Source organism: Pseudomonas sp. BLCC-B112 (assembly GCF_028550695.1).
GTDB lineage: Bacteria > Pseudomonadota > Gammaproteobacteria > Pseudomonadales > Pseudomonadaceae > Aquipseudomonas > Aquipseudomonas danubii.
Genome location: NZ_JAQQGK010000005.1, coordinates 395,900 through 451,306, shown reverse-complemented (window position 1 = coordinate 451,306; position 55,407 = coordinate 395,900). Strand labels below are relative to the sequence as shown.

General features: G+C 61.5%; 55 protein-coding genes, 1 tRNA gene and 1 pseudogene (2 of these 57 only partly in view). 35 read left to right on the top strand and 22 right to left on the bottom strand.

The features are described 5' to 3' along the window. Together PQT43_RS15925 and PQT43_RS15920 are read left to right on the top strand one after the other, a co-directional pair. Window positions 1-1,372 carry the 3' portion of a DKNYY domain-containing protein gene (locus PQT43_RS15925; protein ID WP_253084309.1) on the top strand. It extends 659 nt beyond the left edge of the window, so 1,372 of the gene's 2,031 nt are visible here — the last part of the coding sequence; the start codon falls outside the window, past its left edge; the stop codon is at window positions 1,370-1,372. Between the two features lie 369 nt (window positions 1,373-1,741). Continuing rightward, window positions 1,742-2,062: a hypothetical protein gene (locus PQT43_RS15920; RefSeq protein WP_025128407.1), complete on the top strand. Its 321-nt coding sequence runs from the start codon at window positions 1,742-1,744 to the stop codon at window positions 2,060-2,062. A gap of 81 nt (window positions 2,063-2,143) precedes the next feature. Here PQT43_RS15920 and PQT43_RS15915 read toward each other — a convergent pair whose 3' ends face one another. Continuing rightward, window positions 2,144-2,554, bottom strand: a complete 411-nt coding sequence (locus PQT43_RS15915; RefSeq protein WP_102882141.1) for a hypothetical protein — start codon at window positions 2,552-2,554, stop codon at window positions 2,144-2,146. Window positions 2,555-2,814: 260 nt separating this feature from the next. Between PQT43_RS15915 and PQT43_RS15910 the strand changes: the two genes are divergently transcribed. From PQT43_RS15910 to gltS, 3 genes are read left to right on the top strand one after another with little or no spacing between them, the layout of a single operon-like run. After that, entirely contained in the window at window positions 2,815-3,540 is a 726-nt protein-coding gene (locus PQT43_RS15910; protein WP_110595355.1) for an IclR family transcriptional regulator, read from the top strand. 18 nt (window positions 3,541-3,558) lie between these two features. Next, complete coding sequence (gene hutG / locus PQT43_RS15905) at window positions 3,559-4,497, top strand: formimidoylglutamase (RefSeq protein WP_253084308.1); 939 nt, start codon at window positions 3,559-3,561, stop codon at window positions 4,495-4,497. 52 nt (window positions 4,498-4,549) lie between these two features. Next, a complete protein-coding gene (gene gltS, locus PQT43_RS15900; RefSeq protein WP_110595515.1) occupies window positions 4,550-5,758 on the top strand; it encodes a sodium/glutamate symporter in 1,209 nt (402 codons plus the stop codon). On the opposite strand, the gene PQT43_RS15895 is transcribed toward gltS, so the two are convergent. Then, window positions 5,759-6,748 (bottom strand): alpha/beta hydrolase family protein, encoded by a 990-nt coding sequence (locus PQT43_RS15895; RefSeq protein WP_253084307.1) that lies wholly within the window; start codon window positions 6,746-6,748, stop codon window positions 5,759-5,761. It abuts the gene before it with no gap. Between the two features lie 227 nt (window positions 6,749-6,975). Here PQT43_RS15895 and PQT43_RS15890 point away from each other — a divergent pair, with 227 nt between their 5' ends. From PQT43_RS15890 to PQT43_RS15880, 3 genes are all read left to right on the top strand, one after another. Continuing rightward, entirely contained in the window at window positions 6,976-7,296 is a 321-nt protein-coding gene (locus PQT43_RS15890) for an isochorismate lyase (protein ID WP_123391653.1), read from the top strand. A gap of 120 nt (window positions 7,297-7,416) precedes the next feature. Continuing rightward, complete coding sequence (locus PQT43_RS15885) at window positions 7,417-7,998, top strand: hypothetical protein (protein ID WP_272754281.1); 582 nt, start codon at window positions 7,417-7,419, stop codon at window positions 7,996-7,998. A 346-nt stretch (window positions 7,999-8,344) separates the two neighbouring features. Next, window positions 8,345-8,623 carry a hypothetical protein gene (locus PQT43_RS15880; protein WP_272754279.1) on the top strand — a complete coding sequence of 93 codons (279 nt, stop codon included), beginning with the start codon at window positions 8,345-8,347 and terminating at the stop codon, window positions 8,621-8,623. A gap of 73 nt (window positions 8,624-8,696) precedes the next feature. On the opposite strand, the gene PQT43_RS15875 is transcribed toward PQT43_RS15880, so the two are convergent. Further along, window positions 8,697-9,851 carry a Fic family protein gene (locus PQT43_RS15875; protein ID WP_272754278.1) on the bottom strand — a complete coding sequence of 385 codons (1,155 nt, stop codon included), beginning with the start codon at window positions 9,849-9,851 and terminating at the stop codon, window positions 8,697-8,699. 503 nt (window positions 9,852-10,354) lie between these two features. Between PQT43_RS15875 and PQT43_RS15870 the strand changes: the two genes are divergently transcribed. The 10 genes from PQT43_RS15870 to PQT43_RS15825 all read left to right on the top strand — a co-directional run bounded on the left by PQT43_RS15870 (window position 10,355) and on the right by PQT43_RS15825 (window position 16,569). Next, entirely contained in the window at window positions 10,355-11,098 is a 744-nt protein-coding gene (locus PQT43_RS15870; RefSeq protein ID WP_272754277.1) for a hypothetical protein, read from the top strand. A gap of 321 nt (window positions 11,099-11,419) precedes the next feature. After that, window positions 11,420-12,058, top strand: a complete 639-nt coding sequence (locus PQT43_RS15865; RefSeq protein ID WP_272754276.1) for a recombinase family protein — start codon at window positions 11,420-11,422, stop codon at window positions 12,056-12,058. Window positions 12,059-12,249: 191 nt separating this feature from the next. Beyond that, window positions 12,250-12,519: a hypothetical protein gene (locus PQT43_RS15860; protein ID WP_272754275.1), complete on the top strand. Its 270-nt coding sequence runs from the start codon at window positions 12,250-12,252 to the stop codon at window positions 12,517-12,519. Window positions 12,520-13,307: 788 nt separating this feature from the next. Then, window positions 13,308-14,174 (top strand): ParB/RepB/Spo0J family partition protein, encoded by an 867-nt coding sequence (locus PQT43_RS15855; RefSeq protein WP_272754274.1) that lies wholly within the window; start codon window positions 13,308-13,310, stop codon window positions 14,172-14,174. A gap of 83 nt (window positions 14,175-14,257) precedes the next feature. Next, window positions 14,258-14,746, top strand: a complete 489-nt coding sequence (locus tag PQT43_RS15850) for a ribonuclease H family protein (RefSeq protein WP_272754273.1) — start codon at window positions 14,258-14,260, stop codon at window positions 14,744-14,746. Window positions 14,747-14,824: 78 nt separating this feature from the next. Next, the gene (locus tag PQT43_RS15845) at window positions 14,825-15,031 is read left to right on the top strand and encodes a hypothetical protein (RefSeq protein WP_272754272.1); all 207 of its coding nucleotides are present in this window, start codon (window positions 14,825-14,827) and stop codon (window positions 15,029-15,031) included. Next, window positions 15,028-15,297, top strand: coding sequence for a hypothetical protein (locus tag PQT43_RS15840; protein WP_253083673.1), 270 nt, complete (start codon window positions 15,028-15,030; stop codon window positions 15,295-15,297). The genes PQT43_RS15845 and PQT43_RS15840 overlap by 4 nt, the downstream gene beginning before the upstream one ends. After that, on the top strand, window positions 15,294-15,491 hold the full coding sequence (locus PQT43_RS15835) for a hypothetical protein (RefSeq protein WP_272754271.1): 198 nt from the start codon (window positions 15,294-15,296) through the stop codon (window positions 15,489-15,491). The genes PQT43_RS15840 and PQT43_RS15835 overlap by 4 nt, the downstream gene beginning before the upstream one ends. Continuing rightward, window positions 15,488-16,261 (top strand): BRO-N domain-containing protein, encoded by a 774-nt coding sequence (locus PQT43_RS15830; RefSeq protein WP_272754270.1) that lies wholly within the window; start codon window positions 15,488-15,490, stop codon window positions 16,259-16,261. Before PQT43_RS15835 ends, PQT43_RS15830 begins: the two co-directional genes overlap by 4 nt. Before the next feature lie 2 nt (window positions 16,262-16,263). Next, complete coding sequence (locus tag PQT43_RS15825; protein ID WP_272754268.1) at window positions 16,264-16,569, top strand: type II toxin-antitoxin system Phd/YefM family antitoxin; 306 nt, start codon at window positions 16,264-16,266, stop codon at window positions 16,567-16,569. Here the strand turns inward: PQT43_RS15825 and PQT43_RS15820 are convergent. From PQT43_RS15820 to PQT43_RS15800, 5 genes are all read right to left on the bottom strand, one after another. Next, complete coding sequence (locus PQT43_RS15820; protein WP_272754267.1) at window positions 16,540-18,270, bottom strand: site-specific integrase; 1,731 nt, start codon at window positions 18,268-18,270, stop codon at window positions 16,540-16,542. The genes PQT43_RS15825 and PQT43_RS15820 overlap by 30 nt on opposite strands. Window positions 18,271-18,366: 96 nt before the next feature. Next, window positions 18,367-18,442: transfer RNA gene (locus PQT43_RS15815), tRNA-Phe, on the bottom strand. 104 nt (window positions 18,443-18,546) lie between these two features. Next, window positions 18,547-18,819, bottom strand: a complete 273-nt coding sequence (locus PQT43_RS15810; protein WP_047301095.1) for an oxidative damage protection protein — start codon at window positions 18,817-18,819, stop codon at window positions 18,547-18,549. After that, window positions 18,816-19,883 carry an A/G-specific adenine glycosylase gene (gene mutY / locus PQT43_RS15805; protein ID WP_272754266.1) on the bottom strand — a complete coding sequence of 356 codons (1,068 nt, stop codon included), beginning with the start codon at window positions 19,881-19,883 and terminating at the stop codon, window positions 18,816-18,818. Before mutY ends, PQT43_RS15810 begins: the two co-directional genes overlap by 4 nt. Next, window positions 19,880-22,105 carry an AsmA family protein gene (locus PQT43_RS15800; RefSeq protein WP_272754265.1) on the bottom strand — a complete coding sequence of 742 codons (2,226 nt, stop codon included), beginning with the start codon at window positions 22,103-22,105 and terminating at the stop codon, window positions 19,880-19,882. The genes mutY and PQT43_RS15800 overlap by 4 nt, the downstream gene beginning before the upstream one ends. Before the next feature lie 342 nt (window positions 22,106-22,447). Between PQT43_RS15800 and PQT43_RS15795 the strand changes: the two genes are divergently transcribed. The 7 genes from PQT43_RS15795 to PQT43_RS15765 all read left to right on the top strand — a co-directional run bounded on the left by PQT43_RS15795 (window position 22,448) and on the right by PQT43_RS15765 (window position 28,218). Continuing rightward, window positions 22,448-24,109 carry an OFA family MFS transporter gene (locus PQT43_RS15795; protein WP_102882134.1) on the top strand — a complete coding sequence of 554 codons (1,662 nt, stop codon included), beginning with the start codon at window positions 22,448-22,450 and terminating at the stop codon, window positions 24,107-24,109. A 237-nt stretch (window positions 24,110-24,346) separates the two neighbouring features. Beyond that, complete coding sequence (gene hisB, locus PQT43_RS15790; RefSeq protein WP_011058736.1) at window positions 24,347-24,940, top strand: imidazoleglycerol-phosphate dehydratase HisB; 594 nt, start codon at window positions 24,347-24,349, stop codon at window positions 24,938-24,940. Then, the gene (gene hisH / locus PQT43_RS15785) at window positions 24,940-25,578 is read left to right on the top strand and encodes an imidazole glycerol phosphate synthase subunit HisH (protein WP_110595364.1); all 639 of its coding nucleotides are present in this window, start codon (window positions 24,940-24,942) and stop codon (window positions 25,576-25,578) included. The genes hisB and hisH overlap by 1 nt, the downstream gene beginning before the upstream one ends. Next, entirely contained in the window at window positions 25,579-25,839 is a 261-nt protein-coding gene (locus PQT43_RS15780; protein ID WP_102862732.1) for a DUF2164 domain-containing protein, read from the top strand. It abuts the gene before it with no gap. A 42-nt stretch (window positions 25,840-25,881) separates the two neighbouring features. Then, entirely contained in the window at window positions 25,882-26,619 is a 738-nt protein-coding gene (gene hisA, locus PQT43_RS15775; RefSeq protein WP_007921811.1) for a 1-(5-phosphoribosyl)-5-[(5-phosphoribosylamino)methylideneamino]imidazole-4-carboxamide isomerase, read from the top strand. Between the two features lie 9 nt (window positions 26,620-26,628). Then, a complete protein-coding gene (gene hisF / locus PQT43_RS15770; protein ID WP_015633827.1) occupies window positions 26,629-27,399 on the top strand; it encodes an imidazole glycerol phosphate synthase subunit HisF in 771 nt (256 codons plus the stop codon). Between the two features lie 63 nt (window positions 27,400-27,462). Next, window positions 27,463-28,218, top strand: a complete 756-nt coding sequence (locus tag PQT43_RS15765) for a substrate-binding periplasmic protein (RefSeq protein WP_272754261.1) — start codon at window positions 27,463-27,465, stop codon at window positions 28,216-28,218. Window positions 28,219-28,302: 84 nt separating this feature from the next. Here the strand turns inward: PQT43_RS15765 and PQT43_RS15760 are convergent, their stop codons facing one another. The 5 genes from PQT43_RS15760 to gpmI form a co-directional block, all read right to left on the bottom strand. After that, complete coding sequence (locus tag PQT43_RS15760; protein WP_253084302.1) at window positions 28,303-29,115, bottom strand: divergent polysaccharide deacetylase family protein; 813 nt, start codon at window positions 29,113-29,115, stop codon at window positions 28,303-28,305. A gap of 148 nt (window positions 29,116-29,263) precedes the next feature. Further along, on the bottom strand, window positions 29,264-30,574 hold the full coding sequence (locus tag PQT43_RS15755) for a S41 family peptidase (protein ID WP_110595366.1): 1,311 nt from the start codon (window positions 30,572-30,574) through the stop codon (window positions 29,264-29,266). Window positions 30,575-30,605: 31 nt separating this feature from the next. Next, window positions 30,606-31,892 (bottom strand): murein hydrolase activator EnvC family protein, encoded by a 1,287-nt coding sequence (locus PQT43_RS15750; protein ID WP_272754260.1) that lies wholly within the window; start codon window positions 31,890-31,892, stop codon window positions 30,606-30,608. Between the two features lie 220 nt (window positions 31,893-32,112). Then, window positions 32,113-33,033 carry a DUF1460 domain-containing protein gene (locus PQT43_RS15745; RefSeq protein WP_404941948.1) on the bottom strand — a complete coding sequence of 307 codons (921 nt, stop codon included), beginning with the start codon at window positions 33,031-33,033 and terminating at the stop codon, window positions 32,113-32,115. Between the two features lie 185 nt (window positions 33,034-33,218). After that, window positions 33,219-34,754: a 2,3-bisphosphoglycerate-independent phosphoglycerate mutase gene (gpmI, locus tag PQT43_RS15740; protein ID WP_115581419.1), complete on the bottom strand. Its 1,536-nt coding sequence runs from the start codon at window positions 34,752-34,754 to the stop codon at window positions 33,219-33,221. A 165-nt stretch (window positions 34,755-34,919) separates the two neighbouring features. Between gpmI and PQT43_RS15735 the strand changes: the two genes are divergently transcribed. Genes PQT43_RS15735 through secB form a run of 3 tightly spaced genes read left to right on the top strand, consistent with a single transcriptional unit; the run spans window position 34,920 to window position 36,112 of the window. Beyond that, window positions 34,920-35,333, top strand: a complete 414-nt coding sequence (locus PQT43_RS15735; protein WP_102862740.1) for a rhodanese-like domain-containing protein — start codon at window positions 34,920-34,922, stop codon at window positions 35,331-35,333. Continuing rightward, window positions 35,333-35,587, top strand: coding sequence for a glutaredoxin 3 (gene grxC / locus PQT43_RS15730; protein WP_102882126.1), 255 nt, complete (start codon window positions 35,333-35,335; stop codon window positions 35,585-35,587). The genes PQT43_RS15735 and grxC overlap by 1 nt, the downstream gene beginning before the upstream one ends. Window positions 35,588-35,629: 42 nt before the next feature. Next, complete coding sequence (gene secB / locus PQT43_RS15725) at window positions 35,630-36,112, top strand: protein-export chaperone SecB (RefSeq protein ID WP_102882125.1); 483 nt, start codon at window positions 35,630-35,632, stop codon at window positions 36,110-36,112. A gap of 76 nt (window positions 36,113-36,188) precedes the next feature. Here the strand turns inward: secB and trmL are convergent, their stop codons facing one another. Then, window positions 36,189-36,644: a tRNA (uridine(34)/cytosine(34)/5-carboxymethylaminomethyluridine(34)-2'-O)-methyltransferase TrmL gene (gene trmL / locus PQT43_RS15720; RefSeq protein ID WP_016963309.1), complete on the bottom strand. Its 456-nt coding sequence runs from the start codon at window positions 36,642-36,644 to the stop codon at window positions 36,189-36,191. Between trmL and PQT43_RS15715 the strand changes: the two genes are divergently transcribed. Then, entirely contained in the window at window positions 36,643-37,083 is a 441-nt protein-coding gene (locus tag PQT43_RS15715; RefSeq protein WP_102862742.1) for a hypothetical protein, read from the top strand. The genes trmL and PQT43_RS15715 overlap by 2 nt on opposite strands. A gap of 615 nt (window positions 37,084-37,698) precedes the next feature. Here PQT43_RS15715 and ntrC read toward each other — a convergent pair. After that, complete coding sequence (ntrC, locus tag PQT43_RS15710) at window positions 37,699-39,135, bottom strand: nitrogen regulation protein NR(I) (RefSeq protein ID WP_016963311.1); 1,437 nt, start codon at window positions 39,133-39,135, stop codon at window positions 37,699-37,701. Further along, on the bottom strand, window positions 39,125-40,216 hold the full coding sequence (glnL, locus tag PQT43_RS15705) for a nitrogen regulation protein NR(II) (protein ID WP_102862743.1): 1,092 nt from the start codon (window positions 40,214-40,216) through the stop codon (window positions 39,125-39,127). The genes ntrC and glnL overlap by 11 nt, the downstream gene beginning before the upstream one ends. A gap of 371 nt (window positions 40,217-40,587) precedes the next feature. Here glnL and PQT43_RS15700 point away from each other — a divergent pair, with 371 nt between their 5' ends. Next, window positions 40,588-41,670: a bifunctional transcriptional activator/DNA repair enzyme AdaA gene (locus PQT43_RS15700; RefSeq protein WP_272754257.1), complete on the top strand. Its 1,083-nt coding sequence runs from the start codon at window positions 40,588-40,590 to the stop codon at window positions 41,668-41,670. Here PQT43_RS15700 and PQT43_RS15695 read toward each other — a convergent pair. Continuing rightward, on the bottom strand, window positions 41,664-43,091 hold the full coding sequence (locus PQT43_RS15695) for an MFS transporter (RefSeq protein WP_272754256.1): 1,428 nt from the start codon (window positions 43,089-43,091) through the stop codon (window positions 41,664-41,666). The genes PQT43_RS15700 and PQT43_RS15695 overlap by 7 nt on opposite strands. A 155-nt stretch (window positions 43,092-43,246) precedes the next feature. Beyond that, window positions 43,247-44,146 (bottom strand): LysR substrate-binding domain-containing protein, encoded by a 900-nt coding sequence (locus PQT43_RS15690; protein ID WP_102882122.1) that lies wholly within the window; start codon window positions 44,144-44,146, stop codon window positions 43,247-43,249. A gap of 111 nt (window positions 44,147-44,257) precedes the next feature. Between PQT43_RS15690 and PQT43_RS15685 the strand changes: the two genes are divergently transcribed. Beyond that, window positions 44,258-45,979, top strand: a complete 1,722-nt coding sequence (locus PQT43_RS15685) for an acyl-CoA dehydrogenase family protein (protein ID WP_102882121.1) — start codon at window positions 44,258-44,260, stop codon at window positions 45,977-45,979. Window positions 45,980-46,013: 34 nt separating this feature from the next. Next, window positions 46,014-47,201 (top strand): CaiB/BaiF CoA transferase family protein, encoded by a 1,188-nt coding sequence (locus tag PQT43_RS15680; protein ID WP_272754255.1) that lies wholly within the window; start codon window positions 46,014-46,016, stop codon window positions 47,199-47,201. A 9-nt stretch (window positions 47,202-47,210) separates the two neighbouring features. Here PQT43_RS15680 and PQT43_RS15675 read toward each other — a convergent pair. The 3 genes and pseudogenes from PQT43_RS15675 to glnA form a co-directional block, all read right to left on the bottom strand. After that, window positions 47,211-47,516 (bottom strand): annotated as a pseudogene (locus tag PQT43_RS15675) (DUF4124 domain-containing protein); the annotation flags it as partial. A gap of 120 nt (window positions 47,517-47,636) precedes the next feature. Continuing rightward, a complete protein-coding gene (locus PQT43_RS15670) occupies window positions 47,637-48,191 on the bottom strand; it encodes a chorismate mutase (RefSeq protein WP_170002053.1) in 555 nt (184 codons plus the stop codon). 136 nt (window positions 48,192-48,327) lie between these two features. Continuing rightward, window positions 48,328-49,734, bottom strand: a complete 1,407-nt coding sequence (glnA, locus tag PQT43_RS15665) for a glutamate--ammonia ligase (RefSeq protein WP_016965623.1) — start codon at window positions 49,732-49,734, stop codon at window positions 48,328-48,330. A 331-nt stretch (window positions 49,735-50,065) separates the two neighbouring features. On the opposite strand from glnA, the gene thiI reads away from it, so the two are divergent. Further along, window positions 50,066-51,520, top strand: a complete 1,455-nt coding sequence (thiI, locus tag PQT43_RS15660; RefSeq protein WP_102862749.1) for a tRNA uracil 4-sulfurtransferase ThiI — start codon at window positions 50,066-50,068, stop codon at window positions 51,518-51,520. 139 nt (window positions 51,521-51,659) lie between these two features. Further along, a complete protein-coding gene (gene typA / locus PQT43_RS15655; protein ID WP_025130242.1) occupies window positions 51,660-53,480 on the top strand; it encodes a translational GTPase TypA in 1,821 nt (606 codons plus the stop codon). 142 nt (window positions 53,481-53,622) lie between these two features. On the opposite strand, the gene PQT43_RS15650 is transcribed toward typA, so the two are convergent. Beyond that, complete coding sequence (locus tag PQT43_RS15650) at window positions 53,623-54,066, bottom strand: YkgJ family cysteine cluster protein (RefSeq protein WP_170002055.1); 444 nt, start codon at window positions 54,064-54,066, stop codon at window positions 53,623-53,625. A gap of 265 nt (window positions 54,067-54,331) precedes the next feature. On the opposite strand from PQT43_RS15650, the gene PQT43_RS15645 reads away from it, so the two are divergent. Next, a protein-coding gene (locus PQT43_RS15645; protein WP_102882117.1) for a glycogen/starch/alpha-glucan phosphorylase crosses the window boundary here: on the top strand, window positions 54,332-55,407 show its start. It continues 1,375 nt past the right edge of the window; only the first 1,076 of its 2,451 coding nucleotides appear in the window; its start codon is at window positions 54,332-54,334; its stop codon lies off the right edge, out of view.

The following is a 55,407-nucleotide window of genomic DNA, read 5'->3' as shown; positions in this document are numbered from 1 at the left end:
GGACGGTTTTCACATGCTGGCCCGGCGCTGGGGCACCGACGGGCATTCGGTGATCGTCCAGGCGCAGCAGGGCTCCAGCATTGCCTACGAGTATTTCTACCGCATCGACAAGGCCGATCTGGCGACGTTCTGTGTGCTCAATGAGCGCTACGCCAAGGACGCCCAACGGGCCTACTTCCTGACCGGGAAAACCCTGCGTTATGTCGGCGACTTTCGCTTGCTGAACCGCGTTGAGTCGGTGTTCGATGCTGCGGGGCGAGTCTTGAGTCGCAGTGAAACGCCGGACCCGTACGTGGCCGTGGACGACCAGTTTGTCTACTGCAATGGCACCCGCTTGCGCGGGGCCCATGCTCCGAGTTTTCGCCACCTGGGGTTTCATTACTACGCCGACGAGCAGCGCGCCTATCTGTTCAACAAGCCGCTGGACGTGGATGTGCAGAGTTTTGTGGTGGCCCGGCTGGAGCGCGGTGAGTACAACCATTCACCGGTACTGGTGGGCGACAAGCACGGCCCTCTCGGTTCGGCTGGGGTGATTGATGACGGGATGCTGCAGGAGTGGGCCGCGTTCTTCGAGGCTCACCCGCAGTTGCAGGGCTACTGGTGGCACCGTTTGCAAAAGCCCTGTGAGCCAGCGGCGACAATGCCCGTCCTGCGCTCCATCGGCTTGGGGTTTGAGCTGGGGCACCAGGTGCACTTTCATGGTCGCGCTATCAATGGTCTGGATGCCGGCAGTTTCAAGCTGCTGGACACGCACCTGTGCGGTGATGCCAACGGCTTGTACCTGATCCCCTTTCATCGTGCCGAGACCCAGGTGCCGGAGCGATTTTCTTCAGCCTCCGTCGACCAGTACCGCGCCCTGGGTGGGCCCTACCTGACCGATGGCCAGACGGTTTTTTGCCACAGGGTCTTTTATCAGGCGCCTGAGCCGCTGGGTAAGGCGGATCTGGCCAGCTTCGAGTCTTGTGGGCATGGCTGGGCCAGGGATAAGGGCGCGGTGTACTACTACAGCGAAAGAAAAAGGAACCTCGACCCGGCCCACACGCGCTTCATGGGCAGCTACGCCTTCAGCGCGACGCAGATGTTTTCTGCCGGCAAGGCGCTGGAGGTGGAGTTCAGCCCGGAAGAAGTGAGGGTTCCCCATCCGGATTTCTTGCAGCTGGGCACGCGCAAGCTGTTCTGTGGCCGGCGCCCGGTGAGTGCCAAGCGCATCGACCTGGCCAGCCTGGAGTTTCTCGCGGACCGCTATGCACGGGACAAACAGCGTTTTTACCATTACGACGGCTACGCGACGCTCAGCGAAATCAGTGCCGAGCAGTATTGCCAGGCAACGACGAAGGACCTGGCCGGGGACCCTGAACATTTGGCTGTTTGAACGGTAAAAAGGCTGCTGTCAGCATTGACGGCGGATTTTTTTATCGGATCTGTGACTTGTTACATGGCGTTTCATGGACAGCCCGCTGGCGAAATAGTAGCCTGCGCGCTCTTCGATAAGAGCTCTTGCGTGCCAGCGTGAGAGGAGCTAGGGAATAGCGCTGTATTGCAAGGGATTGAATGCTTGTCGGGGCTCTGAATCCGCCTTTCGTCTCTCTCCCTTGATCCATTTGCGTCGGCCCATGCTCCTGATTGTCCGCACTTGCCCCTGGCATGGCTGACGGTCCCGGCTCGAAGAACGAGCATTCAGGGTTCAATGGTGATCGCCCGGCCATTGCTCTCTTAAAGAAAGGGCGGCAAGGAGACGCGCATGGCGTTCACTAAAATCATCTTCAAAAACCCGAACACCGGAGCCATCAAGGAAGCGCCAGTTGGTTTCTCCTGGACCGTGTTCTTCTTCGGCTTCATCCCGGCACTGTTCCGCGCCGACTGGAAATGGGCCGCCATCATGTTCCTGCTGGCCATGTTCACTTTCGGCCTGAGCAACCTGGTGTTCATGTTCATCTACAACAAGCTGTATGTACGCGACCTGATCGGCTCGGGCTTCAAGGCCCAGTCCATTGCCAGCGGCGACCTGAACTTCGCCAGCTCGCGCATCGGCATGGAAATCCCTCGGCTGGAAGCGGCCTGAGCATCACGCCAGGCGGTTTAGCTGAAACGGAAAAGGGCGCATTCATTGCTGAATGCGCCCTTTTTCATGCCCGGAAGAAACTCAGCCTTCGGCGCTGAACAGTGCCTGGGATGCGGCCAGGTAGTCGGCCTGGAAGGCCTCGGACTCGATCCAGGCCAGGGCCGTGGCCTCGTCGGCCTCGGTGGACCAGTTACGGTATTCGATCAGTGCTGCCAGGATGAAATCCGTGGCGCCCTGTTCGCCCTCCTGCTCGTAGACCAGCTCCAGCAGCGGGTCCGAGAGGAACACCGTGCACAGCGCTTGCTGGCTGGTTTTCTCAGCGTCACGCATTTTCACGAACAGCTCGGTCAGGTCTACCGATTCGAAGTCGATGCGGCTGTCGTTGGGGTCCAGTTCCAGCTCCGAGGTGGGGGCTGTGCGCTTGGCGCGGTTTTGCTTGGCCTTGGCCTTTGCCCGGGCGGCACGTTTGTGTTGTTTGTCGATCGATGCCATGGGCGTCTTACCTTGTTGCACAAAGGGGGCGGCGCTCGCGGATATCAGGCGAGCGGCCAGTCAGGCGGGAGAGGATGCCAGCAAATCACCGCGCTGGCACCCGCCATGGTCTCTTGGCGGGCACCGTCGATCCTGTATGAGTCGCGGGCTATTGCAGCGGTGCGCCTTTGCCGAAGGTTTTTTGCAGTCTTTTCCCACTGCTTGGGAATCTGATTTCATTTGCCGGGAAACTCCATGCACCATGGCTGCAAGAGGCCGCTATGCACTACCACACGCCCACTGACCGTCTGCTGCAAATACTCGTGGCCCTGGGGCAATCCCCGGAGGCCATGTCCGCCAAGGAGCTGTCGCTGAACTTGCAGCAGCCCTTGAGCAGTACCTATCGCCATCTCAAGACCCTGTTGCGCTGGGGGCTGGCCCAGGACAATGGCCAGGGCCGCTACCTGCCCGGGCCTGCTTGCCTGCAACTGGCGAAGAAGTTCGACCGCGAAGGCCTGCTGGTGACCCTGGCCAAACCGGAGCTCAACCGCCTGGCCGAGCTCAGCCAGGAAAGCGTCGCGCTGATGGTGCCCAGCAACGGGCAGGCGATCTGTATTGAACTGGTGGACAGCCCGCAGCCCCTGCGCTGCTGCTACCAGAAGGGCCTGGCGCAGCCGCTGCTGCTGGGCGCCTCGGCCAAGGTGTTGCTGGCCTACATGGAGCCTGAGCTGTGCTTGTCGATCCTGCGCCAGCGGGGCGTCGAGGAAGCGGATGTGGCCACGTACCTGGAAAGCTACGCGACGATTCGCGCAGCCGGGCATGCCGTGAGCCTGAGCGAGATCGACCACGGCATCTGGGGTGTCAGCGCGCCCTTGCTCGATAGCCGTGACCGCCTGCAAGGCGCCATCAGCCTCATGGCCCCGGCGTTCCGTGCCGAACAGCGCAGTGAGCGGCTGATTCGCTGGACCCGCGAAGCCGCTCAGCGTCTGAGTGCCCGACTGGATTGAATTGACTGGAGCAAGACCATGATCACTACCGCCCCCATGCACCTCTGGCAGGGTCGTATCGACCTGGCCGAAGGCCTGGCCGCCCGGCGCTGGCACCAGTGGGTACAACCCTGGTGTGAACAGCAGCCGGCGGGTGTTGCCTTGCTCGGGCTGGCCTGTGACGAAGGGGTCAAGCGCAACCAGGGGCGTACCGGTGCCAGCCAGGGCCCGGCGGCCTTGCGCGCGGCCCTGGCCAACCTGGCCTGGCACGGCCAAGGCCCGCTGTATGACGCGGGGGACGTGGCCTGTAACGGCCACCATCTGGAAAGCGCCCAGCAGCTCTACGCCAATCGCCTCGGCCAGTTGCTCGAACAGGGGCACTTGGCCCTGGGCCTGGGTGGTGGTCATGAAATCGCCTTTGCCAGCTTCAGTGGCCTGGCCGATTACCTGCGCCGCCAACAGCCTTGTCCGCGGATCGGCATCCTCAATTTCGATGCTCACTTCGACCTGCGTCATGCACCGCAAAGCAGTTCCGGCACGCCGTTCCGGCAGATCGCCGAGTATTGCCGACAGGCCGGCATGCCCTTCGAGTATTGCTGCCTGGGGGTCAGCGAGTTGAGCAATACCCAGGCGCTGTTCGAGCAGGCCCGGGAGCTCAATGTGCGCTACCTGCTGGACCGGCAGATGCAGGGCTGGAACCTGCCGGCAATCGAGGCCTGCCTCGACGCTTTTCTCGACGGTATCGACGTGCTGTACATGACCATTTGCCTGGATGTGCTGCCAGCCAGCCAGGCTCCCGGCGTCAGTGCACCCTCGGCCCACGGAGTGGACGTGCAAGTGGTCGAGCACTTGGTACGCCGCGCTCGGGCCAGCGGCAAATTGCGCGTAGCCGACATTGCCGAACTCAATCCCGGGCTCGACCAGGACCAGCGCACCGCCCGCGTGGCCGCGCGCCTATTGGCCAGCCTGATTCACTGAGGGGCACGCCCCTCGCCGCGCAACACCACAATGACAAGAAGAGATGTTTGCCATGCCGACTTTTGAATTGGACGCGCTGACCACCCTGGCGCTGGCCCTGATCCTGCTGGGGGTGGGAGCCCAGCTGAAGAAACGCAGCCGCTGGCTGACCCAGCTCTGTGTCCCGGCGCCGGTGATCGGCGGTTTCGGCTTTGCCCTGATTGTCTGGCTGCTGCGCGACCAGCAACTGCTGGCGATCAAGCTCGACACCGCGATCCAGACGCCCCTGATGGTGGCGTTCTTCACCACCGTGGGCCTGGGGGGCAGCCTCGGCCTGCTGCGTCGTGGCGGCAAGATCCTGTTCGTCTACCTGGGGGCTTGCTGGTCCCTGGCGCTGCTGCAGAACCTGGTGGGTGTCGGTGCGGCCAAGGCGCTGGGCATCGATCCGCTGCTGGGCATCATGGCCGGTGCGGTGTCCCTGGAGGGCGGCTTTGGCGCGGCGGCGGCCTTTGGTCCCATCGCGGAAAACCTCGGGGCGGTGGGCGCCACCACGGCGGCCCTGGCTTCGGCCACCTTCGGCATGGTTGCCGGTGGCCTGCTGGGCAGCCCGCTGGCGCGCTGGCTGATCGAGCGCAACCGCCTGCAGATCCAGGCCGATCAGGTCAGCACTTTGCAGCACCTGGAAAGCGCCGCCCAGGGCTCGGTGGCGCCTCTGGATGCGCCGACCTTGCTGCGCCTGCTGACCTGCGTCCTGCTGATCATGGTGCTGGGCTTCTGGATCGGCAGCGCATTGAACGAACACCTGGGCATTGTGCTGCCGAGCTACGTGGGGGCGATGTTCGTGGCGATCATCCTGCGCAACCTCAATGACCGGGCGCGAATCATCGACATCCCCGACAGCGCAGTGAACACCCTGGGCGACGTATGCCTGGGGGTGTTCCTGACCATGGCCATGATGAGCCTGAAGTTCTGGGAGCTGGAACAGCTCGGCCTGCCGCTGCTGGTGATCCTGGTGGTGCAGGTGCTGGTGATGGTGCTGCTGTGTGTGTTCCTGCTGTTTCGCCTGTTCGGCGGCAACTACGACGCCGCGGTGCTGTGTGCCGGCTTCATGGGGCACGGCCTGGGCGCTACGCCCAATGCGGTGGCCAACATGGGCGCGATCTGTGATCACTACAAGGTCTTTTCCTTCAAGGCCTTCATCATCGTGCCGTTGTGCGGTGCGGTGTTGATCGACATCGTGGCGATCCCGCTGATCACCTGGTTCATCAACGCCTTTGCCTGATCAGCGCTCCAGCATCAGCTGTTGCCCGGGGCTGTTCGGGGCCAGGCTGGCGTGCTGCAGCCAGTGCAGCAGCAGCGGCCAGAGCCGGCTTTCGAAGCGGCTGTGGAAGAAGGAGAAATGGCCGATCTCGGCCTCGCCGATGTCCTCGGGGTGAAGGCGCAGATGTGTACGTGGGCTGTTGCTGAAGTAGCCCAGTAGCCGCTCGATGGCCGTCACGGTGCCAAAGGGGTCGTCGCTGACACTGATGGCTAGGATCGGGGCGCTGACCTGGGCGAAGGGCTGCCCACTACGCTTTGCGGCCAGCCTGCGGCCGCTGGGGCGGCCTTCGTAGCGTGGGTGCGGGGTGGCCCAGTCGCGGACCACCCCAGAAGGTGTGTCCTCCATCCAGCCCAGGCGCTTGCCGGGGAAGTAGCCGTAGAGGCCCGTCAGCAGGGGCATCAACACATGCCATTTGCCCAGCATGCGCCAGCGCAGCCGGGGCTCGTAGTCACGCCAGTAGGCGAATTGCGCGCCCATGGTGGCCACGCGACGGATCACCCCGGCGGAGGCGGCCAGGCCCACGGCGCAGCCGCCGAAGCTGTGGCCCACCACATCAATCGGCTGTCCGGGAAACTCGCGCTGGGCCCGTTGCAGCATGGCTTCGAAATCCAGTGCGCCCCAATCCGACCAGGATGCCTTGAACCCCTTGAGCGAGCCCCGACGCGACTCGCCGATGCCGCGATAGTCATAGGTCATCACGTCGAAGCCGTTGGCGAACAGGTAGTCGGCGAAACGAAAGTAGTAGCGGCAGCGCACCGAGGTCGCGGCGTTGATGATCACCACCGGCCGTGCCGGATCGGCTAATGGGTGGCGCCAAGTGAAGCCGCCAAGGAGAACGCCATCCGCCGCCGGTTCGCTGAAGGTTGCGCTGGGGCCTGGATCTGCACCTGAATCTGGACCGGCAGCGGCGGGGCGGGTGGCAGGCAGTTCGGGGGGCGACAGCAGGGACATGGGCGGTTGTTCCTGGGCGGCTGGTGTGGGGTGGGCAAGCCATCTCGCTCAGCGACGAAGTTGTTGTGCGTTCATTAATACCCGGCCCATCCGGGGTGCGGCAACTGCCAGCGCGTCCGCTCGTTGGGGGATGCCTGGTTGCCGGCGACTTTACTCCCGCGCCGGCCCGGGGGAATAATCCGAGCCCCGGCCACGGCCGGGCCCCTGACCCCGATGGAGCGTTGAGCATGGAAGTGAAGCAGCAAATGGCCCCGGAACAATGCCAGGGCATGGAAGATATCCGCCGGGAAATCGACACCCTGGATCGGGCGGTAATCGCGCTGCTGGGTGCGCGTTTCAAGTACGTGCTGGCCGCGTCGAAGTTCAAGACCTCGGCGGCCACGGTGCGGGCCGAGGAGCGCTTCAAGGCGATGCTCGCCACCCGCCGCGAATGGGCCGAGGCCGAAGGCCTGAGCGCGGATGCCATCGAGAAGCTGTACAGCGATCTGGTGCAGCATTTTATCGCCGAGGAGATGAAGCATTGGCAGGCTGCGCAGGCGCTTGCCTGAAGTTGCTTGCCGACGTTCGGCGTTGATCGGACTCTGCGGCAGAGGGCAGGCCCTCTGCGTTGATCGGCGTCGCCGCCGGTAGACTGGCGGCCTTTTCTCGAACGATCAGGAACGACAACCATGCAACTTCGCTCATGGACAGGGCTGGCGCTGGCAGCGCTTTTGGCTGCGACCGTACAGGCACAGGCGAGCGAGCCTTCCTCGGTGTATCTGCGTTGCAGCATGACGCCCGAGCAATACGCCCAAGCCATGGCTGCGCCGCCACGCCCGGCGATTTCCTACAGCGATTGGCAGAAGTGGTTCGACAGCAAGGACATGTACGGCTCGGCCCGGGTCGATGCCGAGTGGTTGCAGGATTCCGGTGCGCGCAGCCTGCAGGAAGTGGTGCAAATGTGGACGGGCACTGGCGGCTCCTCCCAATACGATCCGCAGACCGGTCGCTGGCAGTTCGCCCTGCTGGAGTTCACCGACAACTATGGCGAGATGATCCAACTGCTGGCGCCGCTGCGCAGCGTCGCCCCTTACTGCCAGCCCGGCTCCGACAGTTTCCTGCTGATCTACTCCTACATTTGGGGCGATGGCGACAACGCCTACCTGACCCTCAACAAGCAGCGCAGCCAATTTGCCGTCAAGCCCACCCAGGCACAACGCGTCGAGGCCGATGCGGCGCTCAAGGTGTTGATGGATGCCGGTTCGCAGTGAAGTGGTTGGGCGGCTGAAGTGCTGCAGCGCCCTCTTTGGGGTTGGTTTGAGCGCGGGCGGGCCGGTTACTTTCAGTCACCAGGTGAGGGCTTGCGCTGATCGGACCTGCTCTTTACTCTGCGCCGGTCGCTGCCAAATCAGCGGCCGGGCGTAGGAACCCGATCATAAGATGCGTACCAGCACCCAGCGCTTTGGGTGCTGTTTGCTGCCTATGCGTTATGGCGGCTGTACGCGGGCACGCTTCGGCGTGGCCGGATCTTGTGACCGGTTCCTACCCCCGCGTGCAGCTGCCACCTGGCCGGTAGGAAGTTGGGTGGTAGCTCCTCATACACAAGGAGTGTCACCAATGAACGGATATATCCCTCTTCACCACACGCCAGCGGACAACCCCGTCCTGCTGATCAATCCCCATGCGCCCCTGGTCGATCTCCTGGCCTGCGCCGATCAGCGCATACGCGCCCTTCACAAACTGATGAACAGCCTGTCCTGCATGACCGCGCAAACGGCTGACGCCAGCGACCTGTTCCAGATCGCCGACATCGCCTCGCTGCTGCTCGGTGATGGCGTGGCCTTGCTCGATGTGGCCCAAGGGCAGGCGATGGAGTGGGCGGATAAGGCCTTCTGATCGGCGCAGGCGGTGCGCCAGTGCGGCCAGGGTTGGTTTGACTCTGGTCGCCCTTGGAGAGCCTGAGGGCGTGTCATGGCGCTTCAAGCGGTGCCGGTATGAACCCTTGCTCTCGAAGCGCCTTGATCATTCCTCTGATGAGGTAGCTGTTGGAGAAACCGATGGTGTACTGCCGGGCGTTGGTGCTGATGGGTAACAGCATCCCCTGGTCCACCAGTTTCTTTATTTGATAGGTCCTTTGCCCGGCAGTCAGCTTGGGCAGCGCCTGGGCGATATCGCTCGATTTAACAACACCTGACTTGATCGCCGTGGTCAGTACCGTTTCTTCCGCAGCAGTGATCCATTGTCGATCCCGAGCAAAGGTAATGGCGGGAGCCAGGATGTGCCGGGTCAGGTAGCGATAGTCGGTGAGGCGGTTGACCTTTTCCAGATCGTCCCTAATGCCCTCTAGAGCATAGGTACACCAGGTCTCCAGTCCGGCCTTGGTTCCTTGGTCCGCGGTGGCGAGCATGGCGTAGTAACGTTCCCGATCGTTGAAGAAAACAGCGGTAGGGTTGAGTACGCGGCCACCCGTATCGACGTTGAAGCCATATTTCATCAGCTGTGCGTAAGTCAGGAGGCGCACCACGCGACCATTGCCGTTGCCAAAGGGGTGAATCCAGCCAAACCGGTGATGGGTCAAGGCCACTTTCATCAAGTCGTATTTGGGCAGGTCCTCCCGATTGACGAACTCCACCAGCTCTTGCATGTAGCTGGGCACCATCAGGGCATCAGGAGGTAGGTGGGCGGCCTGAGCGATCTGCACTGCGCCCTGGCGATAAGCTCCAGGCGTCTTATCGTCCTCTCGCTCCAGGTCCTGGACGGTCATCGCGTGCAGCTCTCTGATGGTGAGCTCGGTAATCGGTGTTCCCGGGTCAATGGTTTGCTCGATGAAGTCCAAGGCTTTTTCGATGTTCGCCACTTCGCGTAGCTGATCGGTGTCCTCGGCTGTGCCTTCAACCTTGCTCTCGATGTAGTCGGCAAGTGTTGTGTGGTTGCCTTCGATGCGCGCCGAACCCAGGCTTTCCAGGATGTGGAAGATCGTTTTCAGCTGATAGAAGACCGCAGGAGGCGTATCGCCTTCCAATCGCAAGCGCCGAAGGTGCTCAAGCTCGCTGAGCACGTCCACCAGATTGGAGTCGAAGGACGGGTTTAGCAGCTCAAGATCGTGATGGAAGAATGCAGGCATTGTGCAAACATCTCGAAAGCCGAAAAAATTATCTATGATTTTTTTGCTGTAAGCCCTGTTCTATAGGGGTTTTGGTCGAATATCAAAAGATGATTATCTCAAGATGGTTCTTCATTTAAGTGGATGTTTGAGAAAAGCTGAGGCGAGATGCGCTGTATTGGCGGCGTGATGGTCGCGCAGTGGCTTGGTTGTGCAGAAAAGAAAGCGGGGGGGGGATCGCGCGGGGAGCGGGAAGGGTCAAATTCCAGGCAACAAAAAACCCGCACTAGGCGGGTTTCTTGGTTGCTTTCACGTGATGTAAACACCACCTGAAAGCTGAAGGTGGTGCCCAGAGACGGAATCGAACCGCCGACACTGAGTCAAAAACTGTAACCCCTTGAATTGCGGGGCTTAGAAGCCCCCCGCGGGAACGAAGTGTACTCGCCCTGTGTACCTCTGGCTAGGTCGGCGGGCAGTGTGCTATTACTCGATCCGACTTAGTTTGGCGTGAAGTGAGGGCGGGTATGAGTAGGGTGTTCTTCAACGTAAAGGTATGTGGAAAGGAATCGCATCGTGATGCTTTTCTAGACGGCTTTTTGCACATGAATCCGTTGGGATTCTTCCGGAAGTATGAGGAAGGAGCGGTGGCCAACATCGCGGACCGGCATGAGGCAACTGTCTCGCTATTGCAGCCGGGGCAGTTCACCATGACTATCACGAGTGATTACCTGCCGGGCGGGGAATATACAATCCCGGCAGAGGACTTGGCGGGGCCTTCGGTTATCCAATACGACGCACACAACACCCTGAACGTGCTCTGCCTGTATGCGGTGCACGAGCGGGGGTGCACTTTTGAGTCGGAGGACGACTTCGAACGCTTCGTTGAGGCGCAGATGATGAAGTCCGAGGTGGATGATTTGGGCGACTATGCCGCCGTGGTGGTCGACACCGTTGCCTTCCAGCAAAGAGTGCTTCAGGTTATTCGGAGTAATGGCTTTGGTGCTGTGGCAGGGCTGGTGGACTACTACGATCCTTCGACTTTCCACGGCTCATTTGACAAGGCCCAAGCCTTACTGAAAAAGCGGAATGATTTTTCCCATCAGCGGGAATACAGGTTTGCTGTAGACCGGGCCGTTCATGAGGAAGCTCCCTATACGCTTCCGGTGGGGTCGCTCCGCGACATTGCCATAGGGTGCCGGACGTCGGAGGTCAACGATTTGATTCGAAATTATCTTCATCAGATGAAGACCCAGGGCGTTTTCGGATAGGGCTTAAAACGGGGGAAAAATCTGAGGGGCTTTAGTAAGTAATGAGGTCGAACCGCTTCCCCCCCCCCCCGTACCCGCCTCGGTCTTTTGTTCCGTTGGGCGTCACATCGTCGCGGAGGCTTCGTCGACTGCGGCCCGCTTACATCAGCATCTGGTAACCACCACTCCAGCTTCAAGTCTGTCGTTTTTGTGGTTGTAAGGGTATACCTGGCCAACCACGGTGGGAGGCGTGACCAGCTGTGTTCGTTTAGATCTATTTGACCACTATTGCGACCACGCCTATAGTGACCACACTTCTACGACCACAGGGGGCTTTACTCCATGTTCATCCGTGCCTATCTCCGCGCCTCTACCGCTGAACAGGACGCCACTAGGGCCAAGCAGTCGTTGGTGGACTTCGCCAAGCAGCACGGGCACACCATCGCCACGACCTACACCGAGAACGTAAGCGGAGCCTCCCTACAGCGACCTGAGCTTTTCCGTCTCCTGGAAGACGCCTACCCCGGGGACGTTCTCCTGGTCGAACAGGTAGACCGTCTATCACGCCTGACCGAGGCTGACTGGCAGAAGCTCCTGGCGGTAATCAGGGATAAGGGCGTGAAGGTCGTGTCACTGGACTTGCCGACGTCACACATGGCGATGGCTCCGACGAATACGAACAATGCCGCTGACGCCTTCACAGGGCGTGTCATAGAGGCCGTCAACGCCATGTTGTTGGACATGCTTGCCGCTGTAGCAAGGAAGGACTACGAAGACCGTCTAAGGCGGCAGCGGCAGGGCATTGAGAAGGCCAAGAACGAAAAGCGCTACGTGGGTAAGTCCATTGACCAAGACAAGCACAAGCGCATTCTGGCGTGCCTGGCTAAGGGTATGGGCATCCGGGAAACCGCATCAGCCACCGGCACCAGTACGGCGACAGTGCAACGCGCCAAGAAGCTCCAGGCAGCCGCCGCTCAGTGACAGACCACGAGCTATGAGTTCATGGGATACCACATACTGGTCCGGAACCGGACCTGTCGAATCGCAGCTGAGGCCCGCAGCTACGGGGCTACAGGCCATAGAATCAACGTTATCACACTTCCTAACCAGACTGTTTCGAACCCGTAAGCGCTGCTAAAAAGTGGGCTCCAATTACCTGGAGTCCCCTCGAAATGACGAAGAAAAAGAAGTCGAGAAGCAAGCGCACAATCAAGGCTCAGGCCAGGTTCAGGCCCGAGAAGGCGTTGGTAAAAAGTGGGATCTACGCCGTCGAGGAGCCCAAGTCGCAGAGGAAAGTAGCCCAAGAGACGGAGCGGCTAAACGCCATTGAAACGAAGGCGGCAAGGATTGCCATCGAGAAAGGGAAGAAAATGGCCAAGATCGAGGCATACGCCAAGGAACACGGCATCACTATCACCCAGGCCATGATCCACTTCATGTAGGAAAATGAGCACCGGGGAGGACGTCCAGGCGAATTATGGCCCTTCCTTGCACGAGGAGAAGGCGTCCTTACCCTCTACCTCCGACAGTCCGTTTTGAGCAGCCAGGCAGGCACCAAACTCCAGGTGCCACATTCAGTCTGCACCGTCGATCCCGTCCGAGTTTGCGCTAACCCCCCATTTCATCCATCACCCCTGAGCGCGTCCGCAACCCTTGGCCCTGCGGGGTTTGAGGGTTGAGAACGGCAATTAGTGCCAGTCAAGGAGAAAGGCACCCGGCGTCCCACTCAAGCGATGCCACGGGCATTAACGCCAATCCTTGTATAACCAGACCAGGAGCTGTGCCTGGCGGCAGCTCAATCACATTTCCTGCAAACCATCCCCCCTGCCTGGGCAACCACGGCGGGGCATTTGCGTTTGCTATCACCGGACTTCAATCCCATGAAACAGCCCATGCGCCTTGTGCGCCTCAATCTACACCTACGTGCGGACCACCTTGACCGCCTGACCCAGCTTGCCAGCGCCATCAGTCGGCGCAAAGGACGTGACACACGGCTTGCTGAAGCGCTGGAGTTGGCCCTGGTCAGCGGCCTTACGTGGACTGACGTCGACATGCTGGACCTCCTCAAGTCTGACCTGGAGGCGCCTTGTTGGCGTGCCCTAGGTCCAGTCGTGCGGACCCGATAAGAATGCAGGGACGACTTCAATCCATCCCGCTGGACAAGGTAATCACCAGTCCACGACTTCAGAATCGCAATGCTGCCTCACCATGTATGCAGGACAGGCTCCCGTTGACGCCGGCCACCATTGAGCATCTGGACGGCCTCAAGATGGTTCTCAAGCGTGGGGAGCGCCTACCCCCTGTTCTGGTAGTCCCAGCCGAAGACGACAATCCTGGGCGGTTCTACCTGGTTGACGGCTACCACCGTTTTTGGGCGCACCAGGGGCTCAATGTGGAAGTCATTCCAGGGCTTGTGCTGGACGGCAAAGGTTTTGCTGACGCACTGGTTGCCGCTGGTACGGCCAACAATGACCACGGCCTACGGCTCACCAAAGACCAGAAGGTTGAGAACGCGTGGCGCTGCTTGAACTATCCCGAAACCGACTTCTACCGGCGTCTAAACAAAACCCAGGCGGAGGCTACGTTGGGTGTCGACCGGGAAACCATCAAGAAAATGCGCCAGAAGGTACGTCAAAACGGAGTCGCGTCGGGAGTTATCGACGCTAGTCTCAAAGGCAAGGCGGCAGAGGAAGCGTTGCTGGCCTACTGGAACGACAACCCCGCCCCTTATACCTGGCGACTGGCTAGGAGGGACGGCAGCAGCGAACGGAAGAATCCACATTGGCAGGAGAAAAAGGCTGCGCGAGCCCTCGCCCAAGTTTTAGCGGACTTCGAGGCAGCCTATGGGGCTGACGTCGCCAAGAGGGCCATTAATGCTGTGGGCTTTCATTTGCACAACGTTAAGCCGGTCGAGGGCATGGACAAGGTGCGCCGCGCTTTCTCCGTATGCGCCCAGCCGATACCCGAAGACGATGAAGTAACCCTCTCCGTAGAGGACATGGACGCGTTCCTGGACTGGCAGCGCGAACAGGGCTTTGACGTCCAGCCACAACCGCACTTCAACGACACAGAACACCACCTCCCTTCGGATTACTGAAGGGCATCACGTGGGTATCGTCAGGGGGGTCTCATACCTACTTGCGCCCACGCCGAACTCGAAACATCAAAGGACATCAATCCATGACCACGTACATTGCTTACGTCGACGGCGCCTGCCCGAACAACGGAAAACCCAACGCCAAAGCTGGCTGGGGCGCCTACATCACCAACCCCGAGGGCAAGACACTGAAGCTTGCCGCTCCGGTCCCTCGTAACCAGCCCCAGACCAACAACAGAGCCGAGTTGCTGGCAGCCCTGGAGGCGCTGAAGCGGTGCAACAAACCTATGCCTATCACGCTCTACAGCGACTCTCAGCTTGTGGTCAAAGGGGCGAACGAATGGCTGCCCAACTGGAAGGCCAAGGGCTGGAAGACGAGTAGCAAGAAGCCTGTTGAACACCGCGACCTGTGGGAGCAAATCGACCAGTTCATTCAGCAGCGGGAAGTAACATTTATTTGGGTCGAGGGGCACGCCGGCAACTTGGGCAATGAGGAAGCCGACACCCTGGCCTGTCGGGGAGCTAACGGAGAGTGCGTTTTTGAACTGACCATGGCTAACACCGCAAGCTAATAGCTGATGGGGTGGATGGGGCTTGTACATCCATCCCCCTGTCGTTTTAGCGGGTACTTTAGTGAACCGAGCCTCCGCATGAAAGCCTTCAACAGCATCCTGAAGGGCTTCCAGAAGGTGGTCCAGCAGTTGGAAGACCTGGCCAAGCGCAACCACGACCAGGCCGACCTGAAGGTGGAACAGGCTGAAGCCCTGGACGACCAGGCGAACGCCCTTCGTGACGAAGCCAAAGCCGCCGAGAAGGCCGCAACCAACATTCGCGGGCTCCTGGAGGGCAAGGTATGAATACCAATCCTGACCATCCGTACATCGTCAGCATGCGCAAGTGCATGTTGGAACAACGCGACGAGCTGAACGACCACGAAAGCATCCTGATCCACCTGTTCGAACTCGCCGTGCCTGACCGGGCGGTGAACGACCCGAAGCTGTACTGGGAGCAGTACATCGCCTGGTACAAGGCCCGCCTGGACGCCTCCGAGAAGTACTGGGACTACCCCGCCCAGGCCACCTCCGAGAAGTACAAAGGCCCTTCGGTGGAGGCCCGGGTATGAAGCGTCGCATGGATCAAATCCTGGAGCTGTTCCAGGAGCTGCTGGAGGTCGACGGCTACAACGCTGACGACATTGAGCGGGTACGCCAAAGCCTCCACGAAATTAAGCCTCTGACGGCCCTGGGCACCCTGTCCTACATGCACCACTTCACGCAGCGCCTACACGCCACGCGGCTGGTGGAGGCTGCTGTATGAACCAGGTGCAAAACTTCGCCTTCGGCCCCGTGGACGTGCGCGTCATCGAGCAGGACGGCGCCCCCTGGTTTGTGGGGGCCGATGTTCTGAACGTGCTGTACGGCCGTACCACGGGTATGGGCAACGTCTACGTCCGCCTGGCCGCCGACGAAGTCACCAAAGTGAATCGCAGTCACTTAACTGGGATCCCCGGAAAACCTATGGTCCTGGTCAGCGAATCCGGCCTCTACAAGCTGGTCATGCGCAGCGACAAGCCCGAGGCCAAAGCCTTCCAGGATTGGGTCACGCGGGTAGTCCTCCCAGCCATCCGCAAGGACGGCGCCTATGTCATGGGGGAGGAGAAGGTAGCGACCGGCGAGCTGTCCGAAGACGAGCTGGTCATGCGGGCTATGACGATTATGACCCGCAAGGTCGACCGTCTGACCCAGGAGCGCGACCAGTTGGCCCGGGACAAGCAAGCCCTGGCTATCACCAATGAAGCCCTCCTCCCGGCCGCTACCGTGGGCCAGGCGCTGGCCAAGCGTAAAGCCCTGGGCGTGGTCGACTTCTGCCGCAAGCTCCCAGGCGTGGCGGTTAACGCCGTCCAGACCCGCCTGTACGACATGCAATACCTCCACAAGAAGCCAGGCCACTGGTCTGTCTACGCCAGGTTCAAGGGCGTCCTGTTCGACGAAACCTACGACCACCTGGGCTATTCCAAAGTGGTGGTCCTGGAGGCTGGCCAGCGCTTTCCCTGCTACCATCGGTCAACAAGCACTGACCGGAGCTAAGCATGCACCACATCGACTACGCCGAGCTGGAGGCCAATTTCGAGCAGTACGTCGAGCGGGCATACAACGGCGAAGAAGTTGTCGTCACCCGTGACGGAGAGCCGTTGGTGAAGCTTGTCGCGTTTCAACCGACGTTGCCACGCATTGGCGCCTTGAAAGGTCAGCACATCTTAGACGCCCAAGCTTCCAGCGCTGTGGATAAAGAGCTTGAAGACCTGTTTTATGCTGGCGAAATATTCCCTGAAGGCAGCTCCGTCGCAGGGTCAGGACCGACCAAGTCAGGTGATGGCGACAAGGGTGGGCAGTAGGCCAGCTTCGCGTGCAATGCTCGGCAGCATCTTCAGTTGCTCCAGAAGCTGAGGTAGTAGCGCCCGCTCCCCATACTTGCGGCTGACGGCACCGTTGTCGTGGCCTGTTAGAGCGTCACGGAGTTCCTCGGGCACGCCTACTTCCCGGCATAGCGTAATGAACGAGTGGCGGAACCCGTGCGACGGTCTGACGTTGCTTTCCAACTGAGCTACCGTCTTCAGGTACGCCGACCATCGCTTGCCGAAGTTGTGGCCGAAGTAACCGGCATGATTCGCTTCAAGCAGTGGGAATAGAGCCCCTGCCTTTGGAAGGTTGTCTACGTACTTCAGAAAACCAAGCTCGATGAGGTCGGGATGTAGCGGAACCTTGCGGTGGCTGCCCGCCGTCTTAAGCGTACGAAGGTCGATGTCTCCGTCCTCGTCGGGCGTTGAAAGCAAATCCAGAAACCAGACGCCATCCTCATTGCGCTGCACTTCGCCCGCTTTAAGTTGTGCGATCTCCTCCCGGCGGGCGCCTGTGTAGCACAGTAGCAGCGGAATCCAGTACCACGCTTCGCCGAACGATGCCCTTGGCGGTCTCCAGGAGTCGTGGAAGATTGGGCTGCTGAATATCTGTTTCAGCTCCTGTCGGGTGTAGTGCTTGCGGGTAGCGGTTCTACCAGCTTTATGTGCGGCCTTGGACAGTTCGCCTGTAACCCCGGATGCCGTGACGGCATTCTCCGCCAAAATACCCAAGCGGACGGCATGGGAGAGCACTGCCGAAAGAGCCATAAGGCGGTTCTTGACGGTTAGGCGCCCGAGCGTGGGGAGACCTTCGGTTTCCGCCCTTGCGATTAGCTGACGAGCTGTCATAGCGCGTCGTCCTGTCCCGCCGGTAGGCATTTTGAGGAGGTCGGTGGCAAATGTACTGGCGGTCGTTCGGGTGATGGCATCGATTGGCAGATCGCCATTCAGCTCAATGAACACTTTGACGGTGCCGCCATATTCCGCAACTCGTTTGGTTACGTCCCTGCCACCATTCCCAATCTTCAAAACATATGCCTTCCAGTCCTCAAAGAAGTGTGACAGCAGTGGGGCCTTATTGTGCGGGGCTTCAAAGCTGAGAGGGGCCGGAGGCGGCGCCTGGAGAGGGGTGACGTGGTCGTGGTGTGACCTATCAAGGGCTGCCTCCGACAGCCGCAGCAACTGAGCAGCGAAGGCTTCTAGCAGATGGCGGTAAGCGACCGAGTCGATGGGCACGAGAGGGCGGTTGTAGCGCGCTAGTTCCTGCTCAATGTCGGAAAGCAGTCGCGACTGTATGCCGGACGCGGCGAGGAAGGTAGGGACGCTGTGGCCGGAGCCATAGAACTCTCCTAGAGTCTCAAAGGCTCCGCCGCTGTGGGTGACGAGCCAGGACGAATACACGCCAGACTGTTCCATTTCATGGAGTTCTCGATGCGCCCACCGTGCTGCCAGTTGGACAGCATCCTTTGCTGTGAGCTGTACTCCTATGCGGAGCTGTAGACGTGCCGTGTCAAAAAGTTGGTCGGCTTTACGCCATTCGGCTGCGAACCTGGTCTTGGCTTCGGCGGGGACGCGGGTCTGAAGGCTGACCTTGTAAAAGTCACCTCTGCCTAGGATGGACTTGATGTCGTCGGGGATGCGGCGGCGGATGTAGTAGATGCCGCTAGGGTGCTTCCAGGGTTGTGCCATGAATGCCATGTGTGTACCCGCAATGTGTACCAGTCAAGGTGCGGGTTACAGCTCTCCACAAATGAAAAACCCCTGAGACCTTGCGGAATCAGGGGTTTCGGTATTTGGTGCCCAGAGACGGAATCGAACCGCCGACACGGGGATTTTCAATCCCCTGCTCTACCGACTGAGCTATCTGGGCAACGGGGCGCATTAAACGGGTTTTTCAGGGGGGCGTCAAGCAAGTTTTGAAAAAAAGTTTAATTATTACCGCCGCTTACGTTCCGCCCCCGATTTTCCGTGGGTTTACTCCGCCGGCGGCACGTAGCCTTCGGCCTTGGCGTATTCCTCGCCGGAGAAAAATTTGTCCATCTCGCCCTGCAGATATTTGCGGTCTTCGGCATTCATCATGTTCAGGCGTTTTTCGTTGATCAGCAGGGTCTGGTGTTTCTGCCAGTCAGCCCAGGCCTTGGCCGAGACGTGTTCGAAAATATCCTGGCCTTTGGCGCCCGGGTACGGGGGGCGTTCCAGGCCCGGCAATTCTTCCTGGTACTTGCGGCACATTACGGTGCGGGTCATGACGACTCTCCTGCATTCAAGACTTCGGCCGCGCGTTTGAGCAGTGTTTTCACCGGGGCGGCAAGGCCCAGGCGCGGCGGGGTGGCGAGGTTATACCAGAGCCAGTCGGCCTCGGCGACGTGCAGCGCCGACTCTTCGACCCGGATCAGCCAGGGCTCGATGGCCAGCTGGAAGTGACTGAAGGTGTGGACCAGGCCGGGCATCTGCTGTTGCTGGCCCAGCTCCAGGGAGTGCTGCGATGCCAGGTGCGGGATGTCGTCCAGGCCATCCAGTTCCGGCAGGCTCCACAAGCCGCCCCAGAGGCCGCTGGAGGGGCGCCGATAAAGCAGGATGGCGCCTTCGCGGTTGGCCAGTAATGGCATCAGGGTGCGCTTCTGCGGCACCTCCTTGCGCGGCTTGGGAATCGGGTAGCGGGTTTCCAGGCCGAGCATGTGGGCTTCGCAGCCGCGCTCCAGGGGGCACAGCAGGCAGCTGGGCTTGCTCCGGGTGCAGAGGGTCGCCCCCAGGTCCATCATCGCTTGGGTGTAGTGGTTGACCCGGCTGTGAGGCGTGAAGCGTTCCGCAGTGGCCCACAGCTGTTTGGCCACGTTGGGTTCCCCCGGGTAGCCCTCCTGGGCGGTGAAGCGTGCCAGCACCCGCTTGACGTTGCCGTCGAGGATCGGCGCCCGCAGGCCCATGCTGATGCTGGCGATGGCGCCGGCGGTGGACAGGCCGATGCCCGGCAGCTCGGTGAGTTTTTCCACATCCCGGGGAAACTCGCCGCCGTATTCGGCCATGACGATCTTCGCGGTCTTTTGCAGGTTGCGCGCCCGGGTGTAGTAGCCCAGGCCGGTCCACAGGTGCAGCACTTCGTCTTCCGGGGCTTCGGCCAGGGCCTGCACCGTGGGCAGCGAGGCCATGAAGCGGTCGAAGTAGTTGAGTACGGTGCTGACCTGGGTCTGTTGCAGCATGATCTCCGACACCCACACCCGGTACGGGTTGATGTTCTGCTGCCAGGGCAGGTCATGACGACCATGGCGGTCGTACCAGTCCAGCACCGCCGGTGCAAAGGCCTCGGCTCTCATCGCTTGAACAGCCCCTTGAGTGCGTTCTTCAGTTCCGGGCTGACCTTGTCACCCAGTTTTTCGTCGATCTTCTGTTGCAGGCGGTCACCGGCCAGCTTGGCGGCTACCTGGCCCAGGCCGTCCTTGTCCAAACGACAGGCCTTGGCCCCCAGCTCCAGTGGGCCGCGGCAGCGCAGGGGCAGTTCAACGCCGGCGAAGCGTTCACCGACCTGGCAGGCCGGGTCCGGGTTATCGCTGAGGTCACCCTCGACGACGATGCCGACCCGGTAGTCCATGCCCAGCACCCGCAGGTCGATATCACCATTGCCGTTGACGGTCATGCCGGGGATGCGCACTTTCAGGTCCGGGTTGCTGGCCACGCCGTTGCGAAACGTCAGGTTGCCCTTGAGCTCCTGGAACGGTGTGTCCTTGCCCCGTGGTGTGCTGCTGAGGTTCTTGCGGTTGAGCACCGCGATGCCCTGGCACAGTTGCTGTTCGATGTTGGCGTTGAGCAGCACGCCGTTGTTGATGACGAAGCTGGCAGTACCGTTGAGGCTGTCGATCAGCGCCTTCTGGCTGTTGCCGCTGCCGCTGAGGTTGCTGTTCAGGGTCACCAGGCCTTTGACCGGAGGATTCTGGCCCTGGCTTTCGAGGATGCGTTCCACCGGCACGCGGTTGATCTTGGTTTGCAGGCTCAACTGCGGTGTGCTCTGGCGCACGTCGAGATTGCCGCTGGCCTCGAAACTGCCGTTGTACAGCTCACCGCGCAGGCTGGACAGTTTGAGCAGGCCGCCCTGGCCGTTGGCCTTGAGCGCAGCGTTTTGAATCGGCAGCTTGTCCAGGATCAGTTGGCCGAAACTCAGGTCGGCGTCGACGTCGAGCTTGTTCAGGCGCTCCACCGGCAGCAGTTTGTCGGTACTCCAGGCGCCCTTGGTCGGCGAGCTGGGCAGCGGCGTGGTGCCGGCCCCCGCCATGGCGTCGGCTTCGCTGCTTTGCACTTCGGCTTTGCGCGCCGTGGCGGCACTGTTGGCTTCGGCCGATTTGGGCGGCAGGTAACGGTCGACGTTGAAGGTGTCGGCCTTGAGCTGGGCGCGGAGGGATTGCTTGGCGAAATCCTCGATCGCCAGGCGTCCGCTGAAGGTGCTGTCGTCGAGCTTCAGGTTCAGGTCTTCCAGGGCCAGGCTGCTGGGCGTGCCTTGCAGGCGGCTGACCAGCTCGACCTTGCTCAGACTGCCTTCGGCCATGGCCGGCAGGGTCTGGCCGATGCTGTCGACGAATTTCGCCAGGTCGAACTGGGCAATGGAGAGCCCGCCGCTGATCTGCGGGGTCTTGTCCAGGTCATTGACCTTGAGTTCGCCCAGGGCGCGCAACTGGTTGAGGGATATTTTCAAACCGGTCCACTGGCCGACGTTGGCGGCCTTGTCCAGCAACAGCTGGCCCTGGGCGGCGAAGGTCACGGTCTTGCCTTGCAGCGGATCGCCGGTGGCCTCGCCGGACAGGCGCATGTCTTCGAACTGGTAGCGCTGCAGGGCGCGATCGAAGCGCAGCTCGCCATTGAGCTCGGTGCGTACCCGCACGGCAGGCTGGTTGCTGGCCAGGAATGCGGTGAGCTTGACCGGGGTGTTGCTGGCTTCGTGAATTGGCCCGGTGCTCAGTTGGATGCTTTCGGCGGTGAACTGCTTGCCGGTCTGTTCATCGTTGTACTCAACCCGGGCGTTGTTCACGGTCAAGCTGTCGATGTCCAGGCGGATGGGCTGCGAAGGCTTGTCTGTGCCGACGTTGGGCTGGCCCGCTTCGCCGGTGCTGGTGGCCGGGGTTTGGGCCTGCTTGTCGGTAGGGGCGGCCTTGCCGATGTCCTGCCAGTTACCGTGGCCATCCTTGTCGCGGTTCAGGCGCAGGTTGAGGCCTTCGACCCGCACATCGCTCATCTGCACTTCACGGCGCAGCAGCGGCAGTACCCGGACCGACAGGCCAAGCATCTGCAGGTCGGCGAAAGGTTGGGTCGGGTTGGCCAGGGTGGCTACGCCGGCGTCGTGCAGTTCCAGGCCGAGCCAGGGGAACAGGCTCCAGCCGATGTCGCCATTGAGCGTCAGCTCGATGTGGGCCTTGTCGCGGGCAATCTGGCGAATCTCTTCTTTGTAGTCGTTGGGATCAAACAGGTGGGTCAGGGCGAAGCCCAGAGCCACGATGATCAGCAACAGCCCGAGAATTACCAGACCCAGGATTTTGCCGAACGCTTTCATGGGCGAGTCCTTGTGTGTCGAATTCAAAATTTAGCCAGGGAGTATAACGCTCTGAACCTGGCGACTGGTCACCCATTGCTGTTAGAGGTTTTTTCGTTGTAACGGCCATTTTTTTGCCAGAGGCCTGGCCTGCGGGCGAAGCAGTCGCGGGAAAAAAGGTGATGCCAGTTTGGGTATTTAGTTTGTCGCAAATGGTAACCTCTCGCGGTTCGTCCGTCCTTCTGCGACTGAATGTCGCGCCTGCCCAAAGGGAGCTTTACTCATAAAACGACCGCGCCTGCGTGCCAAGGTCGTCGCAGGGGAGTGGCCGATGAACAATTCTAATAATTGGGGGAAACATCCATGAGCTCTAGCACTGCGGTGGCCAGCCCGGCCGCTCAGCCAGCGTTCTTGTCCAAAGAGCGCATCATTGCCAAGCCCGGTTTCAACCGCTGGCTGGTCCCACCGGCCGCTCTGGCCATTCACCTGTGCATCGGCATGGCCTACGGCTTCTCGGTGTTCTGGCTGCCACTGTCCAAGGCGCTGGGCATCAGCGCGCCAGTGGCGTGCGCGCCGGGCATGGGCTTTATCGAGCAGGTCTTTTCGTCCCAGTGTGACTGGCCGATTTCCATGCTCGGCTGGATCTACACCCTGTTCTTCATCTTCCTAGGCTGTTCGGCAGCGATCTGGGGTGGCTGGCTGGAACATGCCGGGCCGCGCAAGGCCGGTGTGGTATCGGCGCTGTGCTGGTGCGGCGGCCTGCTGATCTCGGCGCTGGGGGTCTATACCCACCAGATCTGGCTGATGTGGATCGGCTCCGGGGTTATCGGCGGTATCGGCCTGGGCCTGGGCTACATCTCCCCGGTGTCGACCCTGATCAAGTGGTTCCCGGACAAGCGCGGCATGGCCACCGGCATGGCGATCATGGGCTTTGGCGGTGGCGCCATGGTCGGCGCACCTCTGGCCGCAGCCCTGATGAGCCATTTCGCCACGCCCACCAGTGTCGGCGTGTGGCAGAGCTTTTTGGTGATGGCCGCCATCTACTTCGTGTTCATGATCGGTGGCGCCCTGGCCTACCGGGTTCCGCCTACCGGCTGGAAGCCTGAGGGCTGGACCGCTCCGGCGAAAAAAGCCGCCAATGCGATGATCACTCACCGCCACGTGCACGTGAACGTGGCCTGGAAGACCCCGCAGTTCCGCCTGGTGTGGCTGGTGCTGTGCCTCAACGTATCGGCCGGTATCGGCATCCTCGGCATGGCCTCGCCGCTGCTGCAGGAGGTGTTCGCCGGCAAGCTGCTGGGCAACGATCTGAGCTTCAGCCAGCTGGACGCCGGGCAACTGGCGCAGATCGCCGCGATTGCCGCCGGCTTTACCGGTCTGTTGAGCTTGTTCAACATCGGCGGGCGGTTCTTCTGGGCGTCGTTCTCCGACTACCTGGGTCGCAAGAACACCTACTTCGTGTTCTTCGCCCTGGGCTTTGCCCTGTACGCGCTGATTCCGAACCTCGGCCATCTGGGCAATATCGCTCTGTTCGTGGCGGCGTTCTGCATCATCCTGTCGATGTACGGCGGCGGTTTCGCCACAGTGCCGGCCTACCTGGCAGACCTGTTCGGCACCCAGATGGTAGGCGCGATCCACGGTCGCCTGCTGACCGCCTGGGCGGCGGCCGGAGTGCTGGGGCCAGTGCTGGTGAACTACCTGCGCGAGTATCAGTTGAGCATCGGCGTTGAACGCGCCGCGGCGTATGACATCACGCTGTACATCCTGGCCGGTCTGCTGGTGCTGGGTTTCCTGTGCAACCTGCTGGTGCGCCCGGTGGCCGACAAGTACTTCATGACCGACGAGCAACTGGCGGCCGAGCAGGCCCTGGGCCATGACAAGGGCGCTGACAGCAGTGTCGTGCTGGAGTGGAAAGCTTCGTCCGCCAGTCTGCCGGTGGTGATCGCTGCCTGGCTGGTGGTGGGCATTCCCCTGGCCTGGGGGGTGTGGGTGACCTTGCAGAAGACGGCGGTGCTGTTCCATTGATGGCTTCGCCGGCAAGCCCGCTCCTGCTCAGGAGCCGGCTTGCCGGTGCACAAGGTGCCTCGGTCTTGTAGGCCTGGCACCTTCACCAGCAAGTCAGTTTCTACAGTTGTCATGACAGGTACAGCCCCGTAGCCATTGGCTGGTGCCCGTCAGGATATTGTCCAGCGTGTTTCTGTTTGGCCGCCGTCGGGCCTATACTATTCGCCTTTTTCGCCCAATGATTTTGCGGAGCTGGTGATGGCCGAACGTAAGGCATCTGTCGAGCGCGACACTCTGGAAACCCAGATCAAAGCCTCGATCAACCTGGATGGCACCGGAAAGGCCCGATTCGATATCGGCGTGCCCTTCCTTGAGCACATGCTGGACCAGATCGCCCGGCACGGGCTGATCGACCTGGACATCGAAAGCAAGGGCGACCTGCATATCGACGACCACCACACCGTGGAGGATGTCGGTATCACCCTCGGCCAGGCGTTCAGCAAGGCCATCGGCGACAAGAAGGGCATCCGTCGCTACGGTCACGCCTATGTGCCGCTGGATGAAGCCCTGTCCCGCGTGGTGATCGACTTCTCCGGCCGTCCCGGCCTGCAGATGCACGTACCCTTCACCCGCGCCACTGTCGGTGGTTTCGACGTTGACCTGTTCCAGGAATTCTTCCAGGGCTTCGTCAACCATGCCAACGTGACCCTGCACATCGATACCCTGCGCGGCACCAACACACACCACCAGATCGAGACAGTGTTCAAGGCCTTCGGCCGCGCGCTGCGCATGGCGGTGGAGCTGGACGAGCGCATGGCCGGCCAGATGCCGTCCACCAAGGGCGTGCTGTAATGCAGACCGTCGCCGTTATCGACTACGGCATGGGCAACCTGCACTCGGTGGCCAAGGCCCTGGAGCACGTGGGCGCCGGCAAGGTGCTGATCACCAGCGATGCCAACGTGATTCGCGAAGCCGACCGGGTGGTGTTTCCCGGCGTGGGCGCCATTCGCGATTGCATGGCCGAGATCCGTCGCCTGGGCTTCGACACCCTGGTGCGCGAAGTCAGCCAGGATCGTCCTTTCCTCGGAATCTGCGTGGGCATGCAAGCCTTGCTCGACCACAGCGAAGAGAACGAGGGCGTTGACTGCATCGGCCTGTTTCCCGGCCAGGTGAAGTTCTTCGGCAAGGGCCTGATCGAGGACGGCGAGCACCTGAAGGTGCCGCACATGGGCTGGAACGAAGTGCAGCAGGCGGTGGACCATCCGCTGTGGCACAACATTGCGGACCGGGCGCGCTTCTACTTCGTGCACAGCTACTACATCCATGCCGGCAATGCCCGGCAGGTGGTAGGCAGCGGTCACTATGGCGTGGACTTCGCAGCAGCGCTGGCCGAAGGCTCGCGTTTCGCCGTGCAGTTCCACCCGGAAAAGAGCCATACCCACGGCCTGCAGTTGCTGCAGAACTTCGCTGCCTGGGACGGTCGCTGGTAAATGGCGATCAAGAAATCCAAGCCGCCGATACTGCGCCTCACTGCCGAACAGGAAAGTGAGGCGACGCACAAGATCAAGCGCTTCATGGAGGAGCGCTTCGAGCTCGACCTGGGCTCGTTCGAGGCGGCGGAGATTCTTGAACTCTTTACTCGCGAAATTGCTCCGCACTATTACAACAGGGCGATTTTCGATGTGCAGACGCACCTCAAAGAGAGGTTCGAGAGCATCGAAAGCGATCTGTGGGCGCTCGAGAAAAATTGATTTTCGAGTGAAGCTGAACAATCGAATTTGAAGGTTTGCCAGATGCTGATTATTCCCGCTATCGATCTTAAAGACGGTGCCTGTGTACGTCTGCGCCAGGGCCGCATGGAAGATTCCACGGTGTTCTCCGACGACCCGGTGAGCATGGCTGCCAAGTGGGTTGAAGGCGGTTGCCGCCGTCTGCATCTGGTGGACCTGAACGGTGCCTTCGAAGGTCAGCCGGTGAACGGCGAGGTGGTTACCGCGATCGCCAAGCGTTACCCGAACCTGCCGATCCAGATCGGTGGTGGCATCCGCTCCCTGGAAACCATCGAACACTATGTGAAGGCTGGCGTGAGCTACGTGATCATCGGCACCAAGGCGGTCAAGGAGCCGGAGTTCGTGGCAGAAGCCTGCCGCGCTTTCCCGGGCAAGGTCATCGTTGGCCTGGACGCCAAGGACGGTTTCGTCGCCACCGACGGCTGGGCTGAAGTCAGCAGCGTGCAAGTGATAGACCTGGCCAAGCGCTTCGAAGCCGACGGCGTGTCCGCCATCGTTTATACCGACATCGCCAAAGACGGCATGATGCAGGGCTGCAACGTGCCGTTCACCGCGGCCCTGGCGGCGGCCACCAAGATCCCGGTGATCGCTTCCGGCGGTATCCACAACCTGGGCGACATCAAGGCCCTGCTGGATGCCAAGGCTCCGGGAATCATCGGCGCCATTACTGGTCGCGCGATCTATGAAGGCACCCTCGATGTCGCAGAAGCCCAGGCTTTCTGCGATTCGTACCAAGGCTGAGGACTCGCCATGGCACTGGCCAAACGCATCATCCCTTGCCTGGACGTGGATAACGGCCGGGTGGTCAAGGGCGTCAAGTTCGAGAACATCCGTGACGCTGGTGATCCGGTGGAAATCGCTCGTCGCTACGACGAGCAGGGCGCCGACGAGATCACCTTCCTCGACATCACCGCCAGCGTCGATGGGCGCGATACCACCCTGCATACCGTCGAGCGCATGGCCAGCCAGGTGTTCATCCCGCTGACCGTGGGCGGTGGCGTGCGCACCGTGCAGGACATCCGCAACCTGCTCAATGCCGGCGCGGACAAGGTCTCGATCAACACCGCGGCGGTGTTCAACCCCGAGTTCGTCGGCGAAGCGGCGCAGCATTTCGGCTCCCAGTGCATCGTGGTCGCCATCGATGCGAAGAAGGTCTCCGGTCCGGGCGAAACCCCGCGCTGGGAGATCTTCACCCATGGCGGACGCAAGCCCACCGGGCTGGATGCGGTGGAGTGGGCGAAGAAGATGGAAGGCCTGGGTGCTGGCGAAATCCTCCTGACCAGCATGGATCAGGACGGCATGAAAAACGGCTTCGACCTGGGCGTGACCCGGGCCATCAGCGATGCGCTGGGGATTCCGGTGATCGCTTCCGGCGGCGTCGGCAACCTCCAGCATCTGGCCGACGGCATCATCGAAGGCCACGCCAGTGCGGTGCTGGCGGCGAGCATTTTCCACTTCGGTGAATACACGGTTCCCGAGGCCAAGGCCTATATGGCTCAGCGCGGGATTGTTGTGCGATAGCCACTGGACAGCATGGCGTGCTCGCGGCACTCTTGGGCACGCCATGGATTCTGGTATCCCGTCATGTTCAAACGTCTTCTTGTGGTTGTCGCCAGCGCTTCTCTGCTCCTTGGCAGCTTGGTCCGCGCCGCTGAAACCGCCGACACCTCCCTGGTGCTGCTGACGGAAAACTTCCCCCCCTACAACATGGCCAAGAACGGCAAGAACTTCGCTCAAGGCGAGAATATCGACGGTATTGCCGTGGATATCGTCCGCGAAATGTTCAAGCGTGCCGGGGTCAACTACAGCCTGACCCTGCGCTTCCCCTGGGAACGCATCTACAAGATGGCTCTGGAGCAACCCGGCTATGGCGTGTTCGTCATGGCGCGCCTGCCGGACCGCGAACGGCTGTTCAAGTGGGTCGGCCCCATCGGCCCGGATGACTGGATCATGCTGGCCAAGGCCGGCAGCAAGATCACCCTCGAATCCCTGGAACAGGCGCGCAAATACAAGATCGGCGCCTACAAGGGCGATGCCATTGCCGAGACGCTGACCAAGCAGGGCCTGGCACCCCAGGTGGTGCTGCGCGACCAGGACAATGCCAAGAAGCTGGTGGCGGGTCAGATCGACCTCTGGGCCACCGGCGACCCGGCCGGACGTTACCTGGCCAAGCAGGCAGGCATCACCGGTCTCAAGACCGTGCTGCGCTTCAATAGCGCCGAGCTGTACCTGGCCCTGAACAAGGACGTGCCTGATGAGGTAGTGGACAAGCTTCAGGCTGCTCTGGAGCAGATGCGCAAAGAGGGGATGGTGGAGGAGATCATGGGGCGCTATCTCTAGATCAGCGGCAAGTTGCAAGTGGCAAGCTACAAATAACAGCAGGTCGGCGGCGCGTTGGCTTGCAGCTTGAGGCTTGTCGCTGCCCTATCTGTACTTGCCGTTCTTGCCATGCCCGGCCATGGCTTCGTTGCTGCGCAGGCTGATCATCGACTTGATATCGATCCATTCGATGCCCTGGGCCTTGAGCTTGGGCAGTTCGCGTTCGAGCACGGCCAGGGTCTGGGGATAAGGGTGGCCGATCATCACCGCCGAACCCTGTTTGCGCGCCAGCTTGATCGCCGTCTGCAACTGCTGGGCAATTGCCGCCTCGGTGCGCTCGTCATCCAGGAACACATCCCGTGAAACACTGGCCAGACCGATCTTCTGCGCTTGTGCGGCGGCGACTGTCTGGGCGCTGGTGCGGCTGTCGACGAAGAATTTGTGGCGACGCTGCAAGTCGGCCATCAGCCAGGCCATGGCCTGGGGCTGGGCGGTCATGCGGCTGCCCATATGGTTGTTGATGCCACTGGTGTAGGGCACGGCCTGGAAGGCGGCGTCCAGGCGTTTTTGCAGCTCTTCGATGGGCAGCTCGGGGTGCCAGGCGAAGGGGCCGGTGGCCGGGTCCATGGGCATGTGCAGGATGATGATCTTGCCGGCGCGATGGGCCTCACGGGCGAATTCGGCAGCGTGGGGCGTGTCGGGCATGATCGCCGTGGTGACCGGGCCGGGCAGGGCCAGTACGCGGCGGTCACGGGGCAGGTTCTGGCCGAGGTCGTCGATGATCAGACTCAGGTAGGCCTTGGGCACAGCTGGTACTGCGGGTTCGGCAGCGCGGGCCTGGGAAAGGGGGGCCAGGCACAGCAGGGCGAACAGCGGAGCCCAGAGCGAGCGGAACAGAGTGTGGCGGTGGGAAATCATGAGGGTCGGGGTCGGGCCTTATAGGGGAATGGGCGCCCTGGCAGGCGCTTCGCTGGCAAGCCAGCTCCTACACAAGCCAGCTCCTACACAAGCCAGCTCCTACACAAGCCAGCTCCTGTAGGAGCCGGCTTGCCGGCGAAGGGTTCAATCACTTGCCGCGAGTGATGCTCAGCCCTTTGAGCAGGCTCAGGGCCTGGGCCAGCTGGTAGTCGTCATCCTGCGGCATTGGCTTGGCCTTGCTCGACGAGCCGCTTGGCTTGTCGGCACCACCGTTGCCGTTGCCCAGGTGGCCCTGCAGGTCGGCTTCCTTGAAGTACTCGCCGTCCTGGGCCTCGCTGGTGATCTTGGCGCGGCGTACTTCGATGTCCGGAACGATGCCCTGGGCCTGGATCGAGCGGCCATTGGGGGTGAAGTACAGGGCGGTGGTGATCTTCAGCGCGCGGTCGTTGTTCAGCGGCAGCACGGTCTGCACCGAGCCTTTACCGAAGCTGGTGGTGCCCATCAGCACCGCGCGTTTCTGGTCCTGCAAGGCGCCGGCGACGATTTCCGATGCCGAGGCGCTGCCGCCGTTGATCAGCACCACCATCGGCACGGCTTCGCTTTCGTCCTTGCCGGTGGCGGAGAAGCGCAGCTCGGAGTTGGCGATGCGGCCCTTGGTGTAGACGATCAGGCCCTTGGTGATGAAGTGGTCGACCACTTCCACCGCGGCCTGCAGCACGCCGCCCGGGTTGTTGCGCAGGTCGAGGATGATGCCGTTGAGCTTCTTGCCGTTGTCCTTGCGCAGCTTGGCCAGGGCCTTGGAGACTTCCTCGCCGGTCTTGACCTGGAACTGGGTGATGCGGATGTAGCCGTAGCCCGACTCCAGCAACTGGCTCTTCACGCTCTTCACCTGGATGGTGGCGCGGGCCAGGGTCACGTCGAACGGCGTGCCGCCGTCGCGCACCAGGGTCAGGGTGATTTTCTGGCCGATCTTGCCGCGCATCTTGTCCACGGCTTCGGTCATGGTCTGGCCGCGGGTCGGCTGGCCGTTGATCTTGACGATCAGGTCGCCGGCCTGGATGCCGGCCTTGGACGCCGGCGTGTCGTCGATGGGCGAGACCACTTTGATAAAGCCGTCTTCGGCGCCGACTTCGATGCCCAGGCCGCCGAATTCGCCGCTGGTGCTTTCCTGCAGTTCGGCGAAGTCTTCCGGCCCCAGGTAGGCCGAGTGCGGGTCGAGGTTGCTGAGCATGCCCTTGATGGCATTCTCCAGCAGGGTCTTGTCATCCACGGGTTCGACATAGGCCGCCTTGATCCGGTCCATGACCTCGGCAAAGGTGCGCAGTTCTTCCAGCGGCAAAGGTGCCTTGGTGGTCGCGGCGGTCGCTGATTGAGCGGTTTCGGCGGCAAACGCCAGAGGCGCTCCGATCACCAGGGCGATCGTCAGGGCCAGCGAGGTAAGGCGGGACAAATGCAGCATGTCGAACGAACTCCTAATTTAGATGCAGCGCTTATCCTTGCGCGTGGCACCACTGTGCCGGGTCGCTGGGGCGGCCCTGCTGACGAATTGCAAAGTACAGCGCAGGAGTGTCCTGTCCGCCACTATTGCCCACTGTGGAGATGGACTCTCCGGCCTTGACCACATCACCGGCTTCTTTGAGCAGTGTCTGGTTATGTCCGTAGAGACTCAGGTAACCGTTGCCATGATCGAGGATCACCAGCAGCCCGGCGCCGCGCAGCCAGTCGGCGAACACTACCCGGCCACCGTGCACGGCGTGCACCTGGCTGCCGGCGGCGGCGCTGATCATCACCCCGTCCCACTTGGAACGGGAGTCGTCGCCACGGGTTTCACCAAAGCGTGCCAGCAGTCGACCATCAACTGGCCATGGAAGTTTTCCCCGGGCTGCAGCAAATGCACCGCCGAAGGAAGGGCCGGCGCTGGAAACCAAGGCGCCCGGGCTTGATCTGACGGGCTTGCGCGGGGCATCGCTGGCGTCGGCCTGGGCCTCACGTAAACGCTTTTTTTCGGCTTCCTGCTGGGCGATCAGCGCTTTCTGACGCGCCTCTTCTGCCTCGCGAGCCTGGCGAGCCAGGGTTTCTTCAATGGTTTTCAGGACTTTGGCCAGGTCGGCCTGGTCCTGTTCGCGGGCCTTGAGCTTGTCGTCCCGGGCCTTCACGTCGTTGTTCAGCTTGGCCAGGGCCAGCTGGCGCTCCTTGCGCACTTTGTCGAGTTCTTCACGCTGGCTGTCGAGGCTGCTCTTCTGCACCAGCAACTGGGCCTGTTGCAGGGAAATGTCCTTTTCCACATTGGCCAGCTGACGCAGGGTCTCGTTGAAACTCTTCAACTGCTCCAGGCGCGCCTGGCTCAGGTAGTCGTAATAGGTCAGGGTGCGGGCGAATTTTTCCGGATTCTGCTGGTTGAGCAGCAGCTTGAGGTATTCCTGGCGCCCGTTCTGGTAGGCCGCGCGGGCCTGGATGGCGATCAGTCGTTGCTGTTCAGTGCGCGCGCTCTGGAGTTTTTTTTTCTCCTCATCGAGTCGCTGCAGCTCGGATTCGCTTTTCTTCAGCTCTTTCTGCAGGGCTTCGACCTGCTTCTCCAGCTTGCCCATCTCGGTCTCGGTGCCGCGCAGTTCTTTCTGCACACCGGACTTTTCTTCCTGCAGCTTGCCCAGCAGCTTTTTCAGCTCGGCAATGTCCTGACGCGTGGCGTCCAACTGTTGTTGGGTTTGCGCGCGCTCATCGGCAAAAGCCGGTTGGAGCAGGCAGATCAGAGCAAGGGCAATCAGGGCGCGAAGCATAGAGGCGGGCGACACCAGGGAAAGGGACGGTCTAGTATGCCCGCCCATCGCTGCAAAAAAAACGCCTCAAAGCCAACTGCTTTGCGGCGTTCGTCATAAAAAGCCGTTTCCGGGCGGTTATTGGGCCATTTGCTATCAGGGTGCAGGTGGTTATTGCCGCAAACCCCGATCAAGCAAGGCCCGTTCGCTGACGTGGCTGGCGGCTGATCGCCGTTGGCAATCAGCCGTGGGTGAGCGCCTGGCTGGGTTGCCGTGCTGATTGCGCGTCGATTTCCGGCGCCGATTGCGGTGTGAAAGCCTGGCCGTCTTGTCGGGTTCGCAACACCACGATGCCCGGGATGTTCTGCACGTATTCCATGAAGGGTGAATCCATGACCTCGCGTTGCATCTTCTTGGACGATGCATTGCGCAGCACGGGGCCGTTGGCGGTGTTGATGAAGAGCCCGGTATGGGTGACGTCCAGGCCCGCAAGATGGGTGTAGATGCCGATGTAGTCGCCAGTCTGCAGGCGGCTGAGCAACTGCTCGTCAATCGACGTGCTGGGTATGTAGGTAATGTCGCGGTCGACCAGGGGCAGGCCTGGCAGGTACAGGTCCCCGTTGGCCTTTTGGTTGAGGTGTTTGGTCACGGTCACCGCATCTGCGCTCAACTGCGCAGTCAGGTCTTCGGTCAGCGGTTGCCCGGCATGCGCCCAGTCCGTGAAGAAGTGCCGGCGGTCTGCATAGTGCACGCCGTCGCCGGTATAGCGGGTCTGGATGAGGTTCTTGATGAAGCTGTCCTGGTCGGTGGATTTTCGCAGGGCCTCGACGTAATCCAGGTAGGTGAAGCAATCCAGGCCCCTGAAGTCGACGACCAGCTTCTCTGCCAGGGTCGCCGAGCCCTGCAACATGTTCGCTGCGTAAGGCGTGTGCATGAACGCCCGTGAAATCTGCTCGCTCAGTTGGCCCGTGCTTTGCGCCCCGGCCTGTTGGCGAACCTTGAGCAGGGCGTTCAGTTTCTCGGCGGTGTAGCTGTCCATTTCTACCGAGGGGCGCTGATCTTCGAACGCAGCCACTTCAGCTGTGTGTTTGTGTTCAACAGGAGCGGGGCTGGCGCAACCTGCGAGAACGGAGGCTAAAAAAAATACAGCGGTCTTGTTCATTCGGTTTCTCCAGATGCTGCACAATCGTAACTGATAATTATTACTATTTGTGCAGCAGTGCTGCGGGTGGTGCTGCCTGGGTGCGCTCATCAGCTGGAGAGGCTGCGAGGCAAAGGCTGCTGCTGATACGCAAACGCCCGATACGGCGTATCGGGCGTTTGTGCAGGAAACAGCCAGCTTCAGTTTCAGGCGTCCAGCAGTATCGACTTGCCGGTCATCTCTTCAGGCTGCGCCAGGCCCAGCAGTTTGAGCATGGTGGGCGCCACGTCCGCCAGGACCCCGCCTTCACGGACTTTCAGCGCACGCTTGCCCACATAGATGAAAGGCACCGGCTCGGTGGTGTGAGCGGTGTGGGCCTGACCGGTGGACTCGTCGGACATTTGCTCGACGTTGCCGTGGTCGGCGGTGATCAGGGCTTCGCCGCCGACCTTTTCCAGGGCGTCGACGATGCGTCCGACACACAGGTCCAGGCATTCCACGGCTTTCACCGCAGCTGCGAACACACCGCTGTGGCCGACCATGTCGCCGTTGGCGTAGTTGACGATGATCACGTCATAACGCTGGTGCTCGATGGCATCGACGATCTTGTCGGTGACTTCAGGAGCGCTCATCTCTGGCTGCAGGTCGTAGGTGGCGACTTTCGGCGACGGAATCAGGATGCGTTCTTCACCCGGGAACGGCTCTTCACGGCCGCCTGAGAAGAAGAAGGTCACGTGAGCGTATTTTTCGGTTTCGGCGATGCGCAGCTGGGTCTTGCCGTTTTTCGCCAGATAGTCGCCCAGTACGTTTTCCAGGCTGCCTGGAGCGAAGGCCGCCGGCGCGGGGATGCTGGCGGCATACTGGGTGAGCATGACGAAGCCGGCCAGCTTGGGCTGGCGCGCGCGTTCGAAGTCCTTGAAGTCGTCCTCGACGAAGACCCGGGTCAGCTCGCGGGCGCGGTCGGCGCGGAAGTTCATGAACACCACGGCGTCGCCGTCTTCGACCTTGACCGGTTCGCCGATGGTGGTGGCCTTGACGAATTCGTCGCTCTCTTCACGGGCGTAGGCGGCCTGCAGGCCTTGCTGGGCGGTGGCGGCGTTGAACTGGCCCTGGCCGTCGACGATCAGGTTGTAGGCCTGGGCCACACGGTCCCAGCGATTGTCGCGGTCCATGGCGAAGTAACGGCCGATCAGGCTGGCGATGCGGCCCTTGCCCAGGGTCTTGAAGGTCTCGTCCAGCAGTTCGATGGACGACTGAGCGCTTTTTGGCGGCGTGTCGCGACCGTCGAGGAAGGCGTGCAGGTAGATCTTCTCGGCGCCGCGCTTGAAGGCCAGTTCGGCCATGGCGATCAGGTGGTCCTGGTGGCTGTGCACGCCGCCGTCCGACAGCAGGCCGAGGATGTGTACGGCCTTGTCGGCGGCCACGGCCTTGTCCACGGCCGCGCAAATGGTCGGATTCTCGAAGAACTCACCGTCACGGATGGCCTTGGTCACCCGGGTGAAGTCCTGATACACCACGCGACCGGCGCCCAGGTTCATGTGGCCGACTTCGGAGTTGCCCATCTGTCCGTCCGGCAGGCCGACGTCCATGCCCGAACCGGAGATCAGGCCGTTGGGCATGCTGGCGCACAAGCGGTCCAGGACTGGCTTCTTGGCCGCATAGACGGCATTGGATTCGTGGCTCTCGCTGTGACCGAAGCCATCCAGAATCATCAGGACCAAAGGTTTAGGCGTGGTAGTCATGGCGTCCACTCGTGGCTGGATAGGGAAGTGTTGAAAAAGGAGGTGTGGAAAAACGGAGTGGCAGTTTAAAGCGAAGTTCCAATGGCGTCACCGCCGGGCGGGGTTTGGCCGACCTTGAGGGCTGTGTATACTGGCCGACATTTTAACGCCCTGGAACCTCCTTAGATGGTTGCTCACCTGATTCAATTCGCCACTGAACACTACTTGCTCGTCGGCGCCTTCGCCATCCTGCTGGCTCTGTTGATCGCTCATGAATTGAGCCGCGGTGGCCGCAGCCTCAGCACCCGTGAACTGACTGCGCTGGTCAACAGCGAGCAGGGCGTAGTGATCGATATCCGTCCGTCCAAGGACTTCGCCGCCGGCCACATCGTCGGCGCGCTGAACATTCCCCAGGACAAGCTGGCCGCCCGCGTCGGCGAGCTGGAGAAGCACAAGGCCAAGACCATCATCCTGGTGGATGCCCAAGGCCAGCACGCCGGCACCCACGCCCGTGAGCTGCTGAAGTCCGGTTTCACCGCGGCCAAACTGTCTGGCGGTGTGTCCAGCTGGAAAGCCGACAACCTGCCATTGGTGAAGTAATGCCCAAGGTCATCGTCTACTCCAGTGATTACTGCCCTTATTGCTCGCGGGCCAAGCATCTGCTCGGGAGCAAAGGCGTAGCCTTCGAAGAGATCAAGGTCGATGGCAAGCCGCAGGTGCGCGCCGATATGGCTCAGAAGGCCGGACGCACGTCCGTACCGCAGATCTGGATCGGTGCCACCCATGTAGGTGGTTGTGATGATTTGTTTGCCCTGGAGCGCGCCGGCAAGCTCGACGCGCTGCTGGCGGCCTGAAATTCCTAACCCTATAGACCCCAAGATCAAGAAGGATCTGAGATGACTGACCAACAGAACACTGCTGCTGCCGAAGACGAAAGCGCACCGCAATTCTCCCTGCAGCGCATCTATGTGCGTGACCTGTCCTTCGAAGCGCCGAAAAGCCCGGCCATCTTCCGTCAGCAGTGGGAGCCAAGCGTCGGCCTGGATCTCAACACCCGCCAGAAAGCCCTGGAAGCCGACTTCCACGAAGTGGTGCTGACCCTGTCCGTGACCGTGAAGAACGGCGACGAAGTGGCCTTCATCGCTGAAGTGCAACAAGCCGGTATCTTCCTGATCAAGAACCTGGACGAGGCTTCCATGAGCCACACCCTGGGTGCCTTCTGCCCGAACATCCTGTTCCCTTACGCTCGCGAAGCGCTGGACAGCCTGGTGACCCGTGGTTCGTTCCCTGCGCTGATGCTGGCTCCGGTGAACTTCGACGCGCTGTACGCCCAGGAACTGCAACGCCTGCAGTCCGCCGGCGACAACACCGTTCAGTAAGTACGGGTTGCGGTACGAAAAAAGCGCCTGTAACGGCGCTTTTTTCATGCTCGGGCGTCAGCTGTCCCAACCATGGTTACTTGAAGCCCAGTTGGCGCCAGCCTTCATAGACGGCCACGGCCACGGTGTTGGACAGGTTCAGGCTGCGGCAGCCTTCGCGCATGGGCAGGCGCAGGCGTTGTTCGCCGGGCAGGGCGTCCAGTACGTCCGCCGGCAGGCCACGGCTTTCCGGGCCGAACAGGAAGGCGTCGCCCTCCTTGAAGCTGGCGTCATGGAAGGGCCGCGAGCCCTTGGTGGTGAAGGCGAACAGGCGCGGATGGCCGAGGCTTTCCAGGCAACTGGCGAGGTCGGCATGGCGTTGCAAGGTGGCGTATTCGTGATAGTCGAGGCCGGCGCGGCGCAGGCGCTTGTCGTCCATTTCGAAACCCAGCGGCTCGATCAAATGCAGGTGGCAGCCGCTGTTGGCGCATAGCCTGATAACGTTGCCGGTATTCGGCGGTATTTCTGGTTGAAAGAGGATGACGTGAAACATGCACGGCTCCGAAGAGAAAGACAGGCTGCATTCTACGCCTGAAGAAGACCCGCGACCGAAGCTAATGCCGAAGGTATTCGGCTCCCTGGCGATTGTCGGGGTGATGGTGGGGCTGATGATTGGCCGCTTGACCCAGCCCGATCCTGTGGAGTTGCAGCAGGTCGAGGTGGCCGCTGATGGCCTGGTGCTGTGGTTCAACCATGAGCCCAAGGTTCACGGCGAACATATCGACGGCGCCGTGGCGTTGCTGTTCGACGCCCAGGGGCGCGGGCAGAACGGTCAGCTACAGGTCAATCAGAAGAATGTGAACTGGCGGGTGCGCCTGGCGGACCGGGGCTTGTTGCTGAATCTGGTGGCCGCCCGTCCGCTGCGGGGCGATTGGGCGGGTAGCGAGGTGGAGGGGCGCTGGCGCCTGGCGATCCACCTGCGGGAGGAATAAAAGAGGGAAACCCCGGCCTGCCTGTACCAAGGCCCCCAAAAGTGGGAGGGGCTGATCGCCTTGGGGGGCGATGAGTCCCGGTGTAAAGAAGGGGATTCCCGGCCTGCCTGTACCAGGGTCCCCGAAAGGGTTGTGGGCGCGTCGCTCAAAGCGTGATGAGCCCGGTGTTAAAGAGGGAAGCCCCAGCCTGCCTGTACCGAGGTTCCCGAAACCTTGGGCTCGTCGCGATGCGCGTGATGAGCCCGGTGTTAAAGAGGGAATTCCCGGCCTGCCTGTACCGAGGTTCCCGAAAACGTGGCCCGTCGCTGTGAGCGTGATGGGCCGGGTATTAAAGAGGGGAATCCCCGGCCTGCCTGTACCAAGGTCCCCTAAACTGGGTAGTGATGGGGTTATTGCAGGGGCCGTGCCAACTCTGGCTAGTGCTGCATGAATTGCCTGGACAAAAAGCCAAAAGCCCCGGAATCCGGGGCTTTTGCGTTTTCGAAGGGATAATTTTCAGATTTGAAGGCCAGGCCTTGAATGATGGCGCGGTGCTCGATTGCGGTTCATCGCGCCTTCGAGCAGTGCATGCACCCCATCCTGGTGCACGCACATCCTCGTTGTTGGGGGGAGGGCTCAGCCTTCTTCGCTTTCGTCCTCGTCGCCACCGTCCACCTTCATCCCCAACTCCTTGATCTTGCGGGTCAGGGTGTTGCGGCCCCAGCCCAACAGCACTGCGGCGTCGCGGCGGCGGCCGGCGGTGTGCTTGAGGGCGGTCTCGATCATGATCCGTTCGAAACTCGGCACCGCGCTGTCCAAAAGGCTTGACTGGCCGCGGGCCAGGGCCTGATCGGCCCACTGGCGCAGGGCCTGTTCCCAGTTGGTTACCGGCGCCGAATCCTGGGGCAGGCTCAACAGCTCCGGCGGCAGGTCGCTGATGTGCACCTCGCGCCCCGACGCCATGACGGTGATCCAGCGGCAGGTGTTCTCCAGCTGGCGAACGTTGCCCGGCCAGGGCAGGTTCTTCAGGTATTCCTCGGTTTCGTTCTTCAGCAGCTTGGGTTCCACCGCCAGCTCCTGGGCGGCACGGCTGAGGAAGTGCTTGGCCAGGGTCGGGATGTCTTCGCGACGGTCCGACAGGCGCGGGATATGGATGCGGATCACGTTGAGGCGGTGGAACAGGTCCTCACGAAACTTGCCGGCGTGCACCAGGGTTTCCAGGTTCTGGTGGGTGGCGGCGATGATCCGTACATCGACCTTGACTGGAGTATGTCCACCGACCCGGTAGAACTCGCCATCGGCCAGAACCCGCAGCAGACGAGTCTGGGTATCGGCCGGCATGTCGCCGATTTCGTCGAGGAACAGGGTGCCGCCATCGGCTTGCTCGAAACGTCCACGGCGCAGGTTGGCAGCGCCGGTGAAGGCGCCTTTTTCATGGCCGAACAGCTCGGACTCCATCAGGTCCTTAGGGATAGCCGCCATGTTCAGGGCGATGAACGGCGAAGCCGCCCGCGGGCTGTGGCGATGCAGGGCGTGGGCCACCAGTTCCTTGCCGGTGCCCGACTCGCCGTTGATCAACACCGTGATGTTGGAGTGACTCAGGCGCCCGATGGCGCGGAACACCTCCTGCATCGCCGGCGCTTCGCCGATGATCTCCGGGGTGCGGGCCAGGGTCGGGGCCACTTCCAGGCCCTGCTGCTCCTGAGCATGCTGGTTGGCACGCTTGACCAGGGACACCGCCTCATCCACATCGAATGGCTTGGGCAGGTACTCGAAGGCCCCGCCCTGGTAGGAGGCGACAGCGCTGTCCAGGTCCGAATGCGCGGTCATGATGATCACCGGCAGGCGCGGGTGCAGCTCGCGAATCCGCGCTAGCAGGTCGAGGCCGCTGGCACCGGGCATACGGATGTCGGAGATGATCACGTCTGGCTGCTGGCGTGCCAGGCGACTCATCACCCCGTCGGCGCTGTCGAAGCTCTGGGTGGTCATGCCTTCTTGTTGCAAGGCTTTCTCCAGGACCCAGCGGATAGAACGGTCGTCATCGACGATCCACACGGTTTCACTACGGCTCATGTCGATGGGCTCCTTGTTCCAGAGGCAGAAAGATCGAGAAGGTGGTGTGGCCGGGATGGCTGTCACATTCGATCAGGCCCTGGTGCTGGCTGATGATGTTCTGAGTAATGGCCAGACCCAGCCCGGTACCGTCCGGGCGGCCGCTGACCATGGGGAAGAAGAGGGTGTCCTGCAGCTCGGCAGGGATGCCCGGGCCGTTGTCGATGATCTCGATCTTGGTCACCAGGCGATGGCGCACATGGCCGATGGTGAACTGGCGCATGGTGCGGCTGCGCAGGGTGATGCGCCCCAGGCGCATTTCGTTCTGGCTGCTGATGGCTTGCATGGCGTTGCGCACGATGTTGAGCACCGCCTGGATCATCTGCTCGCGGTCGATCAAAACGTCGGGAATGCTCGGGTCGTAATCGCGTACCAGGGTGATGCAGCCCTGGCTTTCGGCTTCCACCAGGCTGCTGACCCGCTCCAGCACTTCATGGATGTTGGTCAGTGCCAGGGATGGCAGCTTGTTCGAGCCCAGCATGCGGTCCACCAGGTTTCGCAGGCGATCGGCCTCTTCGATGATGACGTTGGTGTAGTCCTTGAGGCTTTCCTCGGGCAGCTCCCGGGCCAGCAATTGTGCGGCGCCGCGAATCCCTCCCAAGGGGTTCTTGATCTCGTGGGCCAGGCCGCGCACCAGCATCTTGCTGGTTTCCTGCTTGGACAGCTGGGCCTCTTCCTTGGTGATGCGCAGCAGCCGGTCGCGGGGGTGGACCTCCAGCAGCAGCAAGGTATCGCCATTGCTGAGGATCGGCGTTACCGCGTAGTCGACGGTCAGGGTCTGGCCGGTCAGGGCGGTGAGCATGGCTTCGCGCTTGGTGAAGGGGTGCGCCTGTTCCACCGCCTGGCGCAGGGAGCTCAGGGCCTCGGCGGATTCGGTGAACAGCTCGCTGATGAATTGCCCATGGCTGCGCTGGCCGCTGATGGCCAGGAGCATCTCCGCCGCCGGGTTCATGTACTCAAGGCGCAGGTCGGCGTTGAGCAGGATGGTGGCGGTGGTCAGGTTGTCCAGAAGCAGACGGTGCAGTGGGTCGCTGATGGTCATGGGTAAGTGGTGACCTCTTTTGAAGCAAGACAATCCGGGGCCGGTCCCGAATTGCGCGCGCGGGTAAGGCGCTGATGTGGAGAAAATGCAAAAACCAAACCAAGGCTCCGAAAAGAAGCGTCCAAGCCCTGAAACAGCCGTTTGAAGCTCGATTGCGTGGCGCTTTGCCAGCCCAGGCGGGTATTTTCGAACCAAAATGGGCTGTGAATGGTCTCCGGGTGCAACTTGTTGCACCAATATAGTGCATGAATCTGCATGGTGCTTGCGCGGTGCTCGACGGTGTGGGAATCAACGCCCGTTTTTCAGCGGCCGCTGTCAGGGAGCGGGTTTAAAGTGCTCGAACCTAATGCTTCAAGGTTTAGGATGCGGCCATGGAAAACGCCCCTCTGCTGTTCCAGCTCCCCGATGACGACACCCTGTACCAGGCCCTTCTGGATCGCGACCCGGCCTATGAAGGCTTTGCCTTTGTCGGGGTGAAAAGTACCGGTGTGTTCTGTCGCCTGACCTGTGCCGCACGCAAGCCCAAGCGTGAGAACACGGTGTTTTTCAGCTCCATCAAGGGCTGCGTCGAAGCGGGATTCCGCGCCTGTCTGCGTTGTCGTCCCCTGGAGCGGGCCGGGGGGCAGGAGCCCTGGGTGCAAACCCTGCTGGATCAGTTGCAAAGCGATCCTGAACGCCGCTGGTACGAAGACGACCTGAGCCGCCAGGGGTTGGACCCGTCCACCGTGCGTCGCGCGTTCAAGCGCTACTTTGGGGTGACCTTCCTGGAAATGGCCCGCCTGCGACGCATGGGCCAAGGCATGCAGCAGCTGTCCTGCGGCGAGTCGGTGATCGAGGCGCAGATCAGCGCCGGCTTTGATTCCGACAGTGGCTTTCGCCGTGCCTTTGCCCGCCTGGCCGGCCAGCCGCCGTCGAACCTGCGGGGGCGCGAGTTGCTCAAGGTGGACTGGTTGCAGACTCCTATCGGCGTGATGCTGGCGGTGGCCGACGCCCAGGTCCTGCATCTGCTGGAGTTTTTCGATCGTCCGGCCCTGGCCAATGAGCTGCAAAACCTGCAAAAGAGCAGCGGCTCCAGCATAGGGTTTGGACGTTTCGCCCCTATCGATCAAATCGAGGCCGAGCTGCAGCGTTATTTCGCCGGAGAAGCCGACGGTTTCCACACTCCCCTGGCGATGAACGCCTCGCCCTTTACCCGAACGGTATGGCAGGCCTTGGGCGCCATCCCTCTGGGCAGTACCTGCAGTTATGCCGAAGTGGCGAGCCGGATCGGCTCGCCGTCAGCGGTGCGTGCCGTGGCCCGGGCCAACGGCGCCAATCAGATCGCCATCGTCATTGCCTGTCACCGGGTCATTGGTAGCGATGGCGCGCTGACCGGCTACGGCGGCGGACTGTGGCGCAAGCGCTGGCTGCTGGAGCATGAGCGCCGCATGGCAAGCCCCGGTGCGATTCAGTGAGCGGGCTGTAGAGGCTTGCCTGAAGTTCCCGGGCGGGCTTGCGCAAGGTTATCCACAGGCCCTTGCGGCGGTTTTTGGTTCTCTGTCTGGCGCGCCAGTTCATCGGCATCCGCCTGCTCCGCTGTGGACAACTCGGCAGCGTTGTGACCGATGCGCTTGAGCAGCGCCAGCATGCACAGCAGCGAAACCAGGGCGTAGCAGGCCGAGGCGATGGCCACGCCGATGATGCTGCCGGTGCCATTGAGGATGCTCTGGGCCAGCACCGGGGTGGCGCCGCCCACCAGCAGTGAACACAGCTGATAGGAAATCGACAGCCCGCTGTAGCGTACCCGGGTCGGAAAGGCCCGGGCCAGGATACCGCCCACCGCGCCATAGAACATCGAATGCGGCACCGTGGCCAGGCACATGCCGAGCACGGCGATCCAGTAGCTGCCGGTTTCCACGGCGAAGAACATCGCCGGCATCAGCACCAGCTCCGGCACCACCATCAGCACCACGGCCTTGCGCATGTCGATGCGTGACACCAGCACCGCCCCCAGGGGCTGGGTGATGAACTGCACCACCAGGGCAATGACGATCACGCTGAGAAAACTGCCCTGGGTGTAGCCCAGTTCCTTGGTGGCCCAGGACAGGGCAAAGGTGCTCTTGAAGTAGGTGACGTGGATGATCGGCAGCACCCCGGCGCCCAGCAGCACCAGGCGCCAGTGGTTGCGCAGCACGTCGAGAATCGGCAGCTTGACAGTCTTCTTCTGCGCGATCAGGCGCTGCATGTCATCGGATTCTTCAAGCTTGAGGCGAATGACCATGCCGACGATCACCAGCAGCGCCGAGAGCAGGAATGGAATGCGCCAGCCCCAGAGCAGGAAGTCCGGCGCGGGCAGGGCGCTGAGGCCGAAGAACACCAGGGTTGCCAGCAGGTTGCCAGCCGGTGAGCCCTGCTGGGCAAAGGCGGCATAGAGAATGCCCTTGCCCTTGGGCGCACTCTCGCTGGCGATCAGGATCGCCCCGCCCCATTCGCCGCCCACCGCGATGCCCTGGATGATTCGCAGGGTCACCAGGGCAATCGGCGCCCAGATGCCGATCTGCAGGTAGCTGGGTAGCAGGCCGATGCAGGTGGTGGCCACGCCCATCATGATCAGGGTGATCACCAGGGTGGTCTTGCGGCCGATCTTGTCGCCCATGTGGCCGAAGATGATGCCGCCGATGGGGCGCGCGACAAAACCGGCCCACAGGGTCAGGAAGGACAACAGGGTAGCGGTGCCCGGGGGCAGGTCGGCGGGGAAGAAGACTTTGCCGAACACCAGGGCGGCGGCGATTCCGTAGGCGTAGAAGTCGTACCACTCGATGGTGGTGCCGATGAACGAGGCGATGCCCGCCTTGCGGGCTTTCTTGTGGGCGGCAGCTTCCAGGGCGGCGGTCATGTGCAACTCCTGCTTGTTATTGTTATGGGCACCCGTGCAGGGCGCGTGGGCTTCATGCAAGACCCGACCGCTGGGAGCCTATACAGGCAGGAATCGAAAAATATAATGATTAAATCTTATGGTTTGATACGTGATTTCGTATCGCCGCGCCCTGCTCAGGCCCCTGTGGCGGCTGCTTGCAGCAGGGATCTGAACAGGGCGAGGAAACTGTCGGCGGCGGCCGAGGGTTTGTCCGCCCGATGGATCGCCATAATCTCCGAAGGCGCGCCCCGGCCTTCGATTTCGCAGTAAATCACCCCCGGCTGGCCGAGCAGTGCCAGGGTCTGGGGCACCAGCGCCACCCCCATCTCATGGGCCACCATCGCCACCACGGTTTGCCAGAGCCGAGTCTCGTGACGAATGCGCGGGCTGAATCCGGCGGCCACGCAGCGGGCGATGATCAGGTCGTGGTAGTGGGGCGAGACCTCCCGTGGAAACAGGATGAAATCATCATGGGCCAATTGCCCCAGGTCGACTTGCGCCTGCCCGGCCAGTCGGTGGCCCTGGGGCAGGCAGCAGAGAAAGGGTTCGGCCAGCAGCGTCTGGCTGTGGATACCGGCGGCGAAGGTGCCGCCGTGGACGAAACCGATATCGATCTGGCCCCGCTGCAACGCCTGGGCCTGGGCGGCGCTGTTCATTTCCATCAGCACGATCTCGGTGTCCGGATGATCGCGCTCGAAGGCCTTGACCGTTTGGGGCAGGCCGCGGTGCAGGATCGAGTTGACGAAACCCACGCTCAGGCGCCCGGCAAAACCTTCGGCCGAGCGCTGGGTCAGGCGTCGTGCCTGGTCGGCCCGCAGCAGCAGGTAGCGCGCCTCGCCCAGCAGCACCTGGCCGGCGTTGGTCAGGCTCACGGACTTGTTGTTGCGGTTGAGCAACTGGATATCCAGTTGCCCCTCAAGCTTCTTGATATCGAAACTCAGTGCCGGTTGCGAAATGCACAGACGCTCCGCGGCGCGCCCGAAGTGCAGCTCCTCGGCCACGGCGACGAAGTAACGCAGTTGTTTGAGGTCCATGAGGAGTCTGCCTTCTACGATCTGGTTTTCTTATCGTAGTGGATGGATTTTGTATTAGATACTTATCGATGGCGGCTCTAGTCTCGGCCTACAAAAATCAGGAGACGCGCCATGACCGCCGAGCCCCGCCCTATTGAAGACCGCCTGAATATCCCCGATAGCCGTGGTATCAACCTGTTTGAATGCGACGCCGGTCTGGGCGCATTGCTCAAGGTCTACCTGCCGCCGGAGGTCTACCAGCAGTGGCTGCCGAGCTTGCAGCGCCTGGGTGCCCGGGCCGGTGGCGAGCTGGATGTATTGGCCCTGTCCGCCGACAAGAACCCGCCTGTGTTGCAGCCCCGCACCCGCCGCGGCGAGAACCTGCAAAGCATTGCCAAGCACCCGGACTATGTCGCCCTGGAGCGGGTGGCCTACGCCGAGCTGGGCCTGGCCTCCATGAGCCATCGCCCTGACGGCCCGCTGCCGCTGGTCAAGTACGCCCTGACCTATCTGTTCGTCCAGGCCGAGTTCGGCCTGTGCTGCCCAGTGAGCATGACCGACTCCCTGGCCCGTACCCTACGCAAGTTCGGCACGCCTGAGCTGGTGCAGCGTTATCTGCCGCGACTGCAGTCCCAGGATTTCGACGAGCTGTTCCAGGGGGCGATGTTCATGACCGAGCAGGCCGCTGGCTCCGATGTTTCGCGCACCGAAACCCGCGCCCGGCTGGAGGACGGCCAATGGCGGTTGTACGGCGAGAAATGGTTCTGTTCCAACCCGGATGCCGACCTGGCCATGGTTCTGGCGCGCCCGGAACAGGCGCCTGCGGGCATGGCCGGGGTCACCCTGTTCCTGCTGCCGAAAGTCCTGGCCGACGGTTCGCGCAACCAGTACCGGATCCAGCGCCTGAAGGACAAGCTGGGCAGTCGCTCCATGGCCAGTGGCGAGATCACTCTGGAAGGTGCCAGCGCCTACCTGATCGGTGAGGTCGGCCGCGGCTTCCAGCAGATGGCCGACATGGTCAACATGTCGCGGCTGTCCAACGGCGTGCGGGCAGCGGGGCTGATGCGCCGTGGGATCAACGAAGCGCTGTTCATCGCCCGCCAGCGTCGGGCCTTCGGCAAGTATCTGATCGAGATGCCGCTGATGCAGCGGCAGTTGCTGAAGATGATGCTGCCCACCGAGCAGGCGCGTTCGATGTTCATGCAAATCGCCAGCTTGCTGCCCCGGGCCGATAGCGGTGACGAGGCGGCGCGTAAATGTGTGCGGATTCTCACGCCGCTGATCAAGTTCCGCGCCTGCCGTGACGCTCGACGGGTCACCGGCGATGCCATGGAGGTGCGAGGTGGGGTTGGCTACATCGAGGAGTGGAGCGATGCCCGGCTGGTGCGCGACGCCCATCTGGGTTCGATCTGGGAGGGCACCAGCAATATCGTCGCCCTGGACATTGCCCGGGCGGTGACCCGTGAGCAGGCGCTGGAACCCTTGCAAGGTTATCTGGCGGCACTGCTGGCCGAGGCCGATCTGCCGGACGCCAGCCGCAGGCTGTTCGATTCGGCCCTGCTGCGCACGGTCACCGGCTTCCATACGGTGGCGCAGCAACGCCGGGATGAGCAGGTGCGTCAGTTCGGCAGCGTGCTGTATCACCTGACCAGCGCGATTTTCATGGCCTGGGAAGCCGTGCGTCAGGCTCCGGATTATCGACGCCTGGGCCTGGCTCATCTGGTGCTGGCGCACAAGGTGCTGCCACGGGACCCCTTGAGCCTGGAGCCGGCTATCGATGCCGAGCTGCTGGCGCGCCTGGCCAATGAGAGCCCGCTGTCGCAAGCCGAGGCCATGCAACTGCTGCCGGCCTGATTGGCCGTCCCTTTCCGATGTGCGGAGTACCTGGATGAACCTTGCCCAAGGGGCCCTGGCGGGCCTGAAAGTCATTGATCTGAGCCGCGTGCTGGGCGGTCCCTACTGTACCCAGGCCCTGGCCGACCACGGCGCCGAAGTCATCAAGCTGGAGCCTTTGAGTGGCGATGAAACCCGGGGTTGGGGGCCACCGTTCGAAGGCGATGACGCCTCATACTTTCGCGGCATCAACCGTAACAAGCGGGGGATTGCCGTCGACCTGTCGCGCCCCGAGGGCCTGGCCCTGCTGATGCAATTGCTGGAAGACGCCGATGTGTTGGTGGAGAACTTCAAGCCTGGCACCCTGCAACGTTGGGGCATCGGATTTCAGGAGGTGCTGAGCCCGCGTTTCCCGGGGTTGATTCATTGCGCCATCTCCGGCTTTGGCGCCGATGGCCCCTTGGGCGGCTTACCCGGCTATGACGCGGTGATCCAGGCCATGGCCGGCTTGATGAGTGTCAACGGCGAAGGCGAGGGCGGGCCACTGCGCATCGGCTTGCCGATCGTCGATATGGTCACTGGCCTGAATGCGTTGGTGGGGATTCTCCTGGCCCTCAACGAGCGTCAGCGCAGCGGCCTTGGGCAGTCCCTGGATATATCCCTGTATGACTGCGGCGTCTCCCTGCTGCATCCCCATCTGCCGAACTACTTCGCTTCCGGCAAGACCCCGAAGCGCACGGGAAATGCCCATCCCAACATCGCCCCTTACGACAGCTATCGCACCGCCGGCGAACCGATTTTCCTCGCGGTTGGTAATGATCGACAGTTCGCCAGGCTATGCCGGGAACTGGGGGCCAGCGAGTTGCTGGAAGACCCGCGCTTTGCCGATAACGGCCAGCGCTCGGTCAATCGCCAAGCCTTGAAACAGGCTTTGGAGCGGCATCTGGTTGCCCACGATGGGGCCTCGCTGGCACCGCGGCTGATTGGCCTGGGAGTGCCTTGTGGTTCGATTGCTACGGTGGATCAGGTGGTGACTCATCCCCATACCCGGCATCGCGGTCTGCTGGTGGAACTCGATGGTTACCGCGGCATAGGTTCGCCGGTGAAGCTGTCGCGAACCCCGGCTAGCTATCGGACGGTTCCGCCGACCCTGGGCCAGGACACTCGTGCGGTACTGCAGGGGTTGGGGCTGGATGAGCCGACTATCGCCAAGCTGCTGGCCAGCGGGGTGGTGCGCGGTTGAAGTTTGCACTCAGCGGCGATGGGCTCGCAGTAGTGTGAAGGTGATGCTCGGACTCTGTTGCAGCACCTTCGCGCCGTCGAGGACCTGCACCGCCAGGCGATGTTGGCCGCGGTCAATATTCACCAGCGGCAACTCGAGGCCCCGGCTCGGGGGGCCATACGCCTGATCGTCCAGCAGCAGACGCAGGCGATGCTGCGGCTGCAAGTCCGGCACCAGCGCTACCTGCACCGTGAAGCTGCCGTTGTTGGCCCGCAGCGCGCCGTGCTCTGGCACGCCCTGCAACTGCAGTTGGGCGTAAGGCTCTGCGCTGGCGGGCAGCGCCGTTATCCACAGCAGGCAAAAAGCAGCGACGCGCATCACGGTGATTCCAGCCCTTTACAGGTTCGCGGTTGAAAGGCTCAGCATAGGGCGGCGCGAGGCTGGGCGCGGGCGCGGTTAACCTTTGAACACACATAACTCCGCGGTGGCGCGGACCATTGCCAGTTGGCGCAACGGGTCGCGGCTGGCGGCCTGATTGGCCTGGGCCAGCCATTGCGGGCATTGGCGATCGCCGGCATGGGGGCTGAAGTCGGCCAGTTGCTGCAACAGGCGTTTTTGTAACTGATCAAGTTGTGGACGGATCTGTCCGGCCAGGTCCTGGCGCGGGGTGTCTGGCGCCCGGCCTTGCAGGTGCCAGCTGGACAGCTTGGCGTACTGCACCAGTTTGTTGGCTTCGATCTGGGCGGCGAAGAACTGCCCAACCCTTTCCTCGCTCAGGTGATAGGTGGCGGCCTGGGCTGTGGCGCCGGCAATTACCTGCTGTTCCCGAGGCCGGTCCTCCACCGCCTTGTGGCTGTCCCATTTGCTCAGGGCCACCTGATCGGCAATGGCCAGGCGTTCGCCGATGCTGCCGAGCAACGGGGCGAGAGCGGCGGGGGCTTCGGTGGCGCAGGCGGCTGTGGTGAGCAGGCTGCAGGTCAGGGCGAGGCACAAGTTGAGGCGCGAAGTCATGGGCGGGCTCGGCAGATAAGAGAAGGGCGGCGCCCATGATGCACGCAACCACCCCGGGCAGGGCAAATGTGCGGGCATAAAAAAGGCCTCCCGAAGGAGGCCTCTTGATCACGCGGCTTGCGCCGACGCTACCGGATCAGCAGCTGTAGTACAGCTCGTATTCCAGTGGGTGTACGAAGGTACGGACCTTGATCTCTTCTTCGCTTTTCAGGGCGATGTAAGCGTCGATGAAGTCGTCGCTGAAAACGCCGCCTTTGGTCAGGAACGCACGACCTTTGTCCAGCTCTTCCAGGGCTTCCTTCAGGCTGCCGCAAACTTGTGGGATCTCTTTGGCCTCTTCAGGCGGCAGGTCGTACAGGTTTTTGTCAGCGGCGTCGCCAGGGTGGATCTTGTTCTGGATACCGTCCAGGCCGGCCATCAGCAGAGCAGCGAAGGCCAGGTATGGGTTGGCAGCCGGGTCCGGGAAACGGGCTTCGATACGGCGGGCTTTAGGGCTCGACACGTAAGGAATACGGATCGAAGCGGAACGGTTGCGTGCCGAGTAGGCCAGCATGACCGGGGCTTCGAAGCCTGGAACCAGACGCTTGTAGGAGTTGGTGGCCGGGTTGGTGAAGCCGTTCAGGGCCTTACCGTGCTTGATGATGCCGCCGATGAAGTACAGAGCGGTATCGGACAGGCCGGCATAGCCTTCGCCAGCGAAGGTGTTCTTGCCGTCTTTCCAGATCGACATGTGCACGTGCATGCCCGAGCCGTTGTCGCCGTACAGTGGCTTAGGCATGAAGGTGGCAGTGCGGCCGTAGGCGTCGGCCACGTTGTGCACGACGTATTTCAGGGTCTGGGTTTCGTCGGCTTTCTTCACCAGGGTGTTGAACTTGACGCCGATTTCGTTCTGGCCGGCAGTCGCCACTTCGTGGTGGTGAACTTCAACGGTCAGGCCCATTTCTTCCAGTGCGTTGCACATGGAGGTACGGATTTCGTGGTCGTGGTCGAACGGTGGAACCGGGAAGTAGCCGCCTTTGACGCCTGGACGGTGGCCCTTGTTGCCGCCTTCGATGTCCTGGTCGGACATCCAGGAACCTTGTTCGGAGTAGATCTTGAACATGGAACCGGAGATGTCGGACTTGAATTTCACTTGGTCGAAGATGAAGAACTCTGGCTCTGGACCGGCGAATACGGTGTCGCCGATGCCGGTGGCTTTCAGGTGCTCTTCGGCGCGCTTGGCAATGGCGCGTGGGTCGCGGTCGTAACCTTGCATGCTCGAAGGTTCGATGATGTCGCAGACCAGGATCAGGGTCGGTTCTTCTGTGAACGGGTCCAGCACGGCGGTTTCGTCGTCCGGCATCAGGATCATGTCGGAGGCTTCGATGCCTTTCCAGCCAGCGATGGAGGAACCGTCGAACATCTTGCCGGATTCGAAGAAGTCTTCATCCAGCGCATCACGGGCCGGCATGGTCACGTGATGTTGAGTGCCCTTGGTGTCAGTGAAGCGCAGATCAATCCATTTGACGTCATGATCTTTGATGAGTTGAACCGACTTCGACATAGTGTCCTCCGGGTGGCTTCGGGCTTGGTGTTGGAGTGCCCTTAGAATGTGGGTGATGCCGGCGCGAATACTCTGCCATGGCAACCTGCCTCACAAGGGAGCAAATTGCATGCCAGTGCCCCGAGATGGGTTTTCTGCCCCAAAATCACGCTTTCTGCGGCGGATTTGGCGTAATGCCGGCATTTGGCGCACTGCAATGTAGCGTCTTCTTTGGTAAATGACCCGTTTTGGTGCGCCTAAAACCTTCTGCACATTAATTGGTTAAACCTTGAGCAATTTCCGCTATAATCCGCGCCCCCCTTTTTCGGCTGGCCCAGCGCGCGCAGTTTTCATGAAACTAATCGTTAAAGTTTTCCCGGAAATCACCATCAAGAGCCGCCCGGTACGGATGCGTTTCATCCGTCAGTTGGCCAAGAACATCCGTGCCGTGCTCCGCGATCTGGACCCGGCCGTGGTGGTCAATGGTGTGTGGGACAACCTCGAGCTGGAAACCGCCCTCAGCGAGCCCAAGGCCCTGAAGGAGCTGACCGAGCGCCTGAGTTGCATGCCCGGCATCGCGCATTTCCTGCAGGTTGACGAGTACCCGCTGGGGGACTTCGACGACATCGTTGCCAAGTGCAAGCAGCACTTCGGCGAGGCCTTGCCCGGGAAGATTTTCTCGGTGCGCTGCAAGCGTGCCGGCAAGCATGAATTCAGCTCCATGGACGTGGAAAAGTACGTCGGCAGCCAGCTGCGTCGGCAGTGCGGTGCCGCCGGCATTTCCCTCAAAGAGCCGGAAATCGAAGTGCGGATGGAAATTCGCGACCAACGGTTGTTCGTGATCCACAGCCAGCACAACAGTATCGGTGGCTACCCGCTGGGCGCCCTGGAACAGACCCTGGTGCTGATGTCCGGCGGCTTCGACTCCACGGTCGCCGCTTATCAGGTCATGCGCCGTGGCCTGATGAGCCACTTCTGCTTCTTCAATCTGGGCGGCCGTGCCCACGAACTGGGCGTGATGGAAGTCGCGCACTATATATGGAAGAAGTACGGCAGCTCCCAGCGGGTGCTGTTCGTCAGCGTGCCGTTCGAGGAAGTGCTCGGGGAAATTCTCGGCAAAGTCGACAACAGTCATATGGGCGTCATTTTGAAGCGTATGATGTTGCGTGCCGCCTCAAGCATCGCCGACCGTCTGCACATCGATGCACTGGTGACTGGCGAGGCGATTTCCCAGGTGTCCAGCCAGACGTTGCCCAACCTGTCGGTGATCGACTGCGTGACCGAGAAGCTGGTGCTGCGCCCGCTGATCGCCAGCCACAAGCAGGACATCATCGACCTGGCCGAAGAGATCGGCACCGCCGACTTCGCCAAGCACATGCCGGAGTACTGCGGGGTCATCTCGGTGAACCCCAAGACCCATGCCAAGCGCCATCGCGTCGAGCATGAAGAGAAAGAATTCGATATGGCGGTGCTCGAGCGTGCGATCGAGCGGGCCAAGCTGGTGCCGATCGATCGGGTGATCGACGAGTTGGGCCAGGATTTGCAGATTGAAGAAGTCAGTGAGGCGCTGGCCGGTCAGATCGTCATCGACATCCGTCACCCGGATGCCCAGGAAGACGACCCGCTGGAGCTTGCTGGCATCGAAGTACAAGCGCTGCCGTTCTATGCATTGAACGCCCGCTTCAAGGAACTGGACCCTACGCGCCAGTACCTGCTGTATTGCGACAAAGGCGTCATGAGTCGCCTGCATGCTCACCATCTGCTCAGTGAGGGACATGCCAATGTGCGCGTTTATAGACCGAGCTAAGTGCCCGGGGATGTTCGCCTGTGGCTTGCGTCACCGGCCCCCCGACGCCGCCGTCCAGCTGTAACGGCCAGGCCTGACTCTATTGTTAATCGCTGCCAGCATTTGTCAGCACACCGAATCCTCTGATCGAGATACACAAGTGATCGAAAATCTACGCAACATCGCCATCATTGCCCACGTTGACCATGGTAAGACCACCCTGGTAGACAAACTCCTGCGTCAATCCGGCACCCTGGAGCGCAACGAGCTCAACGACGAGCGCGTGATGGACTCCAACGACCAGGAAAAAGAGCGCGGCATTACCATCCTGGCGAAAAACACCGCCATCAACTGGAACGGCTACCACATCAACATCGTGGACACCCCGGGCCACGCCGACTTCGGCGGCGAAGTTGAGCGCGTAATGTCCATGGTCGACTCCGTGCTGCTGCTGGTCGACGCTCAAGACGGCCCGATGCCGCAAACCCGTTTCGTGACCAAGAAGGCGTTCGAAGCCGGCCTGCGTCCAATCGTGGTAATCAACAAGGTTGACCGTCCGGGCGCGCGTCCTGACTGGGTTCTGGACCAGATCTTCGATCTGTTCGACAACCTGGGTGCCACCGAAGAACAGCTGGACTTCAAAGTCGTCTACGCCTCGGCCCTGAACGGCATTGCCGGTCTGGACCACACCGAAATGGCTGAAGACATGACCCCGCTGTACCAGTCGATCGTCGACAACGTGCCAGCGCCAAGCGTTGACCGTGACGGTCCGTTCCAGATGCAGGTTTCCGCTCTGGACTACAACAGCTTCCTGGGTGTGATCGGCGTTGGCCGTATCGCTCGCGGTCGCGTCAAGCCCAACACCCCGGTTGTGGCCATCGACGTCAACGGCAAGCGCCGTAACGGTCGTATCCTCAAGCTGATGGGTCACCACGGCCTGCACCGTGTAGACGTTGAAGAAGCCGCTGCTGGCGACATCGTTTGCATCAGCGGTTTCGACGAGCTGTTCATCTCCGACACCCTGTGCGATCCGACTGTTGTCGAAGCGATGAAGCCACTGAGCGTCGACGAGCCAACCGTTTCCATGACCTTCCAGGTCAACGACTCGCCATTCTGCGGTAAAGAAGGCAAGTTCGTGACCAGCCGTAACATCAAGGAACGTCTGGACAAAGAGCTGCTGTACAACGTTGCTCTGCGCGTTGAAGAAGGCGACTCGGCTGACAAGTTCAAGGTTTCCGGCCGCGGTGAGTTGCACCTGTCGGTACTGATCGAAACCATGCGTCGCGAAGGCTTCGAGATGGGCGTTGGCCGTCCTGAAGTGATCATCCGTGAAGTGGATGGCGTGAAGCAGGAACCGTTCGAAAACGTCACCATCGACATCCCTGAAGAATCCCAGGGCAAGGTCATGGAAGAAATGGGCCTGCGTAAGGGCGACCTGAGCAACATGGTTCCGGATGGCAAGGGCCGTGTACGCCTGGAATACAACATTCCAGCCCGTGGTCTGATCGGTTTCCGTAACCAGTTCCTGACCCTGACCAACGGTGCAGGCATCCTGACCTCGATCTTCGATCGCTACGCTCCGATGAAGTCAGGCCACATGTCCGGCCGTCAGAACGGCGTACTGGTATCGGTAGAAACCGGCAAGGCCCTGACCTACTCCCTGGAAACCCTGCAGGCGCGCGGCAAGCTGTTCGTCGAGCACGGCCAGGAAATCTACAACGGTCAGATCGTTGGTCTGAACAGCCGTGACAACGACCTGGGCGTCAACCCTACCAAGGGCAAGAAGCTCGACAACATGCGTGCTTCGGGTAAAGACGAAACCATCGCCCTGGTTCCACCTGTTCGCTTCACCCTGGAACAGGCTCTGGAATTCATCCAGGACGACGAGCTGTGCGAAGTGACTCCTAAGTCCATCCGTCTTCGCAAGAAGATCCTGGACGAAGGCGAGCGTACCCGCGCTGCCAAGAAAGCCAAGAACTGAGTCTTTAGTTCCGGCTGAATGAAAACGCCCCCGGTCGCGAGACCGGGGGCGTTTTTTTTCGCCTGGAGAAAACCTGTAGGGGCTACAGCAGCGTTAGCTGCGGTGGGAGGTGGGCAACCTTAGCAGCCTGAAGGGCAGGGGATCAGAAACGTTCCAGGGTTCGACTGCTGGTATTGGTCGGGCGCTCCTGGGGCTTGGGCTTGTAGGCGCAGTAGCCCGGGCGCGGGCCGATCTTCGGGTGGTTGCGGCAGGTGTCCGGGCGCTTGTCATAAATGGTGCACAGGCGGCTTTTACGATCCAGATACAGGCAGTCGTTGTTGCTCATGCGCTGCAAGGTGAAGATTTCCGACTTCTGGTTGTAGCGTTCGACGATGCCTTCTTTCTGCAGGCGCTTGGCAATGTTCTTCGCCGGTTCGCCGCGCTCGAATTCGTCGACGATACCAATGCGGATCAGGTCCTTGATCTTCACTTCCACCGGCAGGGTGCAGCAGCTGGACATGCAGGAACCGCACATGGGCGCGGTGTATTTGGCCCAGGTATCGAGACGGTCGATTTCCGCGGCGGCGATCAGATTGGACTTCATCAAGGTGGTGCTTCCGGCATGTTCCAGGGCGCGCGATCATACCGGGACTGGTGGATTTTTGAACGACTTTAGGTCGGATTTTTCTTGTGTGCCTTGCGATTAGTCCCTGGCGGCACGGCATCTGCATCTTTTTCCCCGCAGGCGCGCAAGGCTCTCTCGTGAGTCGAGCCATTTGAGACAGCGCCGAACCAGAGCCTTCGCTCCGTGTCAGACCGACTAGGCTCAGACCATTCCATGCTCACTGTGTATCTCGTCAGAGGTCGTATCGATGACTCAGGAATCCCTTGTTCGTGACGCTGAGGTGGCCGCCTTTCGCGAAGCCGTCTTGACCAAACTCACCTACGCGGTTGGCAAAGACCCGGATCACGCCTTCGACCACGACTGGTTCGAGGCCATTGCCCTGGCGGCGCGGGACCATATGGTCGATCACTGGATGGATCACACGCGACAGATGTACCGCAAGGGTCAGAAGCGGGTGTATTACCTGTCCCTGGAGTTCCTGATCGGTCGCTTGCTGTTTGACAGCCTGAGCAATCTTGGCCTGCTGGACGTGGCCCGCGAGGCCCTCACCGATCTGGGGGTGGACCTGGAACGCATCCGCCTGCTGGAGCCCGATGCGGCCCTGGGCAATGGTGGCTTGGGGCGCCTGGCGGCGTGTTTCATGGAGAGCATGTCGACCCTGGGCCTGGCCGGTCACGGCTACGGTATCCGTTACGAGCACGGCCTGTTCCGCCAGGCGATTGTCGACGGTTGGCAGCAGGAACAGACCGAACACTGGCTGGATTTCGGCAACCCCTGGGAGTTCGAGCGCCCCGAGGTGATCTACTCCATCGGCTTTGGCGGCAGCGTCGACAGCGTGACCGACGAAGCGGGCAACATTCGCCAGGTCTGGCGGCCGGTGGAAACCGTCAGGGCGGTGGCCTATGACACCCCAGTGGTGGGCTGGCGTGGGGCCAGCGTCAACACCTTGCGTCTGTGGCGGGCCCGGGCCATGGAGGATTTGCACCTGGAGCGTTTCAACGCCGGTGACCACCTGGGGGCGGTGGCGGAAGTGGCCCGGGCCGAGAGCATCTCCCGGGTGCTGTACCCGGCCGACAGCACCGAGGCGGGCCAGGAACTGCGTCTGCGCCAGGAGTACTTTTTCGTCTCGGCGTCGTTGCAGGATTTGCTGCGGCGCCACAAGAACATGCATGACTCGGTGCTCAGCCTCGGCGAGCACGCGGCCATCCAGCTCAATGACACCCACCCGTCGATCGCCGTGGCCGAGCTGATGCGCCAATTGGTGGACCTGCACGGCATCGCCTGGGATGCGGCGTGGCAGGTCACCGTGCAAACCCTGTCCTA

Bases quoted from the DNA above. Each gene is read 5' to 3' on its own strand.
- PQT43_RS15750 (WP_272754260.1), bottom strand. From the start codon at position 31,892: ATGCTTCGCGCCCTGATTGCCCTTGCTCTGATCTGCCTGCTCCAACCG.
- hutG (WP_253084308.1), top strand. From the start codon at position 3,559: ATGATCACTACCGCCCCCATGCACCTCTGGCAGGGTCGTATCGACCTG.
- hisH (WP_110595364.1), top strand. From the start codon at position 24,940: ATGCAGACCGTCGCCGTTATCGACTACGGCATGGGCAACCTGCACTCG.
- PQT43_RS15760 (WP_253084302.1), bottom strand. From the start codon at position 29,115: ATGATTTCCCACCGCCACACTCTGTTCCGCTCGCTCTGGGCTCCGCTG.
- PQT43_RS15885 (WP_272754281.1), top strand. From the start codon at position 7,417: ATGCAACTTCGCTCATGGACAGGGCTGGCGCTGGCAGCGCTTTTGGCT.
- PQT43_RS15865 (WP_272754276.1), top strand. From the start codon at position 11,420: ATGTTCATCCGTGCCTATCTCCGCGCCTCTACCGCTGAACAGGACGCC.
- glnL (WP_102862743.1), bottom strand. From the start codon at position 40,216: ATGACCATCAGCGACCCACTGCACCGTCTGCTTCTGGACAACCTGACC.
- trmL (WP_016963309.1), bottom strand. From the start codon at position 36,644: ATGTTTCACGTCATCCTCTTTCAACCAGAAATACCGCCGAATACCGGC.
- glnA (WP_016965623.1), bottom strand. From the start codon at position 49,734: ATGTCGAAGTCGGTTCAACTCATCAAAGATCATGACGTCAAATGGATT.
- hisA (WP_007921811.1), top strand. From the start codon at position 25,882: ATGCTGATTATTCCCGCTATCGATCTTAAAGACGGTGCCTGTGTACGT.
- PQT43_RS15880 (WP_272754279.1), top strand. From the start codon at position 8,345: ATGAACGGATATATCCCTCTTCACCACACGCCAGCGGACAACCCCGTC.
- PQT43_RS15840 (WP_253083673.1), top strand. From the start codon at position 15,028: ATGAATACCAATCCTGACCATCCGTACATCGTCAGCATGCGCAAGTGC.
- gltS (WP_110595515.1), top strand. From the start codon at position 4,550: ATGCCGACTTTTGAATTGGACGCGCTGACCACCCTGGCGCTGGCCCTG.
- PQT43_RS15700 (WP_272754257.1), top strand. From the start codon at position 40,588: ATGGAAAACGCCCCTCTGCTGTTCCAGCTCCCCGATGACGACACCCTG.
- secB (WP_102882125.1), top strand. From the start codon at position 35,630: ATGACTGACCAACAGAACACTGCTGCTGCCGAAGACGAAAGCGCACCG.
- PQT43_RS15735 (WP_102862740.1), top strand. From the start codon at position 34,920: ATGGTTGCTCACCTGATTCAATTCGCCACTGAACACTACTTGCTCGTC.
- PQT43_RS15780 (WP_102862732.1), top strand. From the start codon at position 25,579: ATGGCGATCAAGAAATCCAAGCCGCCGATACTGCGCCTCACTGCCGAA.
- PQT43_RS15715 (WP_102862742.1), top strand. From the start codon at position 36,643: ATGCACGGCTCCGAAGAGAAAGACAGGCTGCATTCTACGCCTGAAGAA.
- PQT43_RS15850 (WP_272754273.1), top strand. From the start codon at position 14,258: ATGACCACGTACATTGCTTACGTCGACGGCGCCTGCCCGAACAACGGA.
- hisF (WP_015633827.1), top strand. From the start codon at position 26,629: ATGGCACTGGCCAAACGCATCATCCCTTGCCTGGACGTGGATAACGGC.
- PQT43_RS15685 (WP_102882121.1), top strand. From the start codon at position 44,258: ATGACCGCCGAGCCCCGCCCTATTGAAGACCGCCTGAATATCCCCGAT.
- PQT43_RS15800 (WP_272754265.1), bottom strand. From the start codon at position 22,105: ATGAAAGCGTTCGGCAAAATCCTGGGTCTGGTAATTCTCGGGCTGTTG.
- PQT43_RS15765 (WP_272754261.1), top strand. From the start codon at position 27,463: ATGTTCAAACGTCTTCTTGTGGTTGTCGCCAGCGCTTCTCTGCTCCTT.
- PQT43_RS15915 (WP_102882141.1), bottom strand. From the start codon at position 2,554: ATGGCATCGATCGACAAACAACACAAACGTGCCGCCCGGGCAAAGGCC.
- PQT43_RS15820 (WP_272754267.1), bottom strand. From the start codon at position 18,270: ATGGCATTCATGGCACAACCCTGGAAGCACCCTAGCGGCATCTACTAC.
- PQT43_RS15670 (WP_170002053.1), bottom strand. From the start codon at position 48,191: ATGACTTCGCGCCTCAACTTGTGCCTCGCCCTGACCTGCAGCCTGCTC.
- PQT43_RS15795 (WP_102882134.1), top strand. From the start codon at position 22,448: ATGAGCTCTAGCACTGCGGTGGCCAGCCCGGCCGCTCAGCCAGCGTTC.
- PQT43_RS15680 (WP_272754255.1), top strand. From the start codon at position 46,014: ATGAACCTTGCCCAAGGGGCCCTGGCGGGCCTGAAAGTCATTGATCTG.
- ntrC (WP_016963311.1), bottom strand. From the start codon at position 39,135: ATGAGCCGTAGTGAAACCGTGTGGATCGTCGATGACGACCGTTCTATC.
- PQT43_RS15870 (WP_272754277.1), top strand. From the start codon at position 10,355: ATGAGTAGGGTGTTCTTCAACGTAAAGGTATGTGGAAAGGAATCGCAT.
- mutY (WP_272754266.1), bottom strand. From the start codon at position 19,883: ATGAGAGCCGAGGCCTTTGCACCGGCGGTGCTGGACTGGTACGACCGC.
- PQT43_RS15835 (WP_272754271.1), top strand. From the start codon at position 15,294: ATGAAGCGTCGCATGGATCAAATCCTGGAGCTGTTCCAGGAGCTGCTG.
- grxC (WP_102882126.1), top strand. From the start codon at position 35,333: ATGCCCAAGGTCATCGTCTACTCCAGTGATTACTGCCCTTATTGCTCG.
- PQT43_RS15890 (WP_123391653.1), top strand. From the start codon at position 6,976: ATGGAAGTGAAGCAGCAAATGGCCCCGGAACAATGCCAGGGCATGGAA.
- PQT43_RS15755 (WP_110595366.1), bottom strand. From the start codon at position 30,574: ATGCTGCATTTGTCCCGCCTTACCTCGCTGGCCCTGACGATCGCCCTG.
- PQT43_RS15830 (WP_272754270.1), top strand. From the start codon at position 15,488: ATGAACCAGGTGCAAAACTTCGCCTTCGGCCCCGTGGACGTGCGCGTC.
- hisB (WP_011058736.1), top strand. From the start codon at position 24,347: ATGGCCGAACGTAAGGCATCTGTCGAGCGCGACACTCTGGAAACCCAG.
- PQT43_RS15810 (WP_047301095.1), bottom strand. From the start codon at position 18,819: ATGACCCGCACCGTAATGTGCCGCAAGTACCAGGAAGAATTGCCGGGC.
- PQT43_RS15825 (WP_272754268.1), top strand. From the start codon at position 16,264: ATGCACCACATCGACTACGCCGAGCTGGAGGCCAATTTCGAGCAGTAC.
- PQT43_RS15920 (WP_025128407.1), top strand. From the start codon at position 1,742: ATGGCGTTCACTAAAATCATCTTCAAAAACCCGAACACCGGAGCCATC.
- PQT43_RS15895 (WP_253084307.1), bottom strand. From the start codon at position 6,748: ATGTCCCTGCTGTCGCCCCCCGAACTGCCTGCCACCCGCCCCGCCGCT.
- PQT43_RS15875 (WP_272754278.1), bottom strand. From the start codon at position 9,851: ATGCCTGCATTCTTCCATCACGATCTTGAGCTGCTAAACCCGTCCTTC.
- gpmI (WP_115581419.1), bottom strand. From the start codon at position 34,754: ATGACTACCACGCCTAAACCTTTGGTCCTGATGATTCTGGATGGCTTC.
- thiI (WP_102862749.1), top strand. From the start codon at position 50,066: ATGAAACTAATCGTTAAAGTTTTCCCGGAAATCACCATCAAGAGCCGC.
- PQT43_RS15910 (WP_110595355.1), top strand. From the start codon at position 2,815: ATGCACTACCACACGCCCACTGACCGTCTGCTGCAAATACTCGTGGCC.
- PQT43_RS15845 (WP_272754272.1), top strand. From the start codon at position 14,825: ATGAAAGCCTTCAACAGCATCCTGAAGGGCTTCCAGAAGGTGGTCCAG.
- PQT43_RS15860 (WP_272754275.1), top strand. From the start codon at position 12,250: ATGACGAAGAAAAAGAAGTCGAGAAGCAAGCGCACAATCAAGGCTCAG.
- PQT43_RS15695 (WP_272754256.1), bottom strand. From the start codon at position 43,091: ATGACCGCCGCCCTGGAAGCTGCCGCCCACAAGAAAGCCCGCAAGGCG.
- PQT43_RS15745 (WP_404941948.1), bottom strand. From the start codon at position 33,033: ATGAACAAGACCGCTGTATTTTTTTTAGCCTCCGTTCTCGCAGGTTGC.
- PQT43_RS15690 (WP_102882122.1), bottom strand. From the start codon at position 44,146: ATGGACCTCAAACAACTGCGTTACTTCGTCGCCGTGGCCGAGGAGCTG.